Annotated in this window: 48 protein-coding genes (1 of these 48 only partly in view); 19 read left to right on the top strand and 29 right to left on the bottom strand. The window is 68.3% G+C overall.

The annotated features are described in order from the left end of the window. On the bottom strand, positions 1-2,306 hold part of the coding region annotated (locus CRT60_RS07570) for a calcium-binding protein (RefSeq protein ID WP_143273156.1) (this coding region is incomplete at its 3' end). 6,949 nt of the annotated region lie to the left of the window's left edge; 2,306 of 9,255 annotated nt are visible. Between the two features lie 68 nt (positions 2,307-2,374). Next, the gene (locus CRT60_RS07565) at positions 2,375-3,454 is read right to left on the bottom strand and encodes a TIGR03032 family protein (protein WP_098735817.1); all 1,080 of its coding nucleotides are present in this window, start codon (positions 3,452-3,454) and stop codon (positions 2,375-2,377) included. Positions 3,455-3,748: 294 nt separating this feature from the next. Between CRT60_RS07565 and CRT60_RS07560 the strand changes: the two genes are divergently transcribed. Continuing rightward, the gene (locus CRT60_RS07560) at positions 3,749-5,572 is read left to right on the top strand and encodes a tetratricopeptide repeat protein (RefSeq protein ID WP_098735816.1); all 1,824 of its coding nucleotides are present in this window, start codon (positions 3,749-3,751) and stop codon (positions 5,570-5,572) included. 11 nt (positions 5,573-5,583) lie between these two features. Here CRT60_RS07560 and CRT60_RS07555 read toward each other — a convergent pair whose 3' ends face one another. Beyond that, a complete protein-coding gene (locus CRT60_RS07555) occupies positions 5,584-5,748 on the bottom strand; it encodes a hypothetical protein (RefSeq protein WP_193548411.1) in 165 nt (54 codons plus the stop codon). Positions 5,749-5,976: 228 nt separating this feature from the next. Continuing rightward, the gene (locus CRT60_RS07550; RefSeq protein WP_098735815.1) at positions 5,977-6,696 is read right to left on the bottom strand and encodes a GntR family transcriptional regulator; all 720 of its coding nucleotides are present in this window, start codon (positions 6,694-6,696) and stop codon (positions 5,977-5,979) included. 206 nt (positions 6,697-6,902) lie between these two features. Here CRT60_RS07550 and CRT60_RS07545 point away from each other — a divergent pair, with 206 nt between their 5' ends. The 4 genes from CRT60_RS07545 to CRT60_RS36880 are packed head-to-tail and all read left to right on the top strand — an operon-like array spanning position 6,903 to position 11,937. After that, the gene (locus CRT60_RS07545; protein ID WP_204561744.1) at positions 6,903-7,736 is read left to right on the top strand and encodes an ABC transporter ATP-binding protein; all 834 of its coding nucleotides are present in this window, start codon (positions 6,903-6,905) and stop codon (positions 7,734-7,736) included. A 40-nt stretch (positions 7,737-7,776) separates the two neighbouring features. Then, positions 7,777-8,796 (top strand): ABC transporter substrate-binding protein, encoded by a 1,020-nt coding sequence (locus tag CRT60_RS07540; RefSeq protein WP_098735814.1) that lies wholly within the window; start codon positions 7,777-7,779, stop codon positions 8,794-8,796. After that, positions 8,796-9,539, top strand: coding sequence for an ABC transporter permease (locus CRT60_RS07535; RefSeq protein WP_098735813.1), 744 nt, complete (start codon positions 8,796-8,798; stop codon positions 9,537-9,539). Before CRT60_RS07540 ends, CRT60_RS07535 begins: the two co-directional genes overlap by 1 nt. Before the next feature lie 34 nt (positions 9,540-9,573). Continuing rightward, complete coding sequence (locus CRT60_RS36880; RefSeq protein ID WP_098735812.1) at positions 9,574-11,937, top strand: PHP domain-containing protein; 2,364 nt, start codon at positions 9,574-9,576, stop codon at positions 11,935-11,937. A 102-nt stretch (positions 11,938-12,039) separates the two neighbouring features. Here the strand turns inward: CRT60_RS36880 and CRT60_RS07525 are convergent, their stop codons facing one another. From CRT60_RS07525 to CRT60_RS07490, 8 genes are all read right to left on the bottom strand, one after another. Continuing rightward, on the bottom strand, positions 12,040-12,258 hold the full coding sequence (locus CRT60_RS07525) for a hypothetical protein (protein ID WP_098735811.1): 219 nt from the start codon (positions 12,256-12,258) through the stop codon (positions 12,040-12,042). A 192-nt stretch (positions 12,259-12,450) separates the two neighbouring features. Beyond that, positions 12,451-13,155 (bottom strand): regulator of G-protein signaling domain-containing protein, encoded by a 705-nt coding sequence (locus CRT60_RS07520; RefSeq protein WP_098735810.1) that lies wholly within the window; start codon positions 13,153-13,155, stop codon positions 12,451-12,453. A gap of 173 nt (positions 13,156-13,328) precedes the next feature. Then, complete coding sequence (locus CRT60_RS07515; protein ID WP_098735809.1) at positions 13,329-14,135, bottom strand: hypothetical protein; 807 nt, start codon at positions 14,133-14,135, stop codon at positions 13,329-13,331. Between the two features lie 27 nt (positions 14,136-14,162). After that, positions 14,163-15,404, bottom strand: coding sequence for an ATP-grasp domain-containing protein (locus CRT60_RS07510; RefSeq protein ID WP_098735808.1), 1,242 nt, complete (start codon positions 15,402-15,404; stop codon positions 14,163-14,165). Further along, positions 15,401-16,213, bottom strand: coding sequence for a hypothetical protein (locus tag CRT60_RS07505; RefSeq protein WP_193548410.1), 813 nt, complete (start codon positions 16,211-16,213; stop codon positions 15,401-15,403). Before CRT60_RS07505 ends, CRT60_RS07510 begins: the two co-directional genes overlap by 4 nt. A 1-nt stretch (position 16,214) precedes the next feature. After that, entirely contained in the window at positions 16,215-17,282 is a 1,068-nt protein-coding gene (locus CRT60_RS07500) for an ABC transporter substrate-binding protein (protein ID WP_098735807.1), read from the bottom strand. Further along, positions 17,279-19,279, bottom strand: coding sequence for an MFS transporter (locus tag CRT60_RS07495; RefSeq protein WP_098735806.1), 2,001 nt, complete (start codon positions 19,277-19,279; stop codon positions 17,279-17,281). Before CRT60_RS07495 ends, CRT60_RS07500 begins: the two co-directional genes overlap by 4 nt. Continuing rightward, positions 19,279-20,028: a hypothetical protein gene (locus CRT60_RS07490; protein WP_244592346.1), complete on the bottom strand. Its 750-nt coding sequence runs from the start codon at positions 20,026-20,028 to the stop codon at positions 19,279-19,281. The genes CRT60_RS07495 and CRT60_RS07490 overlap by 1 nt, the downstream gene beginning before the upstream one ends. Positions 20,029-20,491: 463 nt before the next feature. On the opposite strand from CRT60_RS07490, the gene CRT60_RS07485 reads away from it, so the two are divergent. Together CRT60_RS07485 and CRT60_RS07480 are read left to right on the top strand one after the other, a co-directional pair. Next, on the top strand, positions 20,492-21,505 hold the full coding sequence (locus tag CRT60_RS07485; protein ID WP_098735804.1) for a response regulator: 1,014 nt from the start codon (positions 20,492-20,494) through the stop codon (positions 21,503-21,505). A gap of 253 nt (positions 21,506-21,758) precedes the next feature. Next, entirely contained in the window at positions 21,759-22,775 is a 1,017-nt protein-coding gene (locus CRT60_RS07480) for a helix-turn-helix domain-containing protein (protein WP_244592344.1), read from the top strand. Between the two features lie 93 nt (positions 22,776-22,868). Here the strand turns inward: CRT60_RS07480 and CRT60_RS07475 are convergent, their stop codons facing one another. From CRT60_RS07475 to CRT60_RS07410, 14 genes are all read right to left on the bottom strand, one after another. Further along, positions 22,869-23,822, bottom strand: coding sequence for a ligand-gated ion channel (locus CRT60_RS07475; protein WP_098735802.1), 954 nt, complete (start codon positions 23,820-23,822; stop codon positions 22,869-22,871). 25 nt (positions 23,823-23,847) lie between these two features. Further along, positions 23,848-24,432: a TIGR00645 family protein gene (locus CRT60_RS07470; RefSeq protein WP_098735801.1), complete on the bottom strand. Its 585-nt coding sequence runs from the start codon at positions 24,430-24,432 to the stop codon at positions 23,848-23,850. Beyond that, positions 24,429-25,022 (bottom strand): type VI secretion system tube protein Hcp, encoded by a 594-nt coding sequence (locus tag CRT60_RS07465; RefSeq protein WP_098735800.1) that lies wholly within the window; start codon positions 25,020-25,022, stop codon positions 24,429-24,431. Before CRT60_RS07465 ends, CRT60_RS07470 begins: the two co-directional genes overlap by 4 nt. Positions 25,023-25,029: 7 nt before the next feature. After that, positions 25,030-26,148, bottom strand: coding sequence for a type VI secretion system protein TssA (gene tssA / locus CRT60_RS07460; RefSeq protein WP_098735799.1), 1,119 nt, complete (start codon positions 26,146-26,148; stop codon positions 25,030-25,032). 30 nt (positions 26,149-26,178) lie between these two features. Beyond that, positions 26,179-30,429 (bottom strand): type VI secretion system protein, encoded by a 4,251-nt coding sequence (locus CRT60_RS07455; protein WP_098735798.1) that lies wholly within the window; start codon positions 30,427-30,429, stop codon positions 26,179-26,181. A gap of 15 nt (positions 30,430-30,444) precedes the next feature. Further along, the gene (locus tag CRT60_RS07450) at positions 30,445-31,347 is read right to left on the bottom strand and encodes a DotU family type IV/VI secretion system protein (protein ID WP_244592343.1); all 903 of its coding nucleotides are present in this window, start codon (positions 31,345-31,347) and stop codon (positions 30,445-30,447) included. Positions 31,348-31,363: 16 nt separating this feature from the next. Further along, complete coding sequence (gene tssK / locus CRT60_RS07445) at positions 31,364-32,707, bottom strand: type VI secretion system baseplate subunit TssK (RefSeq protein ID WP_098735797.1); 1,344 nt, start codon at positions 32,705-32,707, stop codon at positions 31,364-31,366. A 27-nt stretch (positions 32,708-32,734) separates the two neighbouring features. Further along, complete coding sequence (locus CRT60_RS07440) at positions 32,735-33,184, bottom strand: hypothetical protein (RefSeq protein ID WP_098735796.1); 450 nt, start codon at positions 33,182-33,184, stop codon at positions 32,735-32,737. Next, a complete protein-coding gene (locus tag CRT60_RS07435) occupies positions 33,184-33,993 on the bottom strand; it encodes an SPOR domain-containing protein (protein WP_244592342.1) in 810 nt (269 codons plus the stop codon). Before CRT60_RS07435 ends, CRT60_RS07440 begins: the two co-directional genes overlap by 1 nt. 256 nt (positions 33,994-34,249) lie before the next feature. Beyond that, positions 34,250-34,831, bottom strand: coding sequence for an SPOR domain-containing protein (locus tag CRT60_RS07430; RefSeq protein WP_244592341.1), 582 nt, complete (start codon positions 34,829-34,831; stop codon positions 34,250-34,252). Next, positions 34,828-35,427, bottom strand: coding sequence for a lytic transglycosylase domain-containing protein (locus CRT60_RS07425; RefSeq protein WP_098735793.1), 600 nt, complete (start codon positions 35,425-35,427; stop codon positions 34,828-34,830). The genes CRT60_RS07430 and CRT60_RS07425 overlap by 4 nt, the downstream gene beginning before the upstream one ends. Further along, entirely contained in the window at positions 35,424-37,484 is a 2,061-nt protein-coding gene (locus CRT60_RS07420) for a PP2C family protein-serine/threonine phosphatase (protein ID WP_098735792.1), read from the bottom strand. Before CRT60_RS07420 ends, CRT60_RS07425 begins: the two co-directional genes overlap by 4 nt. Continuing rightward, the gene (locus CRT60_RS07415; RefSeq protein WP_098735791.1) at positions 37,481-39,409 is read right to left on the bottom strand and encodes a hypothetical protein; all 1,929 of its coding nucleotides are present in this window, start codon (positions 39,407-39,409) and stop codon (positions 37,481-37,483) included. The genes CRT60_RS07420 and CRT60_RS07415 overlap by 4 nt, the downstream gene beginning before the upstream one ends. A gap of 3 nt (positions 39,410-39,412) precedes the next feature. Beyond that, positions 39,413-40,189: a hypothetical protein gene (locus CRT60_RS07410; RefSeq protein WP_098735790.1), complete on the bottom strand. Its 777-nt coding sequence runs from the start codon at positions 40,187-40,189 to the stop codon at positions 39,413-39,415. Between the two features lie 158 nt (positions 40,190-40,347). Between CRT60_RS07410 and CRT60_RS07405 the strand changes: the two genes are divergently transcribed. The 12 genes from CRT60_RS07405 (at position 40,348) to CRT60_RS07350 (ending at position 54,526) form a co-directional block, all read left to right on the top strand. Then, positions 40,348-41,763, top strand: a complete 1,416-nt coding sequence (locus CRT60_RS07405; RefSeq protein WP_098735789.1) for a tetratricopeptide repeat protein — start codon at positions 40,348-40,350, stop codon at positions 41,761-41,763. A gap of 12 nt (positions 41,764-41,775) precedes the next feature. After that, positions 41,776-42,087, top strand: a complete 312-nt coding sequence (locus CRT60_RS07400; RefSeq protein ID WP_098735788.1) for a hypothetical protein — start codon at positions 41,776-41,778, stop codon at positions 42,085-42,087. Positions 42,088-42,244: 157 nt separating this feature from the next. Continuing rightward, positions 42,245-42,769: a hypothetical protein gene (locus CRT60_RS07395; RefSeq protein ID WP_244592340.1), complete on the top strand. Its 525-nt coding sequence runs from the start codon at positions 42,245-42,247 to the stop codon at positions 42,767-42,769. Between the two features lie 208 nt (positions 42,770-42,977). Further along, positions 42,978-43,520, top strand: a complete 543-nt coding sequence (gene tssB, locus CRT60_RS07390; RefSeq protein ID WP_098735786.1) for a type VI secretion system contractile sheath small subunit — start codon at positions 42,978-42,980, stop codon at positions 43,518-43,520. 46 nt (positions 43,521-43,566) lie between these two features. Continuing rightward, positions 43,567-45,036, top strand: a complete 1,470-nt coding sequence (tssC, locus tag CRT60_RS07385) for a type VI secretion system contractile sheath large subunit (RefSeq protein ID WP_211100112.1) — start codon at positions 43,567-43,569, stop codon at positions 45,034-45,036. A 47-nt stretch (positions 45,037-45,083) separates the two neighbouring features. Beyond that, positions 45,084-45,593, top strand: coding sequence for a type VI secretion system tube protein Hcp (locus CRT60_RS07380; protein WP_098735784.1), 510 nt, complete (start codon positions 45,084-45,086; stop codon positions 45,591-45,593). 139 nt (positions 45,594-45,732) lie between these two features. Continuing rightward, on the top strand, positions 45,733-46,218 hold the full coding sequence (gene tssE, locus CRT60_RS07375) for a type VI secretion system baseplate subunit TssE (RefSeq protein WP_244592339.1): 486 nt from the start codon (positions 45,733-45,735) through the stop codon (positions 46,216-46,218). Between the two features lies 1 nt (position 46,219). Then, entirely contained in the window at positions 46,220-48,016 is a 1,797-nt protein-coding gene (gene tssF, locus CRT60_RS07370; protein WP_098735782.1) for a type VI secretion system baseplate subunit TssF, read from the top strand. After that, positions 47,980-49,017, top strand: coding sequence for a type VI secretion system baseplate subunit TssG (tssG, locus tag CRT60_RS07365; protein ID WP_098735781.1), 1,038 nt, complete (start codon positions 47,980-47,982; stop codon positions 49,015-49,017). Before tssF ends, tssG begins: the two co-directional genes overlap by 37 nt. Continuing rightward, positions 49,014-51,653: a type VI secretion system ATPase TssH gene (gene tssH / locus CRT60_RS07360; protein ID WP_098735780.1), complete on the top strand. Its 2,640-nt coding sequence runs from the start codon at positions 49,014-49,016 to the stop codon at positions 51,651-51,653. The genes tssG and tssH overlap by 4 nt, the downstream gene beginning before the upstream one ends. Positions 51,654-51,705: 52 nt before the next feature. Beyond that, positions 51,706-53,823 (top strand): type VI secretion system Vgr family protein, encoded by a 2,118-nt coding sequence (locus CRT60_RS07355; RefSeq protein WP_098735779.1) that lies wholly within the window; start codon positions 51,706-51,708, stop codon positions 53,821-53,823. 10 nt (positions 53,824-53,833) lie between these two features. Continuing rightward, the gene (locus tag CRT60_RS07350) at positions 53,834-54,526 is read left to right on the top strand and encodes a toxin-antitoxin system YwqK family antitoxin (protein WP_244592338.1); all 693 of its coding nucleotides are present in this window, start codon (positions 53,834-53,836) and stop codon (positions 54,524-54,526) included. A 33-nt stretch (positions 54,527-54,559) separates the two neighbouring features. Here CRT60_RS07350 and CRT60_RS07345 read toward each other — a convergent pair whose 3' ends face one another. From CRT60_RS07345 to CRT60_RS07335, 3 genes are all read right to left on the bottom strand, one after another. Further along, a complete protein-coding gene (locus CRT60_RS07345; RefSeq protein ID WP_244592337.1) occupies positions 54,560-54,931 on the bottom strand; it encodes a DUF4280 domain-containing protein in 372 nt (123 codons plus the stop codon). A gap of 123 nt (positions 54,932-55,054) precedes the next feature. Continuing rightward, positions 55,055-56,191, bottom strand: coding sequence for a hypothetical protein (locus tag CRT60_RS07340; RefSeq protein WP_098735776.1), 1,137 nt, complete (start codon positions 56,189-56,191; stop codon positions 55,055-55,057). Positions 56,192-56,430: 239 nt separating this feature from the next. Then, complete coding sequence (locus tag CRT60_RS07335; protein ID WP_098735775.1) at positions 56,431-57,366, bottom strand: DMT family transporter; 936 nt, start codon at positions 57,364-57,366, stop codon at positions 56,431-56,433. Positions 57,367-57,671 lie beyond the last annotated feature (305 nt).

Genomic DNA, 57,671 nt, shown 5'->3' with positions numbered 1-57,671 from the left:
GTCACGACGTCGGAACCAGCTCCACCGGTCAACGTCTCGACAGCCGAGATCAGCAGAGTGTTGCCACCGGTGCCGAGTGTCACCACGTCGGTGCCGACGTCCCCGGTCAGGCTTTCCAGTAGTCTCACCAACATGGTGCTGCCGCCGGTGCCCAGCGTCACGACGTCGATGACGGTGCTGCCGGTCAACGTCTCGACAGCCGAGATCAGCAGAGTGTTGCCACCGGTGCCGAGTGTCACCACGTCGGTGCCGACGCCGCCGGTCAGGGTTTCCAGCAGCCTCACCGTCATGGTGCTGCCGAGCGTACCGATGGCGATGACATCGGTGCCGACGCCGCCGGTCAGGGTTTCCAGCCGGGAAACCAGCATGGTCGCACCGGCGGTTCTGATGGTCACGGCATCGTTTCCGATACCGCCGGTCAACGTCTCCAAATCCAACACCGTCGTGGTGACGCCGGCCGATCCCAGGGTAATCACGTCGGTGCCGCTGTTGCCGAGGATGGTCGACACCAGCGACACCGTGGCGGTGTTGCCCTGCGTCGCCAGTTGCAAAATCGATGTGCCGCCCGCGCCGCCCGCGGTGATGAATTCCACGTCGGAGACTGCGTACCGCACACCATTGCTGCCAAGCACAATGGAGTCCGTTCCCGCACCGCCGACGATGGTTTCGACGCTATAGACCGCAATCGTATTGCCGGTATCGGCCAGGGTGATGACATCGGTACCGACGCCACCCAGCAGGGATTCCAATTTGGACACGATTACGGTGTTGCCCGCCGCACCCAGCGTGATGGTGTCAATTCCAACGCCACCGACCAGGGTTTCCATCTGCGTCATCGTCGTGGTGTTGCCCGCCGAGCCCAGCGTGATGACATCGTTCCCACTCCCGCCGGTCAGGCTTTTCAGCCACGACACCGTCATGGTGGTGCCGGCCGTACCGCTCAGCGTGATCACATTGGTGCCGCCGGTGCCCGACAGCGTCTCCAACCCGCTCACCAGCACCGTCGAGCCGCCGGTACCAAGTGTGACGACGTCGGTGCCGACGCCGCCGGTCAGCGTCTCCAGCCCCCGCACAAGCAGGGTCGAGCCGCTGGTGTCCAGCGTGACGACGTCGATGCCGACACCGCCGATCAGCGTCTCCAGACTGTTCGCCAGCAGCGTGGAACCACCGGTGCCCAGCGTGACGATATCGGTGCCGCCGCCGCCGGTCAGCGTCTCGATTGCAGAGGCCAGCAGGGTGTTGCCGGCGGTGCCGAGCGTCACCACATCGGTGCCCACCCCACCGGTCAGCGTTTCAACGGCCGACACCATCAGGGTGTTTCCGGCAGTGCCAAGCGTCAGCACGTCGGTGCCGGCACCGCCCGTCAGCGTTTCGATGCCGGTGATGCGGAAGGTCGCGCCGATGTCGCCCAGCGTGATGGCGTCCGTCCCGGTGCCGCCCGTCAGCGTGTTGATCTGCGACAGCGTCAGCGTGTTGCCGGCATCGGCCAGCGTCCTGACGACCGGCGCGATGTTCCTCAGAGACAACAGGGTGCCGTTGGCGACGCCATAGAGCGCGTCGAGGTCGCCGTCGCCGTCAAGGTCGGCCAGGGCCGGCATCGGATATGCACTGGTGACGAGACCGAAGACAGCCGTCCCGACAAGCGAGAAGGTGGGGGAGGATGTCGTCCCGATGTTGATGGAAACGACATCCTTGTTCACGAGGTCGAGATCGCCGTCACCGTCGAGGTCGACGAGGACCGGTCCATTGAAACTGGCACCCGCCGTCATGCCGAAGAGGTTCGTTCCCTCCAGCGAAAAGGTCGGCGACGACGACGTTCCGTTGTTGCGGTAGAGAAGGATGCCGTTGGAATTGTCCCCCATCAGCAGATCGGCGTCGCCGTCACCGTCCAGATCGGCGAAGGTCGGCGCCAGGTAGTTGCCGGTGACGATGCCGAAAAGATTCGTGCCCTCCAGCGAAAAAGTAGGCGCCGATGACGTTCCGGTATTGCGGAAGAACCGGGTGCCGCCGTTATTGGTGCCGATGAACAGATCGAGGTCGCCATCGCCATCGATATCGACGAGGCTGGGTCTCGCATAGGTATTGAAACTGGAGAGGCCGAAAAGATTGGTGCCTTGCAGGGAAAAGGTCGGTGCGAGGCTCGTTCCGACATTGGTGAAATAGACCGTCTCGCCCAGCTTGTTGCCGACCAGAAGATCGAGGTCGCCGTCGCCGTCGAGGTCCTGGAACACTGGGGCGGCATAATCCCCGACATCGCTGAGGCCGAAAGAATTGGTGCCGACAAGGGTAAAGGTGGGAGTGGTCACGATCTTTCAGCCCTTCAGAAATAAATACCGACACCGCGTCGGTCCACCGGCCGCCATGGGGCGTCCTGTCAATTCGGAATTTCCGTTGGCGTGGCCACCGCTTCGGCCAGCGCCCGCGCATCGAGCAGCCCGACCGCCTCGGCACGGCGCACGCCGGGAAGAATGGCGACGTCGTACAATTCATTTACGGTGTGATGGAGCCACAGCATGTGCGCCACGGTTCCGCTGTCCGTGTCGACGACGGCCAAGCCGCATTGGGCGGAAACCCCGGCCCGCTCCAGCGCCGGTTCGAGCGGCAAGGCACTCAGCGTCCCGTGACCGCCCCGTGGACGCGACAACCCGATGACCGCCCATTTCCCGTGAAAGGCCAGCCCGCGCGCGAAACCGGGGCAGAAGCAGACCGGCTCGAAACGGCCGCTTCCGTCCACCGTTCCAAGCTCGCCGGTGCCGGAATTGAGCAGCCAGAGCCGGCCGCGGTGCCAGCGGGGGGAATGGGGCATCGACAGTCCGGCGCAGGCGACCTCGCCGGACAGGACATCGATCAGCACGCCGCCGTCGGTCCGGCGCTCGCGCCAGCCTTCGGTGACATCGCAGCGGCCCAATGCCGTCGCGAACATCGGCCGGCCGTCCTCGCCGAGCGCCATCCCGTTCAGATGGCAGCGGTCCTCGTTGCGCAGGGCGGAAATGAAGGCGGGCTTCCAGACCGGACGGAATCCGCGGTCGGCGTCGGGAACGGCGAGACAGCTGAAGCGCGTGTTGACGAAGACCGGAACACCGTCGGGCCCGACCGCGATGTCATGGATATCGACGTCGCCGGTCATGTAGCCCAGGCGCGGCACGTAAAGACGGTCCGCGCCCGACGGCGTCCGGCCGGATGGCTGAAGCGTGTTGGCGAAGCGCCAGAGGTGGGACTGCCCGCCGACCCACAGAGCGCTTCCGTCGACACACAGCCCCTGGCAGCGCTGCACCATCCGCTCATGGGCCTTCAAACGCCCGTCTTCACCCAATCCCAGGAAGAACAGCCTGTGGGTCTCGTAGGTCGAAAAGGCAATCGCGCAGCCGATCGTCTCCAGCCAGTCGGGCAGATTCGGTGTACCTTCCAGCATCGGCCGGGCCACCATGGGCGGGGATCGTTCTTCAGCGGCCATCCTGCGTTCCCTCTCGTCCGTCCCCAACCATCCTGAATGATTTATTCGCATACGCTGTAAAATAAAGTTAAATTAATAATAGAATACGAAATCTCCTTAAAGTTGGGGATTGCCCGCACTCGAAAATGGAAATGACTTGGGAAAATATCGACCGAGGAACGATTTCAGATTGCAGAGGTCGGAACGGACCGGGAATTTCACCCGCCCGAATCGGACCCAAGCCTCCAATCCGCCTATCCATGTCTCCAAGGCTGCTCTGCATCGGTCGGGTACGTTCCAGAGGGCAATTCACTCATGTCCTACCCAATCAAAAGTTTCACCGATCCGGCCAAAAGTTTCACCGATCCGGCCGTCGCCCTCACCCTCCGAGGCGCCGCAGCGCTGGCCGAGGGAGAGGCTGCGCTTGCCGCTTCCCACTTCACCACGGCCGCCCTGTTGGCGCCCCATCGGGCAAGCATCTGGCACAATCTCGCTGAAGCGCGGCGTGCCTTGGGCCAACCTGCCGGTGCGGCGCAGGCTTACCGCCATGCATTGCGGTTGCGCCCTGCTTATCCGAAGGCCTGGGCCGGGCTGGCCTCTCTGCTGCTCAAAAGCCGCCGCCCGAAGGTCTCGGCGCGCGCCGCGATGCGGGCATTGACGCTCGATCCCGGCTTTGCCGAAGCCTGGTCGGTCGCCGGCTCGATCCTGCTGGACCGGCGGGCGATGGAGCGCCTGCCGATTGTCCTGCGCCGGGCGGTGCGGCTGGCTCCGGACAACCCGCTGGCGTGGCTGGCGCTGGCCGGCGGGCTTGGCGAAACGGCGGAACCGGCTCTTCCGCTTGCCTGTGTCCGGCGCGCGGTTGCGCTGGCGCCCGACCGGCCGGCCGGCTATGTGAACCATGCCGGCCTGCTGATCAGGCTGGGCAGGCTCGAGGCGGCGCAGGCCCTGCATGGCCGGCTGCGCCGGCTGGTGCCGCTGGAGGGACATGCCGAGGCCGGCGACAGTCTGGTGGCCACCCTGCGTGGCGATTTCGCGACGGCCCTGGCGCTGGCCCGCCGCTCTCTCGTCCTGCAACCGGCTTCTCCGGCCGCCCTGATCAACCTGTCCCTGGCTGACCATGGCAGCGGGATGACGGAACCGGCGCGCCGCGGCAACGAGCGCGCCCTGGCGCTTCAGCCCGAAAGCGACATCGCCCGCTTCAACCTGTCGATGGTGCTGCTGGCTGAAGGCGACTTCGCCAAGGGGTGGCCCCTCTACGAAGCTCGCTGGCGGATGGAGCGTGTGGCCTATCCGGCCCATGCGCCGCGCTGGACCGGCGGAAATCCGGCGGGACGCTCGCTCCTTCTGGTGGCCGAACAGGGGCAGGGAGATACGCTTCAGTTCGTCCGTTATGCCCCGATGCTGGCGGCACTCGGCGCCCAGGTCCACCTGATGGTGCAGCCGGCATTGGTCCGGCTGCTGTCCGGGCTTCCCGGCATCGCCTCGGTCCGGTCGCTCACGGAACCGCCACCGGCATGCGACGCCTGCATTCCGCTGCTCAGCCTTCCCCTGGTGTTCGGCACCGGTCTGGCGACCGTTCCGGCCTTCGTCCCCTATCTGAGCCCGTCCGGGCCGGAGCGCGCCGCCTGGAAACGGAGACTCGACGGGAGCCCCGGCGCTGAGGGCCGACTGAAGGTCGGTCTGGTCTGGGCCGGTTCATCGCATGACGACCAGTTCGTCGCGCATATGGTCGACCGGCGGCGCAGCCTGCCGCTTTCCGCGCTGGCCCCGCTCGCCGGCATTCCGGGTGTGAGGTTCTACAGCCTGCAAAAAGGCCCGCCGGCGAGCGAGGCACGGCCATCCGGCCTCGACCTTGTCGACTGGATGGATGCGGTCGAGGATTTCGCCGGCACCGCCGCGCTCGTCGCGGAACTCGACCTCGTCATCAGCGTGGACACCTCGGTGTGCCATCTGGCCGGCGCGCTGGGACGGCCGGTCTGGATGCTGTCGCGCCACGATGCCTGCTGGCGCTGGCTGCGCAACCGGTCCGACAGCCCCTGGTATCCGACCATGCGCCTGTTCCGCCAGGATCGGCCGGGCGACTGGCCTCCCGTCATCCTTCGCGTCCGCGCAGCCCTGGAACGTTGGGCTATGTCGTGAGGCGAAAACTGCTACCGGCCGACCGACAGCAGCCCGCTGACACCCATCGCCACCGGCACCGTCGCCGGGCCGGCAGGCACGGTCCGCGAAAAGGCAGGCTGGGCAAGGCCGAGTGCGGCCAGCAGCGACAGGGTGCCGGCGACCAGGGCGGTGGACCGAAGGATCAGATCGAGCATGGGGCTGGCTTTCAAAAATCTGGCTTTCAAATTTTGAAATTCGGATCGGTTGGCGGCAGCGGTATGTCCGGATCGCCATCCCTCCTCATTCGGGGTCGTGTAAGCGCTCTCCATTCACCATCCGAGGAGAACATAGACCTTATCTATTCCTACTGTAAAGATAGCGATTACAAATTATGTTGAACAAACATTTATTGTCTTATCAAGTCAAGAGTCTGCCGCCCGACCCTACCCTTCCCAGCGGTGGGACAGGATGAAGCTGTAGCGTTCGGATCTGATGTGGAACACCGAACGGTCGGCGCAGCCGCCGCCGACGAAGACGGAACGGCGGTCCATCACCAGCACCGGCGCGCCCGCCGGCAGGCCGAGCGCCGCCGCCACCTCCGCATCGGCCGCCGCCGCCTTCACCTCGATGTCGGCGCCGCCGACCGGCTTGCCGACGATGTCCTGCAGGATGCCGTAGATCGGCTTGTGTCCGGCCGCCTGCCAATCGACCGGCTCCAGCGCCGGCGGCAGCAGGCTGCGGCCCAGGGCCACCGGCTCGCCATCCACCAGATGCAGGCGGCAGACCTCCAGGCAATGGGGGCCGAAATCCTCCCGCAGGTCCGGCGGCGTCGCAACGATCCGCGCCGAGATGGGGCGCATCGTGGCGTCCAGCCCCTGAAGCCGCAGGGATTCGTGAAAGCTGCGCAGGCGGTCGAGCGGATGCTGGACGCGCTTGCCCGCCGTGAAGGTGCCCTTGCCCTTCCGGCGCTCGATCAGCCCGTCCGCCTCCAGCCGGTCGAGCGCCAGCCGGACGGTGACCCGGCTGACGCCGAAACGGGTCCCGATCTCGCTTTCGGTCGGCAGCCGCCCCGACGGCTCGAACAGCCGGGCGGCGATCTCGTCGCGCAGCCGGTCGGCGATCTGCCGGTACAGCGCCGTCGCGTTGTCTCGCACCACGGGCACCCTGGCTTTCCTCCCTGATCGATCGACCCGGCCAGCGGATCGAGGCCGCCCTTGATGCCACCGGCGACGGGACGGCTCAAGCGTCCATCCAGCCACGGTGCCGGCCGCGTGAATCCCGATTCAATTCCCTAGTTGCCACGTATTTTATAATATGTATTATAATGTATTATCGAGCTGGGCCGGTTGATCGGGGGGATAAAACGGACATGGACTGTGAAATTCCGACCTCTTCATCCGGCAGCCGCTTCGGTGCTATTTCCGGTGATCGCTCCGGCGGTGCCGCCTTCCACGTCGACGGCGTGAGTTTCGCCTATGACGGCGCGCACCCGGTGTTCCGCTCGCTGGCGCTGTCCGCCCGGCCCGGAGAGTTCGTGGCGCTGCTCGGCCCGTCGGGCTGCGGCAAGACCACGCTGCTGAACCTGCTGTCCGGCTTCCTGCCGCCCTCGTCCGGCCGCATCGCCATCGACGGCGAAACGGTGACGCCGGAGATGCCGGCGCTCGGCTATGTCTTCCAGTCGCCGCAGCTGTTTCCCTGGCTCGACGTGCTCGACAATGTCCGCTTCGGCCTGCGGATGGCCGGCTGGCTGCCGGAGGCGGAGCAGCAGGACAAGGCGCTGGCGGTGCTGGCGCTGGTCGGGCTGGAGGCCGCGGCCGGCAAGTTTCCCCACCAGCTGTCGGGCGGCATGCAGCAGCGGGTGGCGCTGGCCCGCGCGCTGGTGCTGGAACCGCGCCTGCTGCTGATGGACGAGCCCTTCGCAGCACTGGACGCCATCACCCGCGCCACCCTGAACGAGGAACTGCTGCGGCTGTGCGGCCAGCTCGGCCAGACGGTCCTGTTCATCACCCATGACGTCGAGGAGGCGGTGTTCCTGGCCGACCGCGTCGTGCTGCTCGACATCGCGCCGGCCGGCATCCACAGCGAACTGACCATCGACCTGCCCCGCCCGCGCCGCCTGCGCGAGACCCGGCGGCTGGAGCGCTTCACCGCCCTGACCGACACGCTGCTGGAGCGGATTTCCGCCATCGTCGCCGCGGCCTGAGCCGCCCTGCGAATCAGCCCAGACCAAGAGGATTTCGCGCATGAACCGGATGTTCGCCGCGGCCCTGTCCGCCGCCCTGTACGGCTCCATCGTCCTGCTCGCCGGCATCGCCCCGGCCGGGGCGGCCACCACGGGCGACAGCCGCCCGCTCCGGGTCGGCTGGGTCTTCGCCATGGCCAACGCCCCGGCGCTGGTCGCCGACCGCAAGGGCTTCTATGCCGAAGAGGGGCTGACGGTGGACGCCAAGCCCTTCGGCGACGGGCCGGTCATCCAGCAGGCGCTGGCCGCCGGTGAGCTGGACGTCGCCTATATCGGCGCGCCGCCGGTCTACCAGTGGGCGGCGCGCGGGCTGGACAGCCGCATCCTGGCCAAGGTGAATTACGGGCAGGCGGCGGTGATCGCCAACAATCCGGCCATCGCCACGCTGTCCGACCTGCGCGGCCGCAAAGTGGCCGGGGTGGCGCGCGGCAGCGGGATGGACGTGCTGCTGCGCGGTGTCGTGCTGAAGGAGGCCGCCGGCCTCGATCCCGACCGCGACCTGTCGGTGGTCTCCATGCCGGTCGGCAACATGAATGCCGCGCTGGACAGCGGCACTGTGGATGCCGCCTTCACCTGGGAACCCTTCATCAGCCAGCAGGTGCTGCGGGGGAGCGCCCATGTGCTGTTCGATGTCAACCAGGCGCTGCCCGGCTATCCCTGGTACGTGGTGATGGCGCCGAAGAAGACGCTGGCGGATAGGCCGGACGATGTGGTGAAGCTGCTGCGCGCCCATGCGAAGGCAATCGCCTGGCTGTCCGACCACCCGGCCGAAGGCGACGCCCTGATCGCCGAGGCGTTCAAGCTGGAACCGGTGAAGCGCGCCGACGGCACAGAGATCGCCCCTGCCGCTGTCGCCGCCGAGGCGCGCAAGCGGCTTGGCTGGTCGGACCGGCTGGAGGACAGCGACCTCGCCTTCATCCAGCGGCTGATGGACACGTCGCTGGCGCTCGGCTTCATTCCGGCGCCGATGAAGGCGGCGGACATCGTCGACGGCTCCTACCTCCGCCGGGCGGGCCGCTGATGCGGACCCGGCTCTATGGCTGGGCGGCCTTCCCGGCGCTGCTGCTGGTCTGGAGTGCGGCCGCCTGGAACCTGCCTCCCTATGTCCTGCCGCAGCCCTGGGCTGTGGCGGCGGAGGCGGTGCGCTGGCTCGACAGCGGCCAGCTCGCCGCCCATGTCGGCGCCAGCCTGCTGCGCGAGGCCGGCGGCTTCGCCGTCGCCGTGCTGGGCGCGCTGGCGCTGGGGCTGGCGGGCGCGCTGTCGCCGGGCTTCCGTGCCTTTTCCGCACCGCTGACCGGCCTGTTCATGGCGATCCCGCCCATCGCCTGGGCGCCGCTGTCGATGATCTTCTTCGGGTTGGGCTATGTCGCCATCACCATGGTGATCGTGGTCGCCGCCCTGTTCCCCATGGCGGTGACGGTGCAGGAGGGCTTCCTCGCCATCCGCAACGGCAACCTGCGCGCCGCCCGCGTGCTGGGCGCCCGCCGCTGGCAGCTGATCCGCCATGTCTATCTGCCGGCCTCGCTGCCCTTCCTGACCGCGGCGCTGCGCATCGGCTTCAGCCAGGCGTGGCGGGCGCTGGTGGCGGCCGAGATGCTGGGCGCCTCGCAGGGGATCGGCTGGATGGTGGCGATGGGCGGCCAGATCGGCAACGCCACCCAGGTTCTGCTGGGCGTCGCCGTCATCGGCATGACCGCCTGGATCACCGAAAGCCTCGTCTTCCGCCGCATCGAGCGGCGCTACCGCCACTGGCACCTCGCCTGACCCGATAACCCGCAAAACCGGAGGAAACGCCGCCATGTCCGAAGCCCAGCCGCCTGTCCGCCACATCGCCCCCGTCGGGCTGTACGAGCGCAACAAGGACCGCCCCTTCCTGGGGTCGACCAGCTGTTCGCACCGCCGGCTGGTCGCCGGCGAATGGACCGAACTGCAACTGGTCTACGAGGTCGGGGCGTCGGGCCTCGCCGACGGCGCCGGCATCAAGCTGGCGATGAAGTTCTATTCGGACTGGGCGCTGTTCCAGACCAGCGACCCGCAGGCCGCCAACTATGTCTCGGCGGAGTATGAGGCCGGGCCGCTGGTGCCGGGGCAGAGCCCGGCGACGATCCAGGCGCTGAAGGTGCGCTTCGACCAGAAGGGCCATGAGCGTCCCTATCAGAAGGCCATCGTCATCGACGTGATCGACGGCTATCTCAACCCCGGCGACCGCATCGTCATCCGGCTGGGCGACCGGCGGCGCGGCGGGCCGGGCACGCGGGTGCAGAGCTTCGTCGAGCAGGGATTCCGCTTCCGCGTCTTCATCGACCCGCTCGGCAGCCAGAAATATGCCGAGGTGCCGGGCGACTGCGTGATCGACATCGTCCCCGGCGATCCTGCCGCCCTGCGTCTGGTGGCGTCGCGCCTGACGGCACCCGGTCCGGCCGGCCTGCTGCTGCGTGCCGAGGATGTCTGGGGCAATTGCTGCACCGGCGGCACCATCGATGCCGCCCTGACCCTGACGGGACCGCAGGGTGAGACCACGCAGAACCTGACGCTGTCTCCCAACACGGACGCCTACGGCTGGCTGGTCCATCGCCAGGAAGCCACGCTGACCGAAGGCGACTGGCGCATCGCCGCCACCGCCGACGGGCTGGTCCCGGCCGAAGCCTTCGTCACCGTCGAGGAGAATGCGCCGCGCGCCTACTATGCCGACCTGCATGTCCATTCCAACGACACGGTCGGCACCAACGACACCGCCTACAACCTGTCCTACGGCCGCGACATCGCCGGGCTGGACGTGCTGGGCTACACCGCCAACGACTTCAACGTCACCGAAAAGGCCTGGAGCGAGGCGGTCGGGCTGATCGACGGCTTCAACGAGGCCGGCCGCTTCGTCTGCTATCCCGGAACCGAATGGTGCGGCAACTCGGCGGCTGGCGGCGACCACAATGTGGTGTTCCTGCGCGACGGCGTGCCGCAATTCCCCATCGACAGCCGGGGGCAGCCGGTCCGCTCCTTCGAATGGAACGAGTCCACGCGCGGCAAGCTGCGCCCCGGCGCCTGGCCGCTCGACGACCTCTATGCCGCCTATCAGGACGACCCGGAAGGCCATCTGCTGATCCCGCATGTCGGCGGCCGGCGCTGCAATCTCGACTGGCACCATCCCGAGCTGGAGCGCCTGATCGAGATCGGCTCCGCCTGGGGCCAGTTCCACTGGGTCTATGCCGAGGCGCTGGCCCGCGGCTACCGGCTGGGCGCCTCGGCCAGCAGTGACGAGCACCAGGGCCGCTGCGGCGGCGGCGCACCGGCGACCGCGGTGTTCGGCGCGCGCGGCGGGCTGACCGGCGTGCTGGCCGACCGGCTCGACCGCGCCACCATCGGCCGGGCGCTGCGCGCGCGCCGCACCTTCGCCACCACTGGCGAGCGCAGCTTCGCCGGCCTGCGGCTGGGCGACCGCTGGATGGGCGAGGTGGTGCAGGCTTCGGCGGCGGATGCGCTCGACTACCGATTGCTCGGGGACCGCGGCTGGGAGAGCCTGCGGCTTTACGACGGCGAGACTCTGCTGTGGGAGCGCGACCTGCACCGCGAACTGGGTTTCTCGGAGCGGCGGATCCGGCTGCGGCTGGGCGGCGCCCGCATCAAGGACCGCTACCGCGGCGCCTATTGGAGCGGCGGCATCACCGTCACCGGTGCGGCGGTGCAGCGGGTCGAGCCCTTCGGCTTCGACCATCCCGAGCAGGGCTGCTGGCGGCAGGATGCCACCACCGTTGCCCTGCGCACGGTGACCCACGGCGATACCGACGGGGTGGAACTGACGCTGTCGCGGCTGGCCGGCACGCGCATCCGGGTGCAGCTCGACATCGGCACCTATGTGAAGGTCGGCAACCCGCTGACCCCGCCGCCCAACCCACATGCGCCGGAGGCCGTGCTGGAGATCGACGGCGACGCGCTGCTGGATGCAGCCCGCTCGCCGACCGGGGCCGTCAGCCGCCTGCTGCCCGGCACGGAACTGGAGGTGACGGTTGAGCGTGTCACCGAGGCGCCGCTGCCCCGCGACCTCGCCGGCCGCATCCCGCTGGCCGGACTGGATCTGGCGGCAGGCCGCGAGCACCCGCTGTTCCTCACCGGACGCCAGCGCGACCAGTCGCGGGTGTGGACCTCGGCGTTGTTCCTGACGGTGTGAGGCGGGTCACGCCGCTCCGGCAGAAAACGAAGTGAAGCTAACCGTCGTCGCCGGTCAAACGGCCGGCGACGACGGTGCCGGCGTTCTCAGCCCGACTGCGGATCACTGCTTCCGGGCTTGCCGGGAACAGTCCGGCCAGGGGCAGCCGCAGGAGGGGAACTGGCAGTCGTCGCCGTTCACATCGCAGGCCTGAACGGCGATCTTGTAGCGCAGGCCGAACTCGTCGTCCGCGGTGATCAGCCCACAGGCAGCGTGTGCTTCCAAGTCGACGCGTGCCGCCTGGAGGCAAACGCGCGCGATCTGCTTCGGATCCTTCATCATGGCACTCGCCTCGGTGTCATTCCCGGAGATGGAACGCACAGATGCGGCATCCGGACCCTGACGCTTCCGAATGCCTACTTCCGGGACAGGTGACACCCAACGACGAGTATGCCGCTCAATGCGGCGATCCGCACCTCCAATATCCAGCGGGCGGGCTATGGCGGGAGACCGATGCGACCGGTGCCGGCGGCGCTACGCCGTCCCGTCGGCCACTGCCGCGCCAAGCCTCGCGACTGTATCGGCCAGATTCACAGCGACTTCCATCTCGACCTTGTCCCAGGGGATCGACTTCCATTTGCCGTCCTGCGCACATTTGTCGCAGAGCTTCCGGGTCGATGAGGACATGTTGACTTCTTTGGCCGAACCCACCCGGATATAGAGTTCATAGGCCTTCTGGGCGTTGGCCTCCGAGTTCACCTTCTTGTTCAGGATCAGCCCGAAAATTTCCAGATTCTCGGTCGAGTATTCCTTTTTTGCCTGCTTCAGCAGGAGCTTGTACCAGTATGGCGATTTGAAGAAGTTGTCGAGCTTGTCCGGCCAGCTCCCAAACCGTTCCAGATCCATGAAGACGTTGGCGGTGATCTTGTTGAGCGATGCGACCATCGCGGCGCAGGCGTCGGCATACACGCCGTCCCCATCCTGCCGCGCCGCCTTGCCGGCAGCGTCCAGCGTCGGGATGTAGTCCGATGCGGCAGACTGGAAGGCGCGGGCGTACTTCTCCGCCTCCTTGACGGTCTTGGCCGCATCGTACGCCTTCAACGACTTCTCAAACCCAGTGGAACTGATTTTGGAGAAAATCTTCCCGAAGCGGCTCTTCGGATCGGGCTTTTTCTTGCCGGTATCGGCCTCGAATTTGGCTTTGGCCTTCTTCCAGGACTCCAGATATTTCTTTGGCATCGCTTGCCCTTATATTTTACGATTGTTGCCCGTTAAATCTTCGCCAGTCTATGAGCCGCGGCTGCCGTTCCACGACGGTCGCCTTTCCGTCCCACACGGTATTTCCGTCCGGCGACCGGCATCCGTCGGACCGGGCGGGCATCCTTGCCCGCCCTGCGCAATCAGCCGGCCGATCAGGCGCTCGTACGCGAATTGACGAGCTGGACGACGCCTTTGCAGGCCGCCGAAAACTCCTTCATGTGGTCGAGGATCACCTTCGGCGTGGCATCCGCCGGCACCTTGACCGGCTCGTTGGCGTTGCTCTGGTTCGCCCAGGGATCCAGCTTCTTCTTGAAGAAGTCGGGATCGGCCAGCAGGCCTTCGATCTTGCGCGCGAACACCAGCTGCATGGTGATGTCGCGGGCCAGCGTCGGGAACAGCTCGTTGTAGGTTTCCGCCGTCGGCTTGGCCTTGACCTTGGCAACGCCGGCAGCTGCGCGGGCCAGCGCACCGTTGATGTTCTTTTCCCAGTTCTTGAGCATCTTCTGCTCGACGGACAGATCCTTCTCCGCCTCGTTGAACTTCTGGGTATACATCCCCACCGCGGACTCGATGGTGGCTTCCAGCGCCGCAAGCTCCTTGACCAGGAACTTCAACGCCTTCTCGTAGTTCGTCTTGAAATCCTTTTCCGTACGCTTGTCGAACTCGGCGTAGATTTCCTTTTGAAGGACTTCAAGATAGCCCTTCTTGGCCTTGGAAAAATCCTTCGACGCGGCCAGGAACGCGGCAACGACCTTCTTGCCTTCCTTGACGTCGGTCGAGTTGACGGTGTCGCAGGCGGTGAGCGCCTTCTCGCACTTCTTCAGCGAACCGGACAGGCCGGTGTGGCTGCCGAAGGCATTGAAAATGCCCTTGCTCTCCTTCGGCTTATGCTTGCCGGTGAGAGCCTCGAACTCCTTCTTGGCCTTGTCCCACTGCTGATCGTACGGAGTGTGTGCCATCTATTCCTCCTCACCGGGTCGGTTGCTTCAGGGGGTTACCAACGGTTGCAGGCTCTCTTCCATGTCACGGATCGCCGCCCAATCGCGTTCGAACACGGCCCGGTCGGTGTGGGAGAGGTAGATTTTCGCCAGCACCTGCGTCAGGTCGAGCGTCGGGACGATCCGGGCGCCGATGCGCGGCACGATGCCGTAGCCGCGGACGCTCGCGAACCGGTCCAGCACGCCGAGGTCGGGAAGCGCCTCGACCCGGCCGGAGACCAGCACCGGCAGGTAGAGCACCATGGCGTCGGCCAGGAAGCGGTAATGCCCATCGGCACCACCGGGGCAGACCCCGCTGTCGAAGGCCTCGACCAGCAGATCCACCTGATCGTGGCCGGTGCCGTGACTTATCGCCGTTGTCGAACCTGCCGGGCCCATGGCCCGGGCGGCGATCTCCACCAGCGCCGGCCCGCGGGAGGTCAGCCGCACTTCGGCATGGGCGGCGCCGTCGGTGATCTCCAGCGCGTCGAGCGTGCGCCGGATGTAGGACATCAGCTGGACGGAGCGCTCGTCGTCCGGCGGCAGCAGGCGGTAATAGTCGTAAACGAAGGGCGAGCCGTTCAGCGTGCGCTTGGCCGATTGCAGCACGTCGCAGACATAGTGGCGGCCATTGCGGCTCACCGTGTTGACCACATACTCGTCGCCGTCGAGATAGGTCTGCACCAGCGCCCGCCGGTTCGGCGTGCCGCAGAAATTGCGGCTGGAGAGGATGGAGTCCACGGCCTCGCGCAGCGCCGGAGCGCCGTCGCAGAAATAGACATGGTCGGTGGAGGCGCTGTCGAGCGGCTTGGCGACCACCGGCCAGCCGGCGCCAGCCGCCCATTCCACCGCTTCCGCCCCCGACTCCACCATGGTCTGCCGGGCCGTCAGCAGGCCGGCGGCGCCCAGACGCTCGATCATCATGTACTTGTTGCGACGCGCCGCCGTCAGCTTGGGCGTGTTGCCCGGCGTGCCCAGCGCAGCACCAAGCGCGTCGGCCAGCTCCACCGCGGACTCGTTGCCGGGCAGCACGAAGGAGGGGCTGTGCGCGCGCATCCGCCCGGCCAGGGCCGGAAGGTCGCCGTCGAACAGGACCAGCTCGTCGAAGTCGCCGGGAACGTAGCTGAGAAGCAGCGAGGGCGCGAGGTCGGGACGGCTCTGCACCGCGATCGTGCGGTAGCCGCGCGCGCGCAGCCGCGGAGCGAGCAGATGTCCGGTCGAGTAGGGATCGACGACGATCGCTGTCTTCATGGGATGGCCTCCAGTTCGGCAGGAGCGGCCGCACGGCAGTCGGTGGCAGCCTGGGCGGTGGCAGCCGGGCGGGCGTAGATCATGAAGGGCTCGTCGCCGCAGAAGGTGACGGTGCGCCCGACAAGCCCCGCCTCGAAGGCGGCGTTCTGCGCCGCATGGTCGGCGACGCGCAGGGCGCGGTCGGTTCCGGGTTCGAAGGCCGGCGGCGGTGCCTGCATGTCGCGATGCAGCAGGTAGCGCAGCCGGCCGCTGTGCATCACCAGGATGCGACGGGCGGTGAAGCCGGAAGCCAGCATGTTGGAGAGGCTGACCGGGTTGGACAGCGCCACCCGGCTCAGCAGGTGCGGCCGGCCGGCTCCCAGGGCGTACAGCGTGCGCATGGTCACCAGAAGGCGCTGGAGCCCGTTGCCCCGGAAGTCGGTATGCACCATGCAGCTCGACATGTGGGCGGTGGCCGTCACATCGGGGGCCCCGCCCGGCAGGTCGTCGGCGAAGGCCGGCATCCCCGGTTGCGGCAGGCCGAGAACGGCGCAGCCGATGAGGCGGTCGCCGCCCGGCACGCCGTGCGTCTCCAGGCCGAGCGTGACGCCGCGCTCGGCCATATGCAGGCCGGAGAATTCCGGGGTTTCCGGGAAATAGGCGTCGATGTCCGGAAGGCTGCCGAAGATGAAGGCGCGGAACTCCTCCAGCGCCGGAAGATCGTCGGCGTCGAGGAAACGCACGCGGTAGGGAATGCCGGAAGGCTGTCCGTTGCACAGGCTCAGAATGCCCTGATGGAGGCTCTGTAACGGAGAGGACACGACCGGCATGTCAGGCATCCTTGACGATTTCGGCGATGTTGAGCAGGCGCATCGGCGGATAAAGGTCGAGGCGCTTGGCGGTGTTGATGCGCAGCAGCAGGGAGAAGCGGTTCAGCGTTTCCACCGGTATCGCGGCAGCCGGCTTGGCTCCGTTCAGGATGTCGTAGGCCTTCAGCCCGGCGAACCGGCCGACGTTGACCGCCGGGCTCACCAAGCCCATCAGCAGGCCGGAGCGGCGGATCGGCAGTTCGGTGGAACAGAAGGTGGCGACATTGTTGGCCAGCGCGGCATCGGCCACCGCCTGGCTGTTGTTCGACGCCACCAGCGTGTCCGGGCCGATGTAGACCAGCTCGGCCCCGGCCCGCGCCACGTCCCGGATCAGGTCGGGAATGGCGTCGGGATTCGGCTTGCCGGCTCCATCGCGGGGAACCGCGGCGTCGATGATCTCCACCCCCTGGCGGGCCGCTTCCTCCTTCAGGTCGCGGACGGCGACGACCATATTCTCTTCGGCGGGGTTGTAGACCGCCGCGATCTTCTTCCAGCGCCGGTAGGCCAGCATCGTCTTCAGCTGGACCGCCACCGGAGCGATGTGCCGGGTGCCGGTAACCGCCCGCCCCGGCTGCTCCAGCGAGCGGACGATGCGCGAGGCGACCGGGTCGGTGACGGAGGTGAAGACCACCGGCACATCCGTCAGGAACTTCGACGGATCGGGATCGTCGTAGCGGCCGACGGTCGCCAGCGTCAGCGGCGTGAAGACGGTGAGCACGAGGTCGGGGCGGGCGGCGCGGATGTCCGGCAGCATGCCGGCCACCGCGGATGCCTGCTGCACCTCGCGCACGTCGATCTTCGCCTGCATGCCCATGGATTCGAGCAGATCGCGGAACCCGAGCACGTCGCCGACATCCTTCCGCGGCGTCAGCACGATGATGTTGGCCGGCCGGTTGCCGCGCCCGGCCGTGGCCGGATTGGGCGTCGGGGCTCCCGCCAAGCTTCCCGTTGCGGCGGCTGCGGCCGGGCCGGATGCCAGGAGCGCGCCGGCGGAGCCGAGGAGCAGCGAGCGTCGGGTCACGGAGGTCATGCCGGGTCCTTCTGGGGGAGGTCAGCGGAGGGCCGACCGCCGGTGGCGGCCAGCAGGAGAAGCTGGGCGGCGACACAGGCGGCCAGCACGATGCCGATGCCCTTCATGGCGCCGTGGTAGCCGTAATAGGCGAGGAACAGGCCGGCCAGGAACGGCGCGACCACCGACCCCATGCGCTCGATCAGCCGGAACATGCCGATCACCGTGGTCTCGCCGAGCGTCGAACGCTCACGCACGCAGGATTCCGCCAGAAGCGCCATCTGCGGGGTGTTGACCAGCGCATGGGCAAGGCCGAGCAGGGCGACGCCGGTGATGGTCATCGGCAGCGTCCCGGAATTCGCCAGCACATAGGCGGCCCCCGCGGCGATCACACCGCCGATCGCCAGGAACGGGGTTCTCCGCCCCGAACGGTCGGACAGGTGCGCCACCAGCGGCGACGCCACGATCATCATCAGCCAATAGAGAAGAAGCACGCGGCCGATCCACGACTGGCTGACGCCGCTGTCGTCCAGCGCCAGCGGCAGCAGGAAGAACAGCAGGGCGGTCAAGCCGAACTTCGCCGGCACGGCGCTGAACAGGGTCACCGCCACGAAGCGCGGATTGGTCAGGCAAACGCCGACGTCGCGCAGCCTCAGCCCACGGGTCTTGGCCTTGCCGCTGTCGACATGCCTGGGCAGCAGGTGCCACGCCATCAAGGCCGCCGCCAGGGCCAGCGCCGACGAGACGATGAAGGTCATGCGGAAGCCGATCTGGTCGGCGACGACGCCGCCGATGGCCGGGCCGCAGACGCCGGCCGTCAGGATGCCGCCGGCATAGAGCGCGATGGCGCCGGCGCGCCGGCGCGGGTCGGTGGCATCGATGACGAAGCCCTGCGCGGCGATGAAGACGCTGGCGTAGCCGACCGCGGTCAGGCAGCGGGCGACGATGAGCTGGATGAGATCCGTCGCCAGCCCGGAGCCCAGCAGACCAAGCGCCGAGAACACCGCGCCGGCAAGGAAAACGGTGCGGCGGCCCCGGCGCTCCGACACGTTGCCGGCAATCGGCTGGGCAACGGCCCAGAGCAGCATGAACAGCGCGATGGGCGCGCCGATCACCAGCTCCTTGCTCAGGCCGGGCACCGGCTCGAAGAGATCCTTGATATAGACGGACAGGAAGGTGCGGGTCAGCTCCTCCGCCAGGGCGAAGACGAAGATGGCGAAACGCAGCTCGCTGATCCTCTGCATCGTCACGATGCGGTCGCCGGCGGCGGGTGCCTCGGCCGCCTTTGCCCCCTGCTGCTGCGGGGCGGCTCCGCCGGTACCGCGCATGACGTCGAGCGCGCGGTCGATGGCGCGGCCGAGATGCCCCACCTCGTCGCGCCCGCGCAGCCCGGTCCGCAGGGTCAGCCTGCCCTCGGCACCCTCCTTGAGAACGTCGCCCACCCGCTGAAGCGGTGCCGTCACCGAACTGCCGACCACCAGCAGCAGGATTTCGATGTTCAGAAGGATGGCGACGATCAGCACCGACCCGAGATCGAAGACGATGTCGTTGAGCGCCGCTTCGACCGACCCGGCCGGGACGCCGACATGCAGCAGCGCCGGCACACCGCCGCCGACGGTCAAGGCGGCATCGATGTAACGCCCGGCCACCGCGCCGTCGGCGTCGCGCGCCGCCAGCACGTCGCCGGCACGCGCATCCGGGGCGCCGGCGAACGCGGCGATCCGGTCGCCGACCATCAGCGCGATGTAGTTGACGTCCGGATTGACCGCGAGGGCGTCGGCGAGGATTTCGTCGACCCCGTTGAGCTTGTCGACCTCGAAGCCCAGCGACACCGCCCGGTCGATCTGCGCGACGATGTAGCTGCCGACGACCTCCGCCTTGCGCGCCAGTTCCGGCTCCGCCTGGGGACGGAAGAGCGTGTTGAAATGGGAGGTCTGGACGACGAGGCTGATCAGCATGAGAACCGACACGAGGCCGGTGAGCAGCCAGTTCAGCCGCTTGATGAAGGTGAGTTCCATCACGCGACCTCCACCGGCGCCGCCTTGCGCTCGTCCATGCCTTGCCGGCGTCGCGCGGACACGCGGTCCACGAAACCGGCGAGTCCCGGAGCGAACGCCGCGATCTCCGGCGGAACCACCGGCCGCCCGCCGTCGGTCGCGGCCTCGACGATGACCGCCGCCTCCCGCAGGGACCGCTGAAGGCGCCGCATCACCAGCCAGACGACGATCAGGCTGATGACGTAGCAGGTGGCGAGGTTGATCGCGCCGGAGATCGCCAGTTCGGGAATCGTGCCGCGAATGCCCGCGCGCAAGGCGTCCAGGGAATAGGTCAGCGCAACGCCGCCGGCCACGCCGCCATAGGCGTTGCCGATGCTGAGCAGAAGCACCTGCGAGCCGCCGTCGACGATCTTCGCCCCCCGGTCGGTCTTGCCGTCGCGGTGGAAGGCCGCGAGCCAGCTGTCGGGCAGCGTGCCCCGGACCGCACTGCCGCCAGCGGCGCCCAGTACCTCGCCACGGTCGTTGAACAGCATCAGCCCGGTGATCTGGAGGTCACGCACCAGGGCGCGCTGGATCATCTCGTCGAGGTTGCGCAACGCGTTCAGCGCCACGCCGAGCCCCACCGCGCCCTCGACCTCGCTCGACAACCCATGGGCAACGACCCGGAAGCGCGAAGCCACCGTCTCCTCCACCATGCGCTCCATTTTGAGATACGAGAGCACCGCGGTGGAGGCGAGCGCGAAGCAGAGCGCCACCTGAAGCAGGAGCATGATCTTGGTCGACAGGGTCAATCGCATTGTCGGTCGGTCGCTTGGCTGATCGCAGAATTGTCTGCTCGGCTTTGCTGCCGGGCCTGGAACTCGGGTTCAGCCGACCTTAACGCAAATTCACCGACCCGGAGGACGAGACGGGTCCAGAGTGGACGCGTCCGGCGTGCACAGGTTGGAGCAGGCATCCATTTCGTGCGCTTACGACTTAAGTAATATTACCACAATCTGAGCGATAGCTTCGCTTCCTTCAAGAACAATCTAATATTTCTAAGCTGTAACATAACAATTACGGGGTAATTGCATCAACCACCCGAATAAGCGCGAGTCGTGTCACAGCATTGTTTCTGCAAGCTTGGCAGATCGCGGAAGTTTATGCCCATTCGTGCTACATCACTTCTTTTCATGCCGCCGCCCGTTGTGGTACCTACTATGGGCATAGCTACATCGCAACCCAGAGGGTAGGATGATGCGGATCGAAATCGAGCGACCGTTGACGTGGCCGATCCGACCGGTGGAGACCAGCACGGAGCTTGTTGCGCCGGGTCCTTCCATATTGATCGTCGGTCACAGCCTCCCCGCGGCCGACCGCGTGCGTGAGAGTTTCCTGCGCAACGGCCACCGCATCCAGGTGACGAGCGACATCGTCCAGGCGCTCGACACGCTGGAGGCCGACGCCTCCATCGGTGTCGTCGTCGTCCAGATGGCGATGCCGCATTTCGACGGGCTGGCGCTGGTCGAGCGCATGCAGTCCTCCGTCGGCGGCCGTTCCGTCCAGTTCATCATCCTGGCGTCCGGCGCCCAGGTCGGTGACGTGGTGCGGGCGATGCACCTCAAGGTGGCCGACTTCGTGGACGATCCGGAGGATTTCGGCCGGCTGCACGGTGCCCTGGTGCGGGCGCTGTCCATGAGCCGGACCACGCGCGAAGCCCCGCCCCACGACGCCGCGCTCGACGAAGCCTACCGGCACGGAATGGCGATGATCGCCGCCGTGAAGGCACTGCGCGAGCGGCATAATTCGGCGCCCCCGCACGCCTTCGCCGGAACGGCGGCGCCATCCGCGCCGGCGATCAGCGTCGTCCCCATGACCAAGGCGAAGAAGCCCGTTCCGATCCGCCCCGAATCGGACCATGAGCGGTTGCGTGCGCTTCGTGCGCTCCAGCAGTGGCAGGCGTCCCGCGACAAGTTCTTCCCGAAGGATCTGTTCGAGGATCCCTGCTGGGCCATGCTGCTGGATCTGATGACCAACCACCTGCTGGGCAAGCGGATCTCGGTATCCTCGCTGTGCATGGCCTCTGGCGTTGCGCAGACGACCGCCTTGCGCCGCATCTCCAACCTCAAGGGCTGCGGCCTGATCCGCCGGGTGGCGGACGATCAGGACGGCCGGCGGGTCTTCGTCGAACTGACCGAAGAGGGCATCGCCGCCATGTCCCGCTACATCGAGCACATCCAGTCCATCAATCCGCCTCCGTTCAATTGACGGGCTGAAGCGGACCCTTCGGCGGTCCGCAGACCGCACCAATGAGGACTGTTTGGGCATCGACAACCGCGATGCAAACCCGCGACACTCGGAAAGGCCGGACAATCTTGAAGCGCGTGGCCGCGGGGGCTGAATGAGCGATCGGAAATTCAAGGAGTTGATCGTGCTGTCCTCGGCCGATCAGGCCGGCGATCTCGGCCGCAAGCTCCCCGACCAGGCCCCGACCTCGCGCGAAGAGATGGACCGCCAGAAGATGGCCGAGCGCCTGCGGGCGCAGGGCTGGAGCTATCGGCGGATATCCGAGGAGTTGCAGGTCTCCTACATCCTGGTGGCGCGCTGGCTCGGCGATGGCCCGGCGCAGCAGGCGGCCAGGGTCGCCTCTGTTTCAAAATCGACATCCACCCCGGCGGAAACGCCCGCACCGGCCCCCAAGGGGAAGGCCGCCAAGGCCGCCGCGGCCCGGGCCGCCGCCGCCGCCGCGGACGGCGACCGGGATGTCCTCGCCCTTCAGTTCCAGGCGTTCGAGCAGTATGTCCGCGAGGTCATCGCCACGCTCGACGAGCGTCACGAGACGATGATCGACCGCCAGGACGAACTGATCCGCGCCCTCGACGAGGAGCGCGCAAAGGCGCGTGCCCGCGAAGAGGAGTTGCTGGAGGCGCTCGAAGTCGAACGTGCGCGCTGGTCCGAGGCGGAGGAGCGCTTCCGCGCCGAGCTGGAGCAATTCAAAGAGGAAATGCGGGCTTCCGGCGGGTCGTCGGCCAGCGATGACGACGAGGCCGCGTCGGACGACAACCCGTTCAGCTTCGGCGATGACGACGAAGAGGGGGGCAGCTCCGATCCCTTCAGCTTCGGCGACGATGACGATGCTGAAACAGCTGCGGAGGATCCGTTCGGTTCCAGCAGCGGCAAGGATCCCTTCAGCTTCGACGAGGACGAGACGGAAAAGGAGCTAGGCGAAGAGGATCCCTTCGGTTCCGACGATCCGTTCGCTGCCTTCGACACCGAGGAGGATTCGTCCGAAACGGAGCAAAGCACGGCCGGAGCCACGGACGAGCCGGAGGACGGGGCGGCTGAGGCTGAGACGGCCGAGGACGAGGACCCGTTCAAGGCTTTCGGTGACGAAGACGAAGCCGACGACACCCCGACGGTCAGTGCCGACGCCTTTTCCTTCGACGATGAGCCCGAGGCAAAGGAACCGGAGCCGGAGCCGGAGCCCGAGCCCGAACCGCCCAAGAAGCGCAAGGGACTGATGTTCTGGCGGCGTTGATACTGGAGACGTTTACTACTGGCGGCGTCGATGGAGGGAGGTCCGCCGCATTGCGGCCTCCCCGTCCGCCGCCCGCCCTGAGCGGCGGGGGCCTTAGCCCACCGTGATCCAGGCGCAGAGAAGCACGTAAGCGATCGGGAAGACGATGACCGAGAGGCGGTCGAGCCTGACGGCCTTCGCCGTATCCCGCTCGTAAATCATCAGCGACACCGAACTCTGCAACAGGCTGAGGAAGATCAGCCCCATCGACGCCATGTTGATCTTGTCGGACAGCGTGAAGCCCGTGCTGTGCGGAAGTTCGCCGGCGACGATGAAGTAGCTGGCCACCACCGCGAACAGCGCGCCGATGCCGAGACCGAAGCGCGGATCGAGATCGACCGGCTTGACCAGGAAGGCCAGGAAGGCGACCAGGCACGAGATGAAGATGGTCGAGAAGGTCTTGAAATAATAGATCGTGTTCGGCCTGTCGATCTGCACCTCCTGCACGAAGCGCGAGAAGCGCGACTCGTGCGCCTTCGGCAGGGAAATGTCGCCGTAGTTGGTGCGGTAGGTCTTCTCCATGATGCCGGCCGAGGTTTTCGTCACATTGTACCCGGCAATGTCGATGTCGGGATTGACCTCGGTGTTCTCGGTGTCGGCGACATAGACCAGATTTTCGACGGTGCGGTCGTTGTCCTCGATCTCGATGCGGATCGATTGCTTGTCCAGCGGGAAACGGCTGATGTCCCACGCCTGGTTGAGCACGGCATGCACGCGGGCCGAGACGTAATTCTGGCCGTTGACCTTGCGCAGCGGTGTCGGCTCCTTCGAGCTGATGGTGCCGTTCATCACCTCGAAGGAGTCGAGCGGATTGATGTCGTCCGCATCCCAGCGGAACCAGACATAGAAATCAACGGTCACCTGCTTGTCCTTCAGGTTCAGCCCGGTGATCTGGTTGATGTAGCTTCCCACGACCACCTTCTGCGGCTCGGCACGCGCTTCGTCCGCCAGCATGGCGAACAGACCCGTGAACAGCAGAAGCGCGAGCGCCAGCAGGTTCCTAAACATCTCAAGCCCCCCTTATCCAACCCGGTTAGTGGTCGAGCGCGTGACCCTTCTTGACCATGTAATCCATGAATGCCAGCAGCACGCCCGACACCACGAAGGTGCAGTGGATCGCCACCAGCCACATCAGGTCGCGGTCGGACACCGTCCCGACATGCATGAAGGTCTTCAGCACCTGGATCGACGAGATCGCCACGATGGAGGCGATCAGCTTCACCTTCAGGGCGCTGAAATCGAGCTTCCCCATCCATTCCGGACGGTCGGAATGGCCGGCCACGTCGATCTTGGAGACGAAGTTCTCGTAGCCGCTGAAGATGACCATCAGCACGAGGTTGCCGACCATGGTCAGGTCGACCAGCGCCAGGACGACCAGGATGACCTCGGACTCGTTGCCGCCGGCCAGCTTCGGGAAGGCGTGGATGAATTCGACCGCGAAGCACCAGCCGATCATGCCGAGCGCGCCGACCAGTCCGAGATACAGCGGCGCCAGCAGCCAGCGGCTCTGGAACATCGCCTGTTCGAGCAGATGTTCGACCTGCTTCGCCGGTCCGCGGGGGGCTCTGACGGGGGTGCCGGCCGGGAGTTCCGCCGGAGCAATATGAGCGTGTGTCATTCTTTCTTTGCCACCTTGATTTCAGCCGGAACGTTCTGCGGCTGGCCATTCTTGTAATGGACGTACGTCATGTTGAGTTTGGTGAAGGACAGCGAGATCGTCTCGTCGCCGCTGTTGTCGCCGCTGCCGCTGGCGGAGACGGTGTAGGAGGTGACGTGGACGTCGGTCAGCACGATGGTCAGGAACTTGTCGAAGCTGATCTTGCCGCCGCTGATGTCCGACTGCTCGGCCGACACCTGCGTGTCCATCGGCCGCAGGAAGTAGATCGTGGCCTCTGCACCAGGCACCGGGTCGGCGAACGCCGCCTTCAGCAGCAGCGGCGAGGCCATGTCGATGGGCTTGCTGAGGTCGACGCTGTCGATGCCGACGGTGCGCCGCTTCGCCTGCGGCTTCACGTTGCGGTAATTGTCGTGCATCGCCGCGATGCCGTAGACGTCGTAGTCGTCGTCCTCGACCGCAGAGCCGTATTCCAGGGATCCGGCATCGTTCGAGCCGGTCTTCATGTCGAACTTCGTGCAGTAGATCAGGTTGCTGTAGCCCTGGAGCAGCGAATCGCCGGCAATGCCGGGATATTTGAGAAGGATGCGCATCGCGGGGTCACTCGTCCTTCAGGCGCAGCACGGAGAACATCCGCCCGACCTCGCCGCGGTCGCCGAGCAGGTCTGCATAGAGTTCCGGCAACGAGAGCTGACCCCAGGAGGCCGCGCGGCGCACCAGATAGGAGGTCGGGCTGTGCGGCTCCTCCTTTTCCAGATAGTCGGCGATCTGCCGGAGCATCCCGTAGGCCTCCTCCCGGTTGCGCGGCCCGCCGGTCCAGCCGGCGCCGGCCGGACGGGCGGCGGCATCGGGGGCATCGGCGGCATCGGGGGCCGGGGCGTCTTCGGGGGCTGCCACAGGTGCCGCCGGTTCGAGCGAGACACCGCGTTTGCGCAAGACATCCTCCTGGAACCGGCACAGCTCCTCGACCGTGCGCTTGAAGCGGGAAAGGGCGGGAGCGTTGCGGCCGGCGAGCCGGTCCAGCACCGCGCCCAGCGCATGCGCCGCCGCCTCGGCCGCCTTCAGGCTGTCACGCTGGGCGACGTAGAACTCCGACGGCGTCTTCTCGACATCCTTGACGATGCGCTCCACCGGCACCTCGCCTTCGGCGATGGCGGCCTTGTAGGCACGGGCATCGCGGCCGGCCAGCTTGCGCAGGCGCTGGGCATTCTGCCAGTCCTGCAACCGGAGCCCCGATTTGGCCCCCTGTTCCGGCAGCGCGATGGGCATCGCCAGCAGATCGCGGGCCAGCCGTTCGTCCAGCCACGACAGCGGCGCGAAGCGCGCCTCCATGTCGCCGTCCTCGTCGATGCGCGGGTAGAGCCCGTCCCAGAATGTTTCGGCAAGGCTGGCAAGCATCGACAGGCCCGGCGCGATGGCGGACGGTCCATGCTGCTGCACCAGCGCCTGGACCAGCCAGACGGCGATCTGGAGGTCCTTCGAGCGGGTCGCCAGCAGATCGGTGGCGCCGGCTGCGACCGCCTTCCAGTCGGCCCGCTTGATATCGTCGGTCTGCCAGATCCCCTTGTCGGTGTCGTCGTCCATGCGCCGCGCCTCGGCCAGCGCGTCGAACTCGGGCTCGTAGCGGATGTCCTCGCCGGCCGGGAGATCTCCCGGGATCGGCGTCAGAATCCGGTCGACGTCTATGAGAGGGCGTTCGGCGGTCTGCGTGTCGGTCATGGCGTTGACTGGGATCCGTTCGTTGACACGTCAGTAGACGCGCTGGTTGGCCGGCCGCAGCAGCGGCGGCACGCCCGGCGGCGCCTGGAGGTCGAAGAAGGCGCGGTCGGTCGGGTTGACCGGCTGACCGCCGAAGCCGGCCGAGGGGAAGCCCGTCAGCCCCGCCGGAGGAGTTGCCGGGAAGCCGGGCGCGAAACCCGGCGGGAAGACCGGCCGCGGCATGGCGCCGGCCGACGCCAGCAGCGGCGCCGACGACGGCAGCTCGGGCAGCGCCACCTTCTCGTCGCGCGGCGGCTTGCCGTCGGTCACGATTGTCCGCTTGGCGCCCAGCGCCATGAAGACCCGCGTGTCCGGCCGCTTCGCCTCGGGCACGGCGGGCAGACCCGGCGTGCCGGGGCGCGGGGACGGGCTGAGGGAGACCGGCGCATCGCGTCCGGCCTTGTCCTCGACCTCCCTGCCCTCGCCGTCCCTGGCGGCCGACACCGGCCTGGTCTGCGCTTCGAACAGGAGGACCGTCTCGGCGTTGGTCGGCCGGTCGCGCTGCGCGGCAGTGTGCTGACGGACCAGCGCGAACAGCGCCCACGGCCCCTCATAGGCGAAGGTCAGCGTGGCGTCGTCGACGCTGGACGACGCGCCGACGCCGCCGACCGGCACCAGCCGGCCGTCCTTGGCCCAGCGCAGCGAGACAGCGACGCGGTCGCCGGGGTACCAGCGCAAGGGCGAGCGCGCACCGATGTTGGCGATGGTGCCGGCCGGGGTGGACAGCTTCCACTCGATGATGTTGGTGCCGCCGGCCTCGCGGCCACGGTTGACGCGGAAGGTCGGGTCGAGCAGCAGTCCGCCGGACTGGTCGGTGACGGTGGCGGCCGTCAGCGCCGGCTTCGCCAGCGCCATCGTTTCCATGAAGCGCAGGGCGTCACGGCCGGCGGTGCCGAGGCGGGTGGAGCGGCGCAGCCCCTCGATCACATAGCCCTGGCGGGCGTCGAAGGCGTCATAGAAGGCCCGCACCATGGCGACGTCGGCCTGGCTGTCGCCGACCGGACCGAACGGGAAGCGGCCGGCCAGAGAGGCGTTGAAGGCGGTCGCAAGCTCGGCGTAGCCCATATAGACGCGCTGGTCGACCATCAGGCGGCAGCGGTCGGCGATGGACTGCTTCAGCTCGTTCAGGCGGCTGGCGAAGAAATCGCCGGCCTGCGGGTCGAGCTGCGCCTTATCCCAGCAGTTGGTGGCGTCGATGGCGGCCACGTCGGTGGTGACGAACTTCTCCAGGGCGGCCAGCGTGCTGTTCGGACGGCCGCCCTCGTAGCGGTCGAACTCGGCGACGATGCGCGACCATTTGGCCGAGAGACCGGAGACCGCGCCGCCGCCCATGACGGGCTTCTCCAGGATTTCGACCACCGGGGCCGCGACCTCGCGGGTCAGCGCCATCACCTCCTGCCGCGCATTGCCGAGATAGAGGGCCAGCGCCGTCGGGCTCTGCTGGCCGAACAGCTGGGCCGGCACCAGCGGACCGTCGATCCAGGCGTTCAGCGACCGCGCATCGGGACGGTAGAGCTGGTCCTCCTCCAGCATGCGGTCAGCCTGGGCGAGCACGGCATTGGCCTGCCGGGCGACGATGTCGCGGATGGCGTCGGCCGGGGTGGCGAGGCCGATCTGCCGGAAGCTCTGCATCGTCTCGGCCAGCACCGGGAAGGCGAGGCGCAGCGAGCGCGCGGATTCGCGCAGCTGCGTCAGCCCGCCGGCACGGTCGATGGTCCCGCCGGCCGGCGTGCCGGACAGGGCGCGGGCAAGAACCTGCTCGACACCGCGGCGGAGCTGGTGCTGCGCCGCGGCGCGCATCGAGGCGCGCAGGATCTGCGGGGCCTGCGGCACCTCCTTGGCGTCGAACAGCAGGTAATCTTCCAGCAGCGGCGGGATCGTCTCCAATGCCGCACGGTCCCAGCCGGCCCGGTTGGTCGGAGCCGCCGCAGAAGCCGCCATGGTGCCCGACGTCTCGCCGGAGCGCATGAAGCGGCGCGCCGACCAGACGGTGAGGGTCTGGCGGAGGCTTTCGGCCGTGGGCGACAGACGCGGGGCGCCGGCCGGCCCCTGGACCAGCAGCCGGCCGATCACCGAGTCCAGCGACTTTCCGCCCGGCCCGGCCTCGTCATAGCGGCGCTGGGCCAGTTCCATGATGTCGGCGCGCAAGCCGGGGCCGAACAGCTCCGACTTCTCCAGGCGGGTGAGAAGGGTGTCGAACTCGGGCGGCAGCACCGGACCGTCGGTGCCGATCCAGGCGCCGCGCTCCATGTCCAGGCTGCGCGCCGCCTCGTCCAGGCTTCCCAGCACCTCGGCGTAGGAGGTCGCGGCATCGGCGCCGGTGCGGGCTCCCCCGGCGAGTAGTTCCAGCTCGTTGGCGGCGACCGACAGGCGGGCCACCGCAAGGCCGCTCATGGCGAGTTCGCGCAGGTAGGCGTCGGCGAACTGGCGGAAGCGGCGCGTCACGTCGCCGCGATAGGCGGACAGGTCGATCGGCCGTTGCGCGCCGGGACCAGGGGCCGGGATCGCACCGCCCGACGGCGGCACGTCGACGTCCCAGCCATGCAGCCTTGCGGAGAAGCCGCGCGCCCCGGCGGAGCCCAGCGAGAATTCCAGCGCCTCGTCGAGCGGCATGTTGGCGTCGCGGGAATCGACGGTGTTGTAGGCCCTGGCCAGTCCTTCGGCGATGCCCACCTCGGCGGCGAAGGAGCGCAGGCGGTCGAACTCGCCGGCACCGATCTGGACGCGAAGCGGGTCGCGGGCCAGCCGGCGCAACCGGTCCTCGGCGACGTCGCGCATGGTCGCCAGCGTCAGCCGGCGATAGCCGACCGCCAGCGCGCGGGACACCTCGTCGGGCACGCCGCTGATCCAGGCGGCCGGCAGCGGGTTGAAGGGCGGATCCTGCGGCAGGGTCGCCATGCCCTGGACGAACCGGGCGGCAGCATCGGCATAGGTCGGCGACAGCGGCGCGCCGGCCTGATTGGCGGCGCGCTGATCGGAGAGCTGCTGGAGGTTCGCCGGGATGTCCGACAGGATCGGCACCAGCTGGTCCGACAGCGTGTTCACCCGGTGCACGCCCATCCACAGCAGCAGGATCGCGGCGGCGGAGGCGGCGGCGGTGCCGACCGGCCAGGCATGGCGGCGCAGGGTTCGCGTCGCGGCGAAGGCGCGGGTCGGCTTGGGCAGTCCCGCCTCGGGAAAGATCTTGCGGTTCAGCAGGTCGCGGCCGAAGACGGCCGGCGTGTCAGGCGCCGTCCGGCCGACGAAATACAGGCCGCGGACATAGAGCGTTTCCTGATAGGCGGTGCGCTTGAAGGCGGTGCCGAGCATGGCGCGCAGCGCCGCCTCCGTCCCGGTCAGCCGGTCGGTCAGCGCCACGATCTGCGCCCCGTCCTCCCGCGCTGCCGCGCCGAAGACTTCGAGCTGGAGGGCCAGCATGCCGGCGGCAACGGACTGGAGCGCCTCGCCGACGACGTCGGGGGTAAACACCGTCTCCAGCGCGTAGGGCGACGACCAGCCGAGCATGCCGTCGCGCAGCGGCTCAGGCAGCGCCTCGGCCAGCAGCGGGAAGCCCGGAATGGCATCGCAGCCGGTGACCACCACATAGACCGGCAGCGCAAGCCCGAGCGTGCGCTGAATCTCCCACAGGCGGGCGTAAAGCTCGGTGCCGCGCGCCGCGGCGCGGCGGACGTCCTCAAGCTCCTCCAGCGGGATGGTCAGGATCACGCCGTCGGCCGGCATCATGACGCGGTGTCGGGCGAGCTGGTCGAGCACGCCCTTCCACGCCACCCGCGCGTCATCGATGTCGATCACCACTGCCCGGTCGTAGAAGCGCCAGTGGAAGCCGAAGGGCCGGTCCTTGGATTCGACCGGCGGCCGCACCTCCTCGGCGCAGGTCAGCAGGCCGCCGTCGTCGCCGGGAACGACGCCGGTGCGCAGGTACCACGGCACCAGATAGACGTTGCGCGACAGGGTTTCGCGATAGGCGGCGAGACCCTCGCGGAACAGCCGGCGGAGGTCGCGCCCGCCGACGATGGGCAGCGCCGCGGGCACGCCCGGCGTACCGGGCGCCGCGGCGGGATCGGCGCTCTCGGGCGCCGGCAGGGCCTTGACCTCGGGCGGCAGCTCGGCCGGCCGGCGGCCGGCGCGCAGCAGGATCACCGCCATGACGGCGATGATGACGAGGACGACCAGCAGAAGCGCTGCGAAGAACCACAGCTGGTTCTGCGCGATGCCCGTCAGGACGGTGCCGAGAATATCCATGGTCCCTCTCCCGGCTCAGCGCGTCACGCGGACGGACGCCTGCATCACCGCGTCCGCCGCACTCGACAGGTTCGCGGTCGTCACCCACCACATCGCCTGACCGATCACCAGCCACGCCCCGGCCAGGGCGGCCAGCACAACCGGCCAGCGCACGCCGCGCGCCAGCGTGCGCATCTGACCGTCGGTCATGGTGTGGGCGTACGCGGACGGGATCAGCGTGCGTCCGGCCGGCAGCAGGCCGGGGGCAAGCTCGGACTCGCGTCCGGCGATGAATTCGAAAAGGCGGGCGGAGATGCTGCGCAGCTGCACGGCGCCGCCGGGCTCGCGGTAACGGCCCTTGAAGCCCAGCCCCAGCAACAGCAGGTACACGGCGGCGAGCTGCGACAGCCGGCGGTCGTTGCTCGCCAGCAGCGCCTCCATGCGGTCGAACACGCGCTCGCCGGCAAGCCGGGTGCGGAACAGCGCCTGTTCCAGCAGCGCGGAGCGCCAGATTTCCCGCCCGCTCCACTCCACGTCATGGATGAACAGGTCGTCGGCCAGCGCCGCCATGGCGTATTGCGCCTCGCGGTACTGGCTGATCATCAGCTCGGTGCCGGTGCGGGCGACCTGCGCCGCCTGGGCTTCCAGAAAGTCCTGCAGGCGGCGGATGACGATCTCCGCATCGGGTTCGAGCGACAGCGCCGGCGGGGCCCCCACCCCGCCCATCCCCGGCCGGGCCGCGAAGCCGGCCGGCGCATGCATGGCCGACAGGGCGAGCACGTCCTCGTTCAGGAAGGCCGGCAGGCTTTCGGTCGCCTCCGCCCCGGAACCGGCGGCGGCAGCGGCAGCCGGGCGGCCGGCGCGGATCGCCGCGCGGTGCTGCTGGATCTCGCGGGCGAAGGCGAGGAAGTGATCGACCAGATCCCGGCGGTGAAGCATCGTGCCAATCCTCAGCTCAGGCCGTGACGAACAGCGTGATCTCGGCGGGCCGGAAGCGGCTGCCGATGCTGTCGGGGTTCCAGATTTCCAGCCGTTCGCCGGGGACGATGTAGCGGGGATCGACCACCACCTCGAACGGCACGACGCCGCGCGGTGCGGCGACACCGGATTCGCCGCTGTCGTCGAGCGCGATGCGGTCGGCACCCTTCACCCGCAGGCCGGAGAGCGTCTCCAGCTTGGAATGGGAGGCGACGATGCAGTTCTCCATCCAGGCCGCGACCTCGCCCACGGTCGCGGCGGCCGGGCCGCGCACGCCGATGACCAGGCGGCCCTTCAGCCAGGCCTCCTCCATCACCAGACCGAACATCCCGGCCTCGAAGGTGAAGGGGATGCGGGCGACGCCCTCCTTGACCCGGTCGATCATGCGCAGGATGAAGTCGCGCACCTCGCCATAGGCCGACATCGGGTCGTCATGGTCATAGCGCGACAGCTTGGCCGGCACCGCGCCGTTGGCGAAGGCCGAGAGGTGGCCGGCCAGCGTGCACAGCGACAGGTAGACGTCGAAGGGATGGCAGACGCCGACGGCGAGCTGCGCCTCCAACGGCGGCAGTCCGGTGACGAGGCTGCGGATTTCCGTGCGGGCGGCGTCGGCCAGCTCGGTGGCGGCGTTGCCGGTGCCGACGCCGGAGCGTTCGGCCAGGAACAGCGCCTTCTCCCGCACGCGCCGCACGATCTCGCCGCCCAGGCGGCCGAGCGCCGAGTTGGCGGTCACCGACAGCGTCGGCGGCACGAAGTCGGTCAGCACGAAGGCGTCGTTGCGGAAGGTCGCCTGGGCCACCGGCATCGACACGAATTTCTGCGGCGGCTTCTGGTTGGGGCCGGTGGTGGCGAACAGTCCCAGGCGCGGGCGCAGGCGGGCGATGGCCACCTCCTCGCCGCCGTTCAGGTCGGGAACCGGGCGCCCCTCCACCGAGAGGAAGCGCGAGATCTCGCCGGGACCGGGCGCCCGGTCCGCCAGCGCCTGCGGGACGACCAGATGGATGGTGATCTGCGTCTGGCCGACCGGATCGGCATAGGCGGAGATGTCCACCTCCAGCGGCTCGGTGCTGTCGCCGCCATGATGGACGATCAGCCCGTCGGGCATGATCGCCTCCAGCTCGCGGATGCGCACCAGACCGGACACCAGATTGACGCGGTCCACCTGGAAATGCACGACGCCCCAGTGGAAGGGGCGGGCATGGCCGGCATGGTAGGTCAGCAGCCGTTCGTTGCGCAGGGCCTGCTGCTGGAAATGCTGCGGGGCCAGCAGCATGCCGTCGTGCCAGGCGATGGCCTCGGGAATGTCGCGTGCCTCGGTCATGCCGGCCTCCGGTGAATGGCGGAAACGTCAGGGAGCAAGTTCGACATCCTTGTCGCCGACGGAAAGGGAAAGCGTGCGCGTGTCGGGCACGCGCAGGCGGTGCGGTCCGGGGGTGGCGTAGTTGGCGTAGACGAGAATCGCCCAGGCCGCTTCGCGGTCCGACGGAAGCTGGGCGTCGAGCTTCTGGCCGGGCACCAGCTCCCAGCTCGCGATGTCCAGGGTCGAGGGATGGTCGCGCCGGTACTGCTCGCGCTTGGCGAACCAGTCGGCGGCGGTGAGGGCGGTGAGCTGATCGACCAGCGCCTTGTCGCGGATCGACACCACGTCGATGGCGACCGGCGTGCTGTCGTTGGCGGCGGGCGCCACGGTGAAGGACACGGTGTTCAGCCAGGCCGCCGGCTTGTCGGCGCAGGCGCCGAGAAGCAGAAGAAGCGCCAAGGGGATGGCGAGGGCAGCATGGGAACGTCGAAGGGACATCAGGACCGTCCTCCCGGCTCGGCTAGGGTGACGACGGTTCCGGCGACGCCGCTGGACCGCTTGATGGCGTCCGCGGCGGCGGTCGCCTCGTCGGTGGTGGTGAAACGGCCGCTGCGCACGGCGTAGGGCGTCGTGGCCCCGCCGTCGGGCGCATAGGACACGGCGGCGGAAACGCCCCGCTGGCCGGCGGCGTCGGCGAAGCTCTCGGCATTGGCCTGGTTGGCGAAGCGGCCCAGCTCGACCGCGAAGCTGCGCACGGGGGCCGGATCGCCCGCCTTCGCCCCTTGCCCCCCTTGGCCTTGTCCTTGCCCGGTCACCTGATCGAGCCCGTTGAAGAGGCGTTCCTCGACGCTGTTCTCGACGCCGTAGGACAGCTTGCTGCGCGCCTGGAAGGAGGCGCGGTTCACCGACTTGGCCACCGGAGCGGCCATCCAGGAGGGAAGGAAGCGACCGGCGGCGGCGAGCGTGCCGTGGGCGACCGGGTCCAGCACACTCTCCGCCACGCCCGAGACGGTGTCCGCGGCATGGTCGGCGGTGCCCTTGATCGCCTGTTCGGTCTCGAACCGGCGCGAGATGGCGCTCATGCCGACGGTGTCGGCGACACCGGCAAACCGCCCTTCGCCAGCCGGTGCGGCGGCAGGAGCGGCGCCGGATGGGGCACCGGGGCCGGCGGCGACCTGCGTGGCCGGCGCCGGCCCCATCGTCGCCACGGCGATCCCGACGCCCAGCAGCACGGCGACAACCATGAGCACGACAACGCCGATGGCCAGCCCGGCCACCTGTCCCCGCCCCAGCGTAATCGTCGTCATCGCCATCGCATCCCGAGCGAAATCCTGTTCCGAGAGCCCGTCGGCCCGGATCGTGGCAATTGAAGCATCAAGCCGCCGGAATCACGCCCTCTGTCTGGTTCGTTCTGGCGTAGTCCGCGGGGGTGGACGGGCCGCTGTCCCGAAGGCCTATTTCCGGCATGGGCGAAAGTCCGCATCCCATGCGTTTCCGCGGGGTTGGGGCATACATCCAATGTGGAGCATTCAACGTCCGCGGCAGGTTGCGGACGGCCGCCTGTCACGGAGCGGCGGCAGGAGCACCGGGGAATGTCTCGCCGACCACCACGCCGCCGATCCCCGCCACCCGCTCATACTCCGGCCGGCGGGCCTCGGCTTGCCACAGATCGGCGAAGCTGCCGGCGCGCACGCGCAGCCAGGACCGTCCGCCGGCGTCGACCGTCTCGACGATGGACATGGGAAGGCCGCGGTCCTGCATCACCCTGGCGAAGGCCTTCGCATTGTCGGGCGAGCGGAAGGCGCCCAGCTCGACGGCATAGACCGTGCTGCCCTTGGCCGTTGCCGCCGCGGGCCTCACCGGGATGTCGGGCGGCGGGGGTTCCCCAGGGGCGCCCTTCGCATCCTTGGCATCCTTCCCGTCCGCGGCCTTCGTTCCGGCAGAGGCGTTGGCAGGGGTGTTCGCGGGCGCGCCGGCAGGAGCGGTGCCGTTGGCCGCCCCAGCGGTCCCCCCTGCCGGCGCCGGACCGTCCTTGGAGGCTTGGGCAGTGACGCCCGGAAGCCCGCCGCCGGCCAGATAGTAGCCGCCGCCGAACGCCACCACCAACAGCAGCAGGACCAGCACGGCGAGGAGGAGCTTCTTCATCGCCCCTCCGCCGAGACGGTCCGGGCAGCGGCGCACAGCCCGTCCATCGCCGAGGTCCCGCGCTGGTAGCCGAGACGGACCCGCCAGCCCAGAACCCGGCACAGGTAGACGTCCTGCGCCTGGGTGTTGCCGGCGCCGGCATGGTAACGGCGCACCGCCTCGGTCCAGGAGCCATGGCGGTCGTAGAGCAGGCGCAGGAAGGCCGCCGCGTAGGCGACGTTGGTCGCCGGGTCGAGAATATCCTCGCCGAAGCGGAAGGCGCGCGCGTGCCAGCGTGTGTGCACCTGCATGCAGCCGACCGCCATGTCGAGGCGCAGCGACCCCGCCCCGTCGTCCATCAGCGCCAGGGCCTCGCCGCGGCTTGCCGGGAAGGCCGGGGCACCGCCCAGGTTCAGCGCCCAGGGCCAGGTCGCGCCGCCGCGGCCGGATTCGGTCATGCCGATGGCGTGCAGGATGCCGGTGGGGATGCCATAGGCCGCCTCGTTCGCCGCGAAATAGCTCTCGCACGGCTGCTGCGCCAGCGCGGCCCCGGGGAAAGCGAGCAGCGCGACAAGGGAGAGCGCCGCCGCGGCGCGGGCAAGCAGGCCGGCCGTCATACCCGCACCCGCACGGCGAGGCAGGTGCGGTCGCGCGCCATCGGAACGGTGCGGCCGCCGGCATGTTCGAACAGCGCCGCCTGCACGGCGGCGACCGTGCTGTCGGCCGAAAGGTCGTCGAGGCCGCTCAGCACATCGCCCATGTGGGTGCGGCCGAACGGCACGTCGAAGCGGTTGGTGCCGTCGAGCAGGCCCGAACCGCACAGAACCAGCGTGCTCGGCACCGGCAGGTCGAAGGCGGTCTCGGCGACCGTCAGGCCGGGATCCAGCCCAAGCGGCGCATTCTCCGCCACCGGCAGATCGACGACATCGCCCAGGCGGCGGGCGAGGAACGGGGCCGGCACGCCGGCGCCGGCGAAGACGAAGCGGCGATTGCGCAGGGTCACCACGCCCATCGCCAGCCCGATCCGCAGCCCCGCCGCATTGTCGGCGGCAAGCAGGCGGTTGGCGCCGGTCAGGCAGGCCCCCGGACCGAGCCCGGCGGAGGCCAGCGCGCGCACGGCGGTGCGGGCGGTCACCGTCATGAAGCCGCCGGCCAGACCGCCGCCCGACACCTGGCCCAGCAGAACCACCAGCGTGTCGTCGTCGGCCAGGAAGAAGTCGTAGAAGCTCCCGTCGAACTCCGCCGCCGGCAGCAGCAGGCCGGCCGCCGCCAGATCGGGGCGGGCCGGCAGGCCGCCGGGCAGGATCGCCTCCTGCATGCGACGGGCGATCTCGAACTGCTTTTGCAGTTCCACCAGTTCGGTCTTGGTGTCGAGCGAGGCGCGAAGCTGCACGACCATGCCGTCCAGGGCGGCGTGCTGGCTGCGCACACGCTCGGCCATCACCTCGAAGGCGACCGCCAAACCGCCCGCCCCGTCACCGCCCGCCCCGTCGCCGCGGCCGGTGACGGACTCGATGCGGTCCAGATCCCCCAGCAGTTCCACCCGGCCCTGGTCGGGCAGGGTTTCGGCCATCCGCAGCATCTGCTTGCGGATGAAGGACTGCTGACGCAGCCAATGGCGGCCACGCCGCGCCTCGGCATCCTGGAGGGCGCGGCTGCGGTTGCGGAACACCTCCACCGTGCGGGCGAGCCGGCCCGCCTCGTCGCTGCGCTCGGCGCCCAGCACCGCCACGTTGGTGTTGCCGTCGGCCAACGCCGACAGCGCGGAAAGCGATGCGTGGATCGGCGCCAGGGAACGGCGGAAAAACCACTCCAGCCCAAACAGGCTGGCCGCCAGCACGGTCATCAGCACCAGGATGGCGCTGGTGTCGAACAGGCTGGTCGCCATGTCCTCCAGCGTGGATTCGCGCGCCACGACCAGCGCCAGCGTGTTGCCGCCGGCAGGATCGGCGAGGCGAAGGGTGCGGACCTCGAAGCTGCGGCCGGATCGGTGGACCTTGGCATGGTCCCCGCCACCGCCTCCCCCCAGGGACGGCTGGACGTCCTCCCAGGGCAGGGCGCCGGCACGGTCGTAAAGCGCGCCGTTGCCGTCGACAAGATAGGCCGAGCCGCCAAGGACGCGGGCAAGCACCGTGAGGCTCGGCTGCACGGTGCGCAGCGTGAGGACGACACGGTCGGCCGGCCGCGTTTCGCCGAAGGGTGCTGCCACCATGTGCTGCACGGCACCGCCGACGACGACCAGGCCGGTGTAGGCATCGTTCTGCGCCAGCACCTGGGCGACCCGCCGTTCGTCGATGAGGCGCTTTTCGGCCGGCGCCGGCACCGATATCAGCGGCTGCCCGACGCTGTTGACCAGCGCCGCCGAGGAGAAACCGAGCAGCGGCAGCCGGGCCGCCGCGGCCTGGCCGTTGTTGCGGTCCATCGCCGCGACCAGCAGCGGGTCGGCCGCCGCCCGCTGCATGACGATGGCCTCCTCCTCCATCAGGCTTTCCCAAAGCCGCTGGGCGACGCGGGTCTCCTCCGCCACACGGCGTTCCGCGGTGCGGTCCCCCCACAGCACGGCGAACAGGACCGCCGTGGCCAGCACCGCCAGCACCGCGCCGGCGGCGAAGACGAACATCCGACCGCCCAAACCGGCACCCGTAGTGCCGGCTCCCATAATGCCCATCCTCATGCCGCCGCACTCCCCTCCGCCGCGGCGGCCGGCACGGACCGGCGGTCCAGCAGGACGCGCCGCAGCGCCAGCGCGATGGGCGGCAGCAGGGCGACCGTCACCACCAGCCCGGCCGAGGCCGCGGCGACGCCGGCATTGCCGCCAAGCAGCAGCGGCAGCCCCATTCCGGCCAGAAGCGCCATCGCTCCGCGCAGCGCGACCAGACCGCCATTCTCGCCGCCCGCCGCCAGCGCGGCATGCCCGGCACCGAGCGCGGCGGCGACGGCCAGCGCCGAGCCCGGCCCGGCCGCGGCGGCCCCCAACGCCAGCGCGCCGGCCGCCAGGGCGGTGGCGGACAAGGACAGCAGCACGGCGGCCGCCGGCCGGGGCGAGAGCGCCACCACCGCAATCGCCGCCAGCCACGCGGCACCGCCATGGAACCAGATGAACTCGGCGCCCTGGCGGACACCGGGGGTGCCGGCCACCTGCGGCATGGCGGCGTAGGTCAGGGCAAGCCCGGTGACGAGCCACAGCGACCAGCCCTTCGGCGCGGGCCGCCCGCCGCTCCACCAGCGGTCGAGGGTGAAGATCTGGCGCAGAATCAGGGGAGCCCGGCGCGCCGACGCGACACGCTCCACGCGCAGGGCGACCAGCAGGCCGATGGCGGCCGACAGGGCGCCGATGCCCATGACCGGTCCGGTGCCGATGCTCGCGGTGCAGAGGATGGAAATCCCGGCCCCGGCGACCAGCCCCCCGGTGGCCGACACCCCGAGATCGGCGCCGAGCGTGTCGAGGATCGGGCGGACGGTCTGGACCGACAGGCCGGCGCCGATGCCGCCCAGGACCGCCGCGGCGAGCAGCAGGTCGCGGCCGGGGTCCGACAGGGTGGTCACGCCCCAGGCCGCCAGCGCGGCGAGCGTCACCGCCAGCCCGTACCGCCCGACGACGCGGGCGAAGGGTGCCGCGAGCGCGATGCCCAGCGCCGTCGCCGCCAGGGCGGTGTCGAGGGGCAGGCGTTGGGCGGCGACGCCGGCGAGGATGGACAGCGCCACCGCGGCGAAGAAGACGACGGCATGCGGCAGCGGATTGCCCGCGACGGGCGGCAGCGCCGCGAGCCGGTCGGGCGAGAAGCGGCCCAACCGCTCGATGCGGGCGATCAGCGGCTCGACCTCCGCCGCCGCATCCGGATTGAAGCTGAGGTCGCGCACCTCGGTCAGGTAGGCGTGCGCGCGGGCAAAGCGGTCATTGACGCCGATCACCAGCCGGTTCATCTCCGCCAGCAGGCCGCCGATCAGGCTCTGGTCCACCGGCGGAGCGATCCGGTCATAGACGCGCCGGGCCACCACCGCATCCAGCCCGCTGGCGTAGCCGAGCGGCGCGACCAGCTGCGTGTGCACGAGCATGCGGAGAAGCAGAGACCCGCCCGTCAGCGCGATGGTCAGCGCAACCGCGAAATCGATGAGGATGCGCCGGGTGTTCGCCGGCTGGGCCAGGGCCTTCCGGCCGAGGATCACCTCACCGGCCTGCGTCGCCCCGGTCCGCAGGGGATAGCGCTGCACCGACAGGTGGAAGGCCGACCAGTCGGTCTCGGCAGCGGACAGGCGGGCCGACAGGTCCGGCCGACCCGTGGTCGCCTTCTGGAACAGCGTCTTGCCATCGGCGTCGGCGATCAGCACCAGCTCGATCTCGGGAACGATGTCGGAGAGTTCCTCCAGATAATCGTCCATCCCGGCCAGACGGTTCAGCGGCAGCCCGAGGCCGAGCGCCTTTTCGAGGTCCTGCACCAGCGCCTGCCCGACGATGTCGGTGCGTGTGGCGGTGCCGCGGTCGGCCAGATTGGCGGCACCGACCAGCGCCGCCGCCAGGGTGGCGATCCACGGGATGACGACGACCGCGACCAGCAGGGGGACGAAGCGGCGGACGGGGTGCTCGGATCCAAACAGCATTGGTTATGCTCCCGACGTGCCGCGGGGGGGCGCATCGTCGATGCGCGCCGCCTGTTCCTCGGCCTGCTCCAGACCGTGCAGGACGACGCCGAGAGCCTGCCCCGCCGGGCGCGTCCCGGCGCTGGCGGGCTCCGCCCCCATCAGCCTCTGGCACTGCGCCTCATAGAATGCCTTTAGCTTCAAAACGGAACGATGGGTCTCCCCGACCAACAGACGGGTGCCCAACGCCGCCAGCACGGCCACCAGGATCAGGAACACGAGGGTGACCGTCGCCGTCTCGCGCAGCGCCGTCAGCACCTCGACCCGCGCATCCTCCTGCGCCGCATGGCCGAGAATGGCGCCGCCCACCGCGCCCAGGGCATCGAGGACCGGCACGCCGATGACCATGCCGTCGCGTCCCTCATGGCTCCACGGATCCGCCGGAGCGGCTGCGGCGATGCCGATCCACGAGGCCGGAACCGTCGCGCCGACCATCTCCCGCGCTGTGCTGAAAAGCACCGTGCCGCGCGCGTCGACGACATGCAGCGCCACGCCGCTGCCGACGCCGGTCGCCAGTTCGATGCGGCGCTGGAGGTCGGTCTGGTGGGCCAGCGGAATTCCGATGGTGGCGCGTTCCGCCGCCGCCGCGGCGACGCGGTTCGTCAACGCCGAGAGCCGCGCGGCGATCTCGCTGGTGTGAGCCTCGGCCACCGCGTTGTGGAAGGCGAACAGGGTGAAGACCTGACCGCCGACCGCGCAGAGCCACAGGACGAATGCAAGACGCCCGAAACCGAAGAGCATGGCTGGCCTCCCGGTTCGGCTATAGCCGGATTCCAGCGCCGGAGCGCCTGAAGATTGGCCCATGTTGGTTCGATCTGCTTTTGCGGCGGCATCGGGGGTGCGGTATGCCCTTTGTCACGGCATAGGCCGGATATCAGTCTTTCTCGGAGGGGACCGCCATGGACGAAGCGTCCGCCGCAATGGCGCCGCCGGGCGTCGCCGGAACGCCCTCCCCCGGTCATGCCCCGTCTCTCCAGGCCGCCTCATTCCAGGCCGGCGAGATCCCGGATGAGATCCGGGCGAAGGTGGAGGACGGCACGGCCCTGCTCCGCCAGGGGCGCTTCGCCGAGGCGGCCGATCTGTTCGGCGACGCCATCGCCGCGCGACCCGACTGGCCGATGCCCTACAACAACCTCGCGGTCGCGCTGCGCGGCATGGGCCGGCTGGAGGAGGCGCTGCTCGCCTGTGCCGCCGCGCTGCGCCACCGCCCCGACTATCCCGAGGCCTTCGCCAACCTCGCCCGCATCCTGCTGGCCCAGAACCGCTACCGCGACGCCGCCCTCGCCGCCGAGGAGGCGGCCAAGCTGCGCCCGGACCACTCGGCGATGCATGCCCTGCGCGCCATGGCCCTGTTCAAGGACAAGGCGCCGGCGGAGGCCCTGCCCGTGTGCCGCGCCGCGCTCGCCCTGGATCCGGCGGGCACGGAAGTCCTGGCGGTGCAGGCCCAGGCGCTGGACGCCGTCGGCCGGTCGGCGGAAGCCCTGTCCGCCGCGCGCCGCGGGGCGGCGCTCGACCCGTCGCGGCGGGAATCGCTGATCGTGCTGGGATCGCTGCTGGTGAACCGCAATCACCGCGACGAGGCGCTGGAGGTGTATCGCCGGGCGATGGAGCTCAATCCGGACGACACGGTTCTGGCCCATCTCGTCCATGCCATCGCCGGGACGACCTCGGCCAAGGCGCCGGAGGCCTATGTCGCCAACGTGTTCGATTCCTATGCCGACCGTTTCGACGAACATCTGGTCAAGACGCTCCAGTACAAGGCGCATGAGATCGTCGCCCGCACCGCGGTCGCGGCCCTGCCGGCGGCATTTTCAGCGGATGGCGGTGCGCGGATCCTCGACATCGGCTGCGGCACCGGCCTGTGCGGACCGATCCTGCGCCCGGCGGCATCCCGGCTGGTCGGGGTCGATCTGTCGGCGCGCATGCTGGACAAGGCGCGCGACCGCAGCCTCTACGACCTGCTGGCGCAGGCCGAACTCGTCCAGTTCATGACCGGCACCGACGAACGTTTCGATGCCGTCGTCAGCGCGGACGTGCTTTGCTACATCGGCGACCTGACGGAGGTGTTCCGGGCGGCGGCAGGCGTGCTGGCTCCCGGCGGGCTGCTCGCTTTCACGGTGGAGCGGCAGGAGGAGCCGGGATACCGGCTGACGCCGAGCGGCCGCTACGTCCATGGCCTCGACCATCTGCGAAGCAGCGCGCGCGGCCTGTTCCGCGCCAGGACCATCGACAACGTCATCCTGCGCACCGAAGCGTCGGTTCCGGTCCACGGCTATCTCTGCATGTTCCAGCGGCTTCCTCATGCCGTGCATTGACCGGGCGGCGCGTTGAGCCGGGACAAGCGCCTGCGGGCGGTGCTTCCGCGTCTGGGCAGCGAGGCGGCGGGCGAGCGGATTGCCGCGCTGGCGGCGCTGGAGCGGCTGTTGCCGGCCGGCCAGACGCTGCGGGAGGTGATCGAGGTCGGGCTGTTCTACCTCGACCGCCGGGGGGTGGACGCATCGCCGATCGAGGAGGTCGGCCGCCTGCGCAGCGCCGCACAGGCCGCCGCCCGCCGCGACGAACAGCAACGCGGCCGGATCGCCGCGCTGGAGGCGGCGATCCGCGATGCGCTCGCCCAGCTCCGGCAGGCGCGGGACTGAGCCTTACAGGTCATTCATGGTTTCACTCACACTTCGGGGTCGCCCTTTGTCCTCCTTCGTCGTGCCTTGTCAGCATTCCCTGAGGTCGGCCGTCGAGGCGGCGGCCACCGCCCGTGGCATGACGACTTCACAGCTTCTGCGAACGTTCCTGACGGTCATGAGCCCCGACGTGCTGGAAGCCCTGCCGGATCCGGGGGAACCCAACCCGGTGGACGTGTCGTACCGGCGGGTGACGCTGAAGAACGGACGCACCCGGCGGGTGCGCGTGGTGCCGAAGCTGAGGGTGCGCTACCCGGTCCGCCTGGACCATGCGACGGTGCGCAAGGCGGCGTGGGCGGCGGCGACCATCGGTGCGTCCGACGGCGCGCGTCTGGTCACGTCGGGCGAACTGGCGGCGGTGGAAACCGAGATGAGCCGCTGCCGCCTGCGCCTGGAGCAGCTGACCTCCGCGCTGGAGACGCTGGCCTTCCGCCCGCTGCAGCAGCCGATCCTCAAGCCCTGGCAGGCGACCTATGTGCTGGGATTCACCCACGAGTGGGGTCTCGATCCGCAGGCGGTCAACAGCCGCTTCCGCACATTGGCGCCGATCTACCATCCCGACACCGGCCTGCTGTCGAGCGCGGAACGGATGAGCCAACTGGTGGAAGCGCGCAACTTCCTGCTGCGGCACCTGCGCCGGTAACTCCGCACCGGCGCGGGGGCTTCCCGCCGGAAGGGCACAGGCCGAAAGGCCTGCTGCGGGGTAATACCTCCGAAACGGAGGTGTTACCGGGGGATGCCAGCCAATTGGGGCCTATCTCGGCTGGCTAAGATTGATTGCACTCCGAATGATGGCGGGGCTAACGCGCGGCGCAGGGCGCGCATGGATTCATTGCGAGGTGGTTGAGGTCATGACCGAGAGCATCCAGAAGAAATTGGAGCGCGTCCGTCCGCCGCGCGTCAAGCTGACGTACGAGGTTCACACCGGCGGCGCCACCGAGATGAAGGAGCTTCCGTTCCTCGTCGGCGTCCTGGCCGACCTGAGCGGCAAGCCGGAAAAGCCGCTGCCGAAGCTGAAGGAGCGGAAGTTCGTCGAGGTCGACCGCGACAATTTCAACGACGTTCTGGCCTCCGCCGCTCCGCGGCTGGCGTTCCAAGTCGACAACAAGCTCCAGCCCGACGGCGGCAAGCTCAACGTGCTGCTGAACTTCGACGACATGGGCGACTTCGAGCCGGTCCAGGTGCTGAACCAGGTGCCGGCGCTGGCCCGCCTGTTCGAGGCCCGGCAGAAGCTCTCCGACCTGCTGGCGAAGCTGGACGGCAACGACGAGCTGAGCGGCCTGCTCAACGACGTCATCTCCAACACCGAACAGCAGGACGAGCTGAAGAAGCTCCTCGGCCCCACGGAAACGGCGATGGCGCCGGTTTCGACGGAAGAGCCGCCGGCCGCCTGACGGCCGCCCATCCGCTGATACGGAACGCATTCACAGGAGTGCCCAAGTGACTACGGAAATGTCCGTCGAGAGCACCGCCAGCGCCAGCCTGCTCGACCGCATGATGGTCGAGGGCAAGATGGCGCGTGAAGAAGGCCAGCGCCCCTACGCCCGCGACCTGCTGTCCGAGTTCGTGGACCAGGTCGTCGCCGAGACTGGCGACGCCGTCGCCGTGGATGTCGTCGAGGCGATCAACCACCGCATCGCCCAGATCGACGAGCTGATCAGCCTTCAGCTCAACGAGGTGCTGCACCATGAGGACTTCCAGAAGCTGGAAGCCACCTGGCGCGGCCTGAACTACCTCGTCACCAACAGCGAGACCGGCAAGCAGCTCAAGATCCGCGTGCTGAACAGCTCGCGCAAGGACCTGCAGAAGGATCTCGACAGCGCGGTCGAGTTCGACCAGAGCGCGCTGTTCAAGATGGTCTACGAGGCCGAGTACGGCACGCTCGGCGGCACGCCCTACAGCGTGCTGATCGGCGACTACGAGTTCGGCCGCCATCCGCAGGACATGTCGCTGATCGAGAAGATCTCGAACGTCGCCGCTGCGGCCCATGCGCCCTTCATCGCCGCCGCCTCGCCCAAGATGTTCGACATGGACAGCTTCTCCGAGCTGTCGGGTCCGCGCGACCTGTCGAAGATCTTCGAAACCGCCGAGATGACGAAGTGGCGTTCCTTCCGTGCGTCGGAAGACTCGCGCTACGTCGCGCTCGTCATGCCGCACACGCTGCTGCGCCTGCCCTACGGCCCGAAGACGGTGCCGGTGGAAGGCGTGAACTTCGTGGAGGACGTGGACGGCCGCGATCACTCCAAGTACCTGTGGGGCAACGCCGCGTGGGCGCTCGGCGCGCGCATCACCGACGCCTTCGCCAAGTATGGCTGGACTGCGGCCATCCGCGGCGTCGAGGGCGGCGGCCGGGTCGGCGGCCTGCCCACCCACACCTTCAAGACGGACGAGGGCGACGTCGCGCTGAAATGCCCGACCGAGATCGCCATCACCGACCGTCGTGAAAAGGAGCTGAACGACCTCGGCTTCATTTCGCTGGTGCACTGCAAGAACACCGACTATGCGGCGTTCTTCGGCGGCCAGACGGCCAACAAACCGAAGGTATACAACACCAACGAGGCCAACGCGAACGCGCGGCTCTCGGCGATGCTGCCCTACATGCTCGTGTCGTCGCGTTTCGCGCATTACCTGAAGGTCATGCTGCGCGACAAGATCGGCTCGTTCACGACCCGCGGCAACGTGCAGAGCTACCTGAACACCTGGATCGGCAACTACATCCTGCTGGATGACGACGCCTCCCAGGACATGAAGGCGCGCTTCCCGCTGCGCGAGGCCCGCGTGGACGTCTACGAGGTGCCGGGCCGTCCGGGCGTCTACCGCGCCAACGTGTTCCTGCGCCCGCACTTCCAGCTCGAAGAGCTGTCGGCTTCGATCCGGCTGGTGGCCGAGCTGCCGGCGCCGGAAGCCTGACCCCGGCCCCGACCGTCCAACGCCCATCTGTTTAGGAGTTCATCACCATGTCCATGGTCATCCTGGAGATCCCCGAGGTCAAGGGCGAGTGCCGGGTCAAGACGAAGCAGGTCGACTTCACCGACATGATCCTGTGCGAATCGCTCGCCCAGGACATGGAAGTCGAGATGGAAGTCACGACCAACGCGCGGCGCACCGTCCACACGCCGAAGGTCAACAACATCACGCTGGAGCGCAAGTGGGACATCGCGTCCCCCAAGCTCATCAGCCTGCTGCTGCGGGCCGGCGTGAAGGGCGAGACCTGGAAGATCCACTGCGTCAAGCCGCTGGGCGACGACGAGTTCCAGTGGGTCGAGTTCCTCACCCTGGAGCTCACCAACCCGCTTCTGTCGAAGCACTCGCTGAGCGTCAGCGAGGGCGACACCACGGAGAGCCTGGAGATCAACGCGACGAAGATCACCTGGGTCTACAAGCAGTACGACGAGAAGCAGACCAGCCAGGGCGGCGGCGGCGTCTCGTTCGACCTGCTCACCGGTGCGGTCGGCGGCGCGAGCTGAGACTCCGCGGCATGAGCCCCCGGCAACCGCCGGGGCCATGCCGTGGCGGAAACGGTTGCCCCCTCTCTCGCTCCGCAAGGGAGGGGCAAGCGTGGCAACGCCGCGCGCATGCGGACGACACGGGATCGAAAGGCCGGTAATGACACAGTCCAAGGCGATGAACGGCGGGCGCACGCTGCTCTTCGAGCGCCTGATCGATTTCGAGCCGGACGACCCGTCGACCGACGATCCGTCCATGATCGTCATGTCCATGCCCGACCTGACCGCGTCCATCCAGCGGGAGATCCAGCGCCTGCTGGACAGCCGCACCGCGGGCGAACGCCGGACGGACACCGGCGGCACCGTGATGGAATACGGATTGCCGGACTTCGGCGAGATCCACCCGCGCTCCTTCACCGACCGCCGCCGGGTGGAGACCGTGGTCCGCCATGCCATCCTCGATTTCGAGCCGCGCCTGCTGCGGCCGCGCGTCGTCGTGACGCCGGGCAAGGGCAACGGGACGCTGACGGTGGAAATCTCCGGCGAGGTGGCCGCCGGGACCGTCGTCGAGCCGCTGTTCTTCTCCGTGAATCTCGGCGCTGCATCCCAGGCGCCGGCCGCCGGCGTCGCCGCCGGGACGGATTGACATGCGGCGCGAGGATCTCCTCGAACATTACGAGCGCGAACTGCTGTACGTCCGCCGGGCGGGCGAGGCGTTCGCACGCAGTTACCCGAAGATCGCCCGGCGCCTGGCGCTCGGTCCAGACCAGGCGGCCGATCCCAACGTCGAGCGGCTGATCGAGTCCTTCGCGTTCCTGACCGGACGCCTGCAACTCAACCTCGACCGTGAGTTTCCGCGCTTCACCGAAGCGCTGCTCGGCATCCTCCACCCGCAGCTGGTGGCGCCGGTGCCGCCGATGGGCATCGCCCAGATGGAGCCGGCGGCCGGCAACGGCCAGCTCACCGGCGGCTTCACTGTGCCGCGGGGCACCGCCCTGCACGCCCTGGCCGAAGGATCGGCGCGCTGCCGCTTCCGCACCGCCTACGACGTGACCCTGTGGCCGCTGGCGCTGACCGAGGCCGCGGTCGAGCCGACCGAGCGCTACGACTTCATCGATGGCGGCGAAGCCGCCTCGGTCCTGCGCCTGCGGCTGGAGACCTGCAATCAGGTCTTCGAGAACCTGCCGATCGAGAGCCTGAGGCTGTTCCTCAACGGCGAGCCGGTGCTGAACGCGGCGCTGCACGAGATGCTGCTGTGCGGCATGGTGGAGGTCGTCTACCTGATGCCCGGCAAGCCGCCGGTGCGGTTGCGCGGCGACGACCTGCTGCGCCCCGTCGGCTTCGAGCCCGACCAGACCGTGCTGCCCCACCCGCGGCATGCCCAGCCGGCCTACGGCCTGCTGCAGGAGTATTTCGAGTTCCCGCAGAAGTTCGACTTCTACGATCTGGCGCTGCCGCAGGGCCGGCTGTCGGGAACCGTGGTGGACGTGCTGATCCTGGTGTCGCGCCCGCTGCCCAACCGGCTGACGGTGCGCCGCGACTGTTTCCGGCTGGGCTGCACGCCGATCGTCAACCTGTTCACCCGCTCGGCCGAGCCGGTGCGGCTCAACCACAAGCGCACCTCCTACCGCGTCGTCGCCGACGCCATGCGCGAGCGGACCACCGAGATCCATTCGGTGCTGGAGGTGACGGGCATGCGCGACGCCGACGGCGCGCGCCGCACCTATGTGCCGCTGTTCTCCTTCCAGCATGCCAGCGCCGACGCCGATCCGCGCGGCTTCTGGCTCGCCGCGCGCGAACCGACCCAGCGCGAGGACATGCCGGGCACCGACGTCTATCTCAGCCTGCACCATCTCGACCTCGACCCGGCGGAGCCGGCGGACGAGACGCTGCTGGTGCGGGTCGCCTGCACCAACCGCGGGCTGGCGGAGCAGGTGCCGGCCGGGGCGGTGCTGATGATCGAGGAGGCGGCCCCCATCGCCTCCATCCGCTGCCTGAACAAGCCGACCGCCGGGCGTCCCGCCCCGATCGGCGGCACGTCGGCGTGGAAGCTGGTCTCGCACCTGTCGGTCAACCACCTCAGCCTGACGGGCGACCCGGAGGGGCTGCGGGCGCTCCAGGCCATTCTCGGGCTCTATGCGCCGGACGACGCGATGGCGCAGAACCAGCTGCGCGGCCTGAACGCGCTGTCCTCGCGGCCGGTCCTGCACCGCATCGGCCAGGATGCCTGGCGCGGCTTCGTGCGCGGGCTGGAGCTGACGCTCGACATCGACGAACGCAACTTCGTGGGCACCAGCCCGCTGGTGTTCGGCGGGGTGCTGAGCCGCTTCCTCGGCCTCTACGTCAACGTCAACGCTTTCGCCCAGCTCCGGCTGCGCTCGGTGCAACGAGGGGGGATCTGGAAGACATGGCCACGCCTGGCAGGCAATCAGCCCGTCCTCTGATCGAGGCGCTGGAGGCCGAGCCCTGGGGGTTCGACCTGTTCCAGGCCATCGCCTTGCTGGAACGCGCCGCACCGGACCGCGAGCCGCTGGGATCGGGAATCGATCCTGACCGCGAGGCCGTGCGCATCGAACATGACGCCACACTCGCCTTTCCGGCCAGCGACGTGGTGTCGGCGCGGCAGGACGAGGACGGGCGCGGCGTCGTCCGCTCGCCGGTGCTGGGGCTCGGCGGCACGGGCGGCCCCCTGCCCTATGTCGCCACCGAGATGATGCTGGAGCGCGTGGCCCGCCACGACACGGCGGGCGCCGCCTTCTACGACATCTTCAACCACCGCCTGATGTCGATCCTCTACCGGACGCGGCAGGGCAGCCTGCCGCTGCTGGAGCGCGATCCGGAGCGGTCGCTGCTGGCGCGGGCGCTGCGTTCGCTGGTGGGCATCGGCACCGATCATCTGGAGGAGCGGCTGCCGGGTGCGCCCGACCGCATGCTGCTGGCCTTTTCCGGCATCCTGTCCTGCCGCGTGCGCTCCGCCGCCGGGCTTGAGACGATGATCGGCGCCATCTTCCAGGTGGAGGCGCGGGTCAAAGGCTTCGTTGGCCGCTGGCTTCCCCTGGGCGAAGAGGCGACGACCGTCGTCAGCGCCGGGCGGCGTGGATGCAACAACCGGCTGGGCCAGGACGTGGTGGTCGGACGGCGCGTCTGGGACCAGCAGACCTGCTACGCCATCGAACTGAAAATGGACTCGCTGGAGCGCTACCGCGATTTCCTGCCCAACGGCCGCCACCATGCCACGCTGTGCGCCCTCGCCCGCTTCCACAGCGGCGACGGCATGGATTTCCAGATCTCCCTGGTGCTGAGCCCGCCGATGGTGCCACGCACCCGCCTTTCCGCCCGCGACGGCAGCCTGCTCGGCTGGACGTCCTGGCTGCGCTTCCCCAACTCGCCGAGCCGGACACCCGGCCAGCTCACTCTTCAGCCCGCGACCGGAGGCAGCCCGTGACCGCCGACATCAAGACCCTGATCGGAAAGCTCGACCGCGACGGCCGCAAGGTGCTGGAACGCGCCGCCGCATTGTGCGTGTCGAACACCCATTACGACGTCGAGGTCGAACATCTGCTGCTCAGTGTCCTGCGCGCCAACAACGGCGTCGTGGCCGGGATCCTGCGCCATTACGGCGTCGATGCGGCGCGGGTCGAAGCGGAACTGAACGCGGCGCTGGAAAAGATCCGCCGCGGCAACACCCGCACCCCCGCCTTCTCGCCGCGGGTGCCGGAGCTGCTGGAGAGCGCGCTGCTCACCTCGGTGACGCATCTGGACAGCCCGCAGATCCTGGTGCCGGCCCTGCTGTGGGCGGCGGTCGCCTGCGATTCCGTCCGCGCGGTGGTCGGCGAATCGGCCCCGTCGCTGCTTGCCATCCCGCGCGACCGCACCGCCACCGACCTGCCGGAACTGGTGCGCATGCTGCGCAGCGACGCCAAGCTGGGCGAGGCGTCCACCGCTACGCCCGCACCGCTCGGCGAGGCACCCTCGACACCCTCGCCGCTGGCCTCCGGCCAGTCCATGCTGGACCAGTACACCGTCGATCTGACGGCGCAGGCGCGTGCCGGCAAGATCGACCCGGTGATCGGCCGCGACCGGGAAATCCGTCAGGTCGTCGACGTGATGATGCGGCGGCGGCAGAACAACCCGATCCTGGTCGGCGATCCCGGCGTCGGCAAGACCGCCATCGTCGAAGGGCTGGCGCTGCGCATCGCCGAGGGCGACGTGCCCACCCCGCTGCGCGGTACGGCGATCCGCACGCTGGACCTCGGCCTTCTCCAGGCGGGCGCCGGCGTCAAGGGCGAGTTCGAGAACCGGCTGAAGTCGATCATCAAGGAGGTGGCGGCCTCCGCCGTGCCGACGGTGGTCTTCATCGACGAGGCCCATGCGCTGATCGGTGCCGGCGGGGCGGCCGGACAGGGCGACGCCGCCAACCTGCTGAAGCCGGCGCTCGCCCGCGGCGAGTTCCGCACCATCGCCGCCACCACCTGGGCCGAGTACAAGAAATACTTCGAGAAGGACCCGGCGCTCGCCCGCCGCTTCCAGCCGGTCTCCGTTCCCGAGCCGGACGAGGCCGCCGCCGCCGCCATGCTGCGCGGGCTGGTGCGCCGCTTCGAGGAACATCACGGCGTGCGCGTGCTGGACGACGGCATCGCCGCGGCGGTGAAGCTGTCGGCGCGCTACATCCCGGCGCGCCAGCTTCCCGACAAGGCGATCAGCGTGCTGGACACCGCCTGCGCGCGGGTGGCGGTCGCCCGCACCTCCAAACCCGAAGCCATTGAGACCCTGGAGCGCGAGGACCAGATGCTGGCCCGCGAGGCCGAGCGGCTGGAGCGCGAGGCCGGCGCGGCGCACGAGGCCCGGCTGGCCGGCATCGCCACCCGCCGCCGTGCCGTCACCGAGGAGCTTGCGGCGCTGACCGGGCGCTGGAACCGCGAGGCCGAACTGGTGAAGGCCATCGACGAGGCGCTGACCGCCGGCCGGCAGGCCGACGCGGTGGCGGCGGAGGAGCGGCTGGCCGCCCTGCGCGGCGACGATGCGCTGGTGCCGCACCGGGTCGACGGCGGCGTGGTCGCCGCGGTGGTGTCGAACTGGACCGGCATCCCGGTCGGCTCGATGTCCAAGGACGACGTCGATGTCGTCGTCGGGCTGGAGGAGCGCATGGAGGCGCGCGTCGTCGGCCAGCCGCAGGCCCTGCGCGCCATCGCGCGGGCGGTGCGCGGCTACCGCGCCGGCCTGAACGAGCCCAACCGCCCCATCGGCGTCTTCCTGCTGAGCGGTCCCAGCGGCGTCGGCAAGACGGAAACCTCGCTGGCCCTGGCCGAGCTGCTGAACGGCGGCGAACAGAGCCTCATCACCATCAACATGTCGGAGTACCAGGAGGCGCACGCGGTGGCGACCCTGCGCGGCGCCCCCCCGGGCTATGTCGGCTACGGCAGCGGCGGCGTGCTGACCGAGGCGGTGCGGCGCCGCCCGCACTCGGTCATCCTGATGGACGAGGTGGAGAAAGCCCACCCGGACGTGCTGGACATGTTCTATCAGGTGTTCGACAAGGGCGTGCTGGAGGATGGCGAGGGGGTCGAGGTCGACTTCCGCAACACGCTGATCCTGCTGACCAGCAACCTCGGCGACGTGGAGCTGACGGAACTCGGGCGGGCGCGGCTCGATGCCGGCGAGATCCGCGAGGCGCTGGAAGAGGGTGTCGAGGCCATCTCCGATCCGCTGCGGCGGCGCTTCCGGCCGTCGTTCCTCGGACGGCTGACGGTGGTGCCCTACTATCCTCTCAGCGAGCGGCAGGTCCGCGCCATCGCCATGATGAAGGTGGACAAGCTGCGCAAGCGCACCGAGGGCAACCGTGCCGCAGCACTGACCGTGGCCCCGGCGGCACTGGAGGCGCTGGTGCGGCGGGCCGTGCATTCCGATGCGGGCGCCCGTATGATCGACACCCTGCTGTCGGAGTTCGTGGTGCCCGAAGTGGCCATGCGGATCCTCGATCAGGTCGCTGCCGGACAGCCGGTGGGGGCGATCCGGGTCGATTGCGACAGCGACGGGCGTTTCACCGTGACCGTTGGGGCCGCGGAAGCGGCGCTGGCCTGACCGGCGGCGGGACGGGGCGGGGCGGCACGAGGTAAGGCGGCACGAGGGGAAAATGAGCGAGCGTTTCTCACAGGCCCAACAGCACCTGTCGATCTCGACTCCGCTCGGACCCGACAAGCTGATCCTGCGCAACATCGTGGGCGAGGAGCGGCTGTCGTCGCTCTTCTCCTACCGGGTGACCATGCTGTCGTCGGACGACGACATCGACTTCGACCAGATCGTCGGCAAGCCGGTGACGGTGACCCTGACGCTGGGCGACGGTACCTCCAAGCGCTACATCAACGCCATTGTCGGCCGCATCGAGCTGACGCACATCGACGACCGCGATTCCTCCGCGCATTACGAGGCGGAGCTGCATCCCTGGCTGTGGATGCTGACCCATTCCGGCGATTGCCGCATCTTCCAGGAAAAGACGGTGCCGGAAATCGTCGAGGCGGTGATCGGCTCCACCGGCACCATCAAGACGGTGCTGAACGGCACCTATTCGACCCGCGAATATTGCGTGCAGTACCGCGAGACCGACTACAACTTCATCGCCCGGCTGCTGGAAGAGGAAGGCATCTTCTATTTCTTCGAGCATGCCGACGGCGAGCACAAGCTGGTTCTGGGCGACGGCGACAGCGCCTTCACCACCAGCGCGCTGGTCTCCACCTACGAGTATCGCGGGCACAAGGCCTACGACAACGAGGACAACGTCATCACCCAGCTCGGCGTCGAGCGGCGGGTGACGACCAAGAGCGTCGGGGTGGACAGCTATCACTTCGAGACGCCGGCGACCGACCTCTACGCCACGGCGGAGGGGAGTGCCGGCACCGGCACGATGAACGACTATGCGGTGCGCCACACGGTGTCGGCCGACGGCGAGCAGATCGCCCTGGTGCGCCAGCAGGCGCTCGCCTTCGCCAGCCAGCGCATCCGCGGCGGCGGAAGCTGCCGCGGGATGGAGGCCGGGACCAAGATCACCATCTCCGGCCACCGCAAGGACTCGCTCAATGCGGAGATGGTGCTGAATTCCGTCCGCATCGACGGGGCGACCAACCGTTTCGTCGCCACCTTCACCGGTTTCCCGTCCGCCCATCCCTTCCGCCCGCTCAACACCGCGCAGAAGCCGCGGATCCACTCGACCCAGACCGCCAAGGTGGTCGGCAAGTCGGGCGAGGAGATCTGGCTCGACAAGTATGGGCGGATCAAGGTGCAGTTCCACTGGGACCGGCTCGGCACCAACGACGAGAAAAGCTCCTGCTGGGTCCGGGTGGCGCAGGGCTGGGCCGGAAAGAATTACGGCATCATGTTCTTCCCGCGCGTCGGGCAGGAGGTGGTGGTCACCTTCCTGGACGGCGATCCCGACCGGCCGCTGGTCACCGGCGCCGTCTACAACGCCGACCAGACCGTTCCCTACACGCTGCCCGACGATTCCACGAAAAGCACCATCAAGACGCAGACTTCGAAGAACGGCACCGGCAAGTTCAACGAGATCCGCTTCGAGGACAAGGCCGACAACGAGGAGATCTTCGTCCAGGCCCAGAAGGACATGAACATCAAGGTCCTCAACGACCTGACACGGCTGGTCAAGCACGACGAGATCGAGACGATCGAGAACGACAGCACCATCGACGTCAAGAACGACCGCAAGCTGACGGTCAAGAAAAACCATACGATCACCGTGTCCGAAGGCAACGAGACGCACGCGATTTCGAAGGGAACCCGCGACCTGTCGGTCAAGGGCAAGGAAACGCACCTCAACAACGACGATTTCGAGCACACCGTCGACAACAACTACACGCTGACGGTCAAGGGCAACCTGACCATCGACGTGACCGGCGACATCGTGATCAAGGGCAAGTCGATCAAGCTGACGGCGACTTCGGCCGACATCGGCATCAAGGCGGCGACGGGCATCGAGATCAAGGCGGGCACCTCGCTCGACGTCAAATCCGGCACAGCGATGACCGTGAAGGCGGGCACGGGCATGGAGATCGATGCCGGCATGGGGCTGGACATGAAGGCCGGCATGGGCGCCACGCTCAAGGGCGGGACGACGCTGGACCTCAAGGCGGGGCTGGCCCTGACGGCCCAGGGACTGACCAGCACGGTGAAGGGATCGGCGACGGCCGAGGTGAGCGGCGGCGGCATGCTGACGCTCAAGGGCGGCGTGGTGATGGTGAACTGAGATGACGGACATGGACTCTCCAACCGACACCCCCGACGCCGCAGGCCCCACCGAGATCAGGGTCGAGGAGCGCGACGCGCACGGGCGCATCGTCCAGTCCGGACGGCTGGTGGACGGGGAGTTCGACGGCGACTTCATCCGTTATGGGGAAACCGGCCGGCCGGCGATGCGTGCCCGCATGCGCGGCGGCGCCATGCACGGCGAGACACGCCACTATGACGACGACGGCAACATCGTGCAGGTCGCCGACTATGTGAATGGCGTGCTGCACGGCACATCGACCTTCTACATGCAGGCGCGGCTGGTCTGCCGCATGAGCTACCGCGGCGGCGAACTGGAAGGGCCGTCCGTCTATTTCGCCACCAACGGCACGGTGGCGGCCGTGGTGCAGTACCGTGCCGGCAAGCGCGAGGGCGAGTCGGTCTTCTACAGCCCGCATGGCGCGGTTCTGCGCCGGGAGACCTACGCGGCGGACCGCCTGCACGGCCCGACAGCAGGCTTTTTCGAGAGCGGAGCGGTCAGCGAGCAGGCGGTCTTCAAGGACGGGCTGCTGGAGGGAGAGTTCCTGCGCTTCTTTCCGTCCGGCAAGCCGATGCAGCGCGGCGTCTATCACCAGGGCGTCCTGGTCGAGCCGCTGCGGACCTTCTCGGAGGGCGGGAAGGAAACCGGCGCGATCCCGCCGCCGAAGCCGCCGGGGCGGTAGCGTCGGGCGCTTCGGTCCGGCGGAAACCGATGCTCAGGGGACCATCTCGGTGAACTGACCGGGCAGCGTGATCTGGATGACGCCCCCGAAGCTGCACATGCATTTCGAGCTGTTGTTGAGCGCCGGCATCTTGCCGACCAGCACGGTCGGGCTGCCGGGCACCCAGGGGGCGGCGGTCATCGGCGTGCAGGGCATGGGCGTCAGCACACCGAAGGCCGCCGCGGTGGCCGCCGCCACCATGGGGTTGGCCATGCTCATGCACATGCCGAACGGCAACACATTCACGAACGGCTTGCTGTCCATGATGTTGGCCGCGGGCACCTTCGAACTCATCACCGCGCTGGCGGGAAGAACCATGAGGCTCGACGGTGCAGCGCCGAAGCTGCACATCGTCATCGCGCCCATGACGGCCTGCATTCCCATGATGCGTCTCCTCTTCCCGTTCGCTGCGGTCTATTCCTGGAATAAAGCCCGGAGTCTGTCCAGTGCCTCTCCAGGCGCCGGACAGACTCCGATGAGGCACAGGCGTCAGCCGCCGGCCAGCTTGACGATCTGAAGCGTCGTCGAGACGATGGTCTTCAGGGTCGAGCCGATGGTGACGATGGTCTCGAGCGTCTCCTTCGTCACGCCGATCTTCTCAAGCGGCTTGCCGCGCAGGTCCTTGTAGCAGACCAGGTGGCCGGTCATCTGATCGTAGAAGACATCCTTCGTCTTGATACGCGCCTGCAGCTCGTGAATCTTGTCGAGCGTGAAGGTGACCTTCTCGCCGAGAATCTTGACCAGAGCATCGGCTTGCTTGGAGAGCTTCTCCTTCTCCAGCTTCTCGATCTGGGTCATCATCTTCTTGGCCTGATCGTAGAGCTTGTCGGACTGCTCTTCCATCTTGCCGGTCTTGGCATGGTATTCCAGCAGCAGCTTTTCCATGCCGCCGACCGACTTCACGAACGGCACGCCCAGGATCGCCGCCACCTCGCGCGCGCCGGCCTTGAAATTCAGGTCGCCGCTGCTGTAGGCCGACGCCAGCGTGTCGTCGGTCTTGCGGATGTCGGTTTCTGCCTTCTCGATGTCGCGGGCGAAATTGTGAATGGCGAGCGCCATGGTGACCGCGGTCTTGCCGATGCTGGCGACGGTCGTGCAGATGCCGATGATCGCCATCGGGGTGGCGCCGCCGGCCGTCACCGCCGCGACGCCGACGCTGACGCCGGCCGACACGGTGCTGGCAAGAATGCTGATCGACCCCAGCACCATGCTCTTGGCGAACTTCAGTTTGAACGACTTCAGGTCGGACTTCTTGCTGGCATAGGCGTCCCACGCCTTTTCCACCGCCTTCAGCGCCAGCCCCGACTGCGCCTCGGTGAACTGCTTGCACATGACGTTGATCGTCTTCTCGCGCTCGGCCAATTCCTTCTCACTGGCCGGCGGCTTCTTGCCAAGGTTGGCATCGAAATCCTGGAGAGCCCCCTGGATGTCCTTCTTGGACTTGTTGAGCTGCTCATAGGCCGCTTCGATCAGCTTCTGGACAATGATCTTGTCCTTGTCGATGGCCTTCTGGAGATCCTTCGGAACCTCCTTCAGATCCACCTTCGCCACCATGGCAGGGACCTTCATGTGCTTGGTCTTGAGCCCTGCGGAAAAATCCATCTCGGCGATCTGAATGCCGGCCATCGGGTGCTCTCCAGTGTTGGTCCGTTTCTCCCGCCTTAGTATCCACACTGGCAGCGCCGCTTCGACCGGGACTTGCTCCGAACTGGACTGTTGGATAATCCATTTCCGGAACAATTCATCGCTGCAAGATATCGGTTGGAATAATATTTGGATGCAATCAAGAACTGCACCTCCGGCAACTTTGCAAGCGAAGCACAGGTTGCTTTAACGGATTGACGCCGTTCGTCCGGCACCGCCGGTCAGCGCGCCCGTGCGGAAAGGGCGATGCCGCCGCCGATCAGCACCACGCTCAGCAGCACGCCCAAGCTCAGCGGCTCGCTGTCGAAGACCGCGCTCAACAGCAGCGCCGTGACCGGCACCAGACAGACGATCTGTCCGGCTTGGCTGGCCGGCATCACCGACAGCGCCTTGCTCCACCACCAATAGCAAAGCCCGGTGGCGATCAGGCAGTTGTAGGCGATGACCGCCAACAGCGAGCCCGACCAGTTGATCGGGTGTGCCGTTTCGGCGAACAGAGCCAGCGGCGCCATCACCGCCGCGCTGGCAGCGACCTGCCAGAAGATCTGGGTCCAGAACGGCGTGCGCCACAGCCGTCGGCGGTAGAGCGTCGCCCCCAATGCCCAGCTGATCGCGCAGCCGATCAGGAAGCCGTTGCCGATCAGCGCGTTGACGTCGTTCCAGTTCACCAGCGCCGGGTTGAAGAAGACGACCACCCCGGCGAAGGTCAGCAGCGCTGCCGCGGCTTGCCGCTTGGAGATGCGCTCGCCAAGCAGCAGCAGGCCGAGCGGCAGCGTCCACATCTGCATGGTGTAGGCAAGCACCGACGCCCGCCCCGGCGAGACGAACTGCAAGCCGATGTTGCTCAGCCCCATCATGCCGCCGACCTGCAGCAGGCCGACGACCGCGATCATCAGCCGCTCGCCGCGGTGGGGCAGCAAGGGAAAGCGCAACAGCGGCGCCAGCAAGGCCAAGCTCACCGTGGTGCCGACCAGCCGAACGGCGCAGAAGGCGAGCGGTCCGATGTCGAGCAGCGCCAGCTTCATCAGCGGCCAGTTGGCGCCCCAGAACAGGACGACTCCGGCAAGCTGCAGGTAGATTGTCGGGCCGGGTTCCGTCCCGGCTGCCGTCTGGCGAGCCGTCCCGTTTCGCCTGCCGCCCGCCGTTTCGTCCATCATGACCGGCCGCTCTCTTTAGGTTGCAGAGCATGCTAATTCGGCAGACTGATAATCAGCCCTGCATTCCTCTGGCGGCAGCCGTGCGTCGACGACTCCTAATCTCCAGGCAGGACCCAACCCTGGAGTAAACGCGGCCCGAAACAGCGAAACGCCCTGTCTCTTTCGAGCCAGGGCGTTTCCGATCAGTGTGAAGATGCAAGCATACGTGCTTTGGTTTGAAGCGTCTCCTGTGCCTGAGCGACCTGGCGGCGACCTACTCTCCCACGTCTTAAGACGCAGTACCATTGGCGCGGAGGCTTTTCACG

The organism is Azospirillum palustre (assembly GCF_002573965.1).
Classification (GTDB): domain Bacteria; phylum Pseudomonadota; class Alphaproteobacteria; order Azospirillales; family Azospirillaceae; genus Azospirillum; species Azospirillum palustre.
The sequence above is the reverse complement of the archived record's forward strand: the minus strand, read 5'-3'. Positions and strand labels throughout refer to the sequence as shown.

Bases quoted from the DNA above. Each gene is read 5' to 3' on its own strand.
- CRT60_RS07350 (WP_244592338.1), top strand. From the start codon at position 53,834: ATGGACTCTCCAACCGACACCCCCGACGCCGCAGGCCCCACCGAGATC.
- tssG (WP_098735781.1), top strand. From the start codon at position 47,980: ATGGCCACGCCTGGCAGGCAATCAGCCCGTCCTCTGATCGAGGCGCTG.
- CRT60_RS07455 (WP_098735798.1), bottom strand. From the start codon at position 30,429: ATGGATATTCTCGGCACCGTCCTGACGGGCATCGCGCAGAACCAGCTG.
- CRT60_RS07395 (WP_244592340.1), top strand. From the start codon at position 42,245: ATGAGCCCCGACGTGCTGGAAGCCCTGCCGGATCCGGGGGAACCCAAC.
- CRT60_RS07490 (WP_244592346.1), bottom strand. From the start codon at position 20,028: ATGCTCCTGCTTCAGGTGGCGCTCTGCTTCGCGCTCGCCTCCACCGCG.
- tssK (WP_098735797.1), bottom strand. From the start codon at position 32,707: ATGACCGAGGCACGCGACATTCCCGAGGCCATCGCCTGGCACGACGGC.
- CRT60_RS07405 (WP_098735789.1), top strand. From the start codon at position 40,348: ATGGACGAAGCGTCCGCCGCAATGGCGCCGCCGGGCGTCGCCGGAACG.
- CRT60_RS07540 (WP_098735814.1), top strand. From the start codon at position 7,777: ATGAACCGGATGTTCGCCGCGGCCCTGTCCGCCGCCCTGTACGGCTCC.
- CRT60_RS07545 (WP_204561744.1), top strand. From the start codon at position 6,903: ATGGACTGTGAAATTCCGACCTCTTCATCCGGCAGCCGCTTCGGTGCT.
- CRT60_RS07380 (WP_098735784.1), top strand. From the start codon at position 45,084: ATGTCCATGGTCATCCTGGAGATCCCCGAGGTCAAGGGCGAGTGCCGG.
- CRT60_RS07560 (WP_098735816.1), top strand. From the start codon at position 3,749: ATGTCCTACCCAATCAAAAGTTTCACCGATCCGGCCAAAAGTTTCACC.
- CRT60_RS07495 (WP_098735806.1), bottom strand. From the start codon at position 19,279: ATGGAACTCACCTTCATCAAGCGGCTGAACTGGCTGCTCACCGGCCTC.
- CRT60_RS36880 (WP_098735812.1), top strand. From the start codon at position 9,574: ATGTCCGAAGCCCAGCCGCCTGTCCGCCACATCGCCCCCGTCGGGCTG.
- CRT60_RS07415 (WP_098735791.1), bottom strand. From the start codon at position 39,409: ATGCTGTTTGGATCCGAGCACCCCGTCCGCCGCTTCGTCCCCCTGCTG.
- CRT60_RS07565 (WP_098735817.1), bottom strand. From the start codon at position 3,454: ATGGCCGCTGAAGAACGATCCCCGCCCATGGTGGCCCGGCCGATGCTG.
- CRT60_RS07450 (WP_244592343.1), bottom strand. From the start codon at position 31,347: ATGCTTCACCGCCGGGATCTGGTCGATCACTTCCTCGCCTTCGCCCGC.
- CRT60_RS07440 (WP_098735796.1), bottom strand. From the start codon at position 33,184: ATGTCCCTTCGACGTTCCCATGCTGCCCTCGCCATCCCCTTGGCGCTT.
- tssF (WP_098735782.1), top strand. From the start codon at position 46,220: ATGCGGCGCGAGGATCTCCTCGAACATTACGAGCGCGAACTGCTGTAC.
- CRT60_RS07535 (WP_098735813.1), top strand. From the start codon at position 8,796: ATGCGGACCCGGCTCTATGGCTGGGCGGCCTTCCCGGCGCTGCTGCTG.
- CRT60_RS07355 (WP_098735779.1), top strand. From the start codon at position 51,706: ATGAGCGAGCGTTTCTCACAGGCCCAACAGCACCTGTCGATCTCGACT.
- CRT60_RS07335 (WP_098735775.1), bottom strand. From the start codon at position 57,366: ATGATGGACGAAACGGCGGGCGGCAGGCGAAACGGGACGGCTCGCCAG.
- CRT60_RS07465 (WP_098735800.1), bottom strand. From the start codon at position 25,022: ATGCGCATCCTTCTCAAATATCCCGGCATTGCCGGCGATTCGCTGCTC.
- tssE (WP_244592339.1), top strand. From the start codon at position 45,733: ATGACACAGTCCAAGGCGATGAACGGCGGGCGCACGCTGCTCTTCGAG.
- CRT60_RS07485 (WP_098735804.1), top strand. From the start codon at position 20,492: ATGATGCGGATCGAAATCGAGCGACCGTTGACGTGGCCGATCCGACCG.
- CRT60_RS07505 (WP_193548410.1), bottom strand. From the start codon at position 16,213: ATGCCGGTCGTGTCCTCTCCGTTACAGAGCCTCCATCAGGGCATTCTG.
- CRT60_RS07470 (WP_098735801.1), bottom strand. From the start codon at position 24,432: ATGACACACGCTCATATTGCTCCGGCGGAACTCCCGGCCGGCACCCCC.
- CRT60_RS07525 (WP_098735811.1), bottom strand. From the start codon at position 12,258: ATGATGAAGGATCCGAAGCAGATCGCGCGCGTTTGCCTCCAGGCGGCA.
- CRT60_RS07345 (WP_244592337.1), bottom strand. From the start codon at position 54,931: ATGGGCGCGATGACGATGTGCAGCTTCGGCGCTGCACCGTCGAGCCTC.
- CRT60_RS07420 (WP_098735792.1), bottom strand. From the start codon at position 37,484: ATGAGGATGGGCATTATGGGAGCCGGCACTACGGGTGCCGGTTTGGGC.
- CRT60_RS07555 (WP_193548411.1), bottom strand. From the start codon at position 5,748: ATGCTCGATCTGATCCTTCGGTCCACCGCCCTGGTCGCCGGCACCCTG.
- CRT60_RS07425 (WP_098735793.1), bottom strand. From the start codon at position 35,427: ATGACGGCCGGCCTGCTTGCCCGCGCCGCGGCGGCGCTCTCCCTTGTC.
- CRT60_RS07515 (WP_098735809.1), bottom strand. From the start codon at position 14,135: ATGGCACACACTCCGTACGATCAGCAGTGGGACAAGGCCAAGAAGGAG.
- tssB (WP_098735786.1), top strand. From the start codon at position 42,978: ATGACCGAGAGCATCCAGAAGAAATTGGAGCGCGTCCGTCCGCCGCGC.
- CRT60_RS07480 (WP_244592344.1), top strand. From the start codon at position 21,759: ATGGCCGAGCGCCTGCGGGCGCAGGGCTGGAGCTATCGGCGGATATCC.
- CRT60_RS07435 (WP_244592342.1), bottom strand. From the start codon at position 33,993: ATGACGACGATTACGCTGGGGCGGGGACAGGTGGCCGGGCTGGCCATC.
- CRT60_RS07340 (WP_098735776.1), bottom strand. From the start codon at position 56,191: ATGGCCGGCATTCAGATCGCCGAGATGGATTTTTCCGCAGGGCTCAAG.
- CRT60_RS07410 (WP_098735790.1), bottom strand. From the start codon at position 40,189: ATGCTCTTCGGTTTCGGGCGTCTTGCATTCGTCCTGTGGCTCTGCGCG.
- tssA (WP_098735799.1), bottom strand. From the start codon at position 26,148: ATGACCGACACGCAGACCGCCGAACGCCCTCTCATAGACGTCGACCGG.
- CRT60_RS07500 (WP_098735807.1), bottom strand. From the start codon at position 17,282: ATGACCTCCGTGACCCGACGCTCGCTGCTCCTCGGCTCCGCCGGCGCG.
- CRT60_RS07510 (WP_098735808.1), bottom strand. From the start codon at position 15,404: ATGAAGACAGCGATCGTCGTCGATCCCTACTCGACCGGACATCTGCTC.
- CRT60_RS07520 (WP_098735810.1), bottom strand. From the start codon at position 13,155: ATGCCAAAGAAATATCTGGAGTCCTGGAAGAAGGCCAAAGCCAAATTC.
- CRT60_RS07430 (WP_244592341.1), bottom strand. From the start codon at position 34,831: ATGAAGAAGCTCCTCCTCGCCGTGCTGGTCCTGCTGCTGTTGGTGGTG.
- CRT60_RS07475 (WP_098735802.1), bottom strand. From the start codon at position 23,822: ATGTTTAGGAACCTGCTGGCGCTCGCGCTTCTGCTGTTCACGGGTCTG.